This is a genomic window from Faecalibacterium sp. Marseille-P9590 (assembly GCF_017377665.1).
In the GTDB taxonomy this organism is placed as follows: domain Bacteria; phylum Bacillota; class Clostridia; order Oscillospirales; family Ruminococcaceae; genus Faecalibacterium.
In genome coordinates, this window is the sequence record NZ_JAFREF010000002.1 from 169,340 (window position 1) to 224,669 (window position 55,330).

Annotated in this window: 43 protein-coding genes and 1 pseudogene (1 of these 44 only partly in view); 29 read left to right on the forward strand and 15 right to left on the reverse strand. The window is 60.3% G+C overall.

Features of this window, described 5'->3' with window-relative positions:
- The 6 genes from J3349_RS03490 to J3349_RS03515 all read right to left on the reverse strand — a co-directional run.
- On the reverse strand, nt 1-533 hold the 5' end (the start) of the coding sequence (locus J3349_RS03490; RefSeq protein ID WP_207676447.1) for a 2-hydroxycarboxylate transporter family protein. The gene continues 772 nt to the left of window position 1, outside the view; 533 of the gene's 1,305 nt are visible here — the first part of the coding sequence; the start codon lies at nt 531-533; its stop codon lies off the left edge, out of view.
- Between the two features lie 247 nt (nt 534-780).
- The gene (locus J3349_RS03495; protein ID WP_149794568.1) at nt 781-1,710 is read right to left on the reverse strand and encodes a LysR family transcriptional regulator; all 930 of its coding nucleotides are present in this window, start codon (nt 1,708-1,710) and stop codon (nt 781-783) included.
- Nucleotides 1,711-1,811: 101 nt separating this feature from the next.
- A complete protein-coding gene (locus J3349_RS03500; RefSeq protein WP_207676448.1) occupies nt 1,812-2,318 on the reverse strand; it encodes an HlyD family efflux transporter periplasmic adaptor subunit in 507 nt (168 codons plus the stop codon).
- The gene (locus tag J3349_RS03505; RefSeq protein ID WP_207676449.1) at nt 2,266-2,682 is read right to left on the reverse strand and encodes a hypothetical protein; all 417 of its coding nucleotides are present in this window, start codon (nt 2,680-2,682) and stop codon (nt 2,266-2,268) included. The genes J3349_RS03500 and J3349_RS03505 overlap by 53 nt, the downstream gene beginning before the upstream one ends.
- Before the next feature lie 322 nt (nt 2,683-3,004).
- Complete coding sequence (locus tag J3349_RS03510) at nt 3,005-4,342, reverse strand: histidine kinase dimerization/phospho-acceptor domain-containing protein (protein ID WP_207676450.1); 1,338 nt, start codon at nt 4,340-4,342, stop codon at nt 3,005-3,007.
- Nucleotides 4,329-5,063 (reverse strand): response regulator transcription factor, encoded by a 735-nt coding sequence (locus J3349_RS03515; protein ID WP_207676451.1) that lies wholly within the window; start codon nt 5,061-5,063, stop codon nt 4,329-4,331. The genes J3349_RS03510 and J3349_RS03515 overlap by 14 nt, the downstream gene beginning before the upstream one ends.
- A gap of 199 nt (nt 5,064-5,262) precedes the next feature.
- On the opposite strand from J3349_RS03515, the gene J3349_RS03520 reads away from it, so the two are divergent.
- On the forward strand, nt 5,263-6,270 hold the full coding sequence (locus tag J3349_RS03520; RefSeq protein WP_207676452.1) for a D-2-hydroxyacid dehydrogenase: 1,008 nt from the start codon (nt 5,263-5,265) through the stop codon (nt 6,268-6,270).
- Between the two features lie 53 nt (nt 6,271-6,323).
- Here the strand turns inward: J3349_RS03520 and J3349_RS03525 are convergent, their stop codons facing one another.
- From J3349_RS03525 to J3349_RS03545, 5 genes are all read right to left on the reverse strand, one after another.
- Nucleotides 6,324-7,694 carry a DUF1254 domain-containing protein gene (locus tag J3349_RS03525; RefSeq protein WP_149794191.1) on the reverse strand — a complete coding sequence of 457 codons (1,371 nt, stop codon included), beginning with the start codon at nt 7,692-7,694 and terminating at the stop codon, nt 6,324-6,326.
- A 27-nt stretch (nt 7,695-7,721) separates the two neighbouring features.
- Nucleotides 7,722-9,752 (reverse strand): hypothetical protein, encoded by a 2,031-nt coding sequence (locus tag J3349_RS03530; protein WP_207676453.1) that lies wholly within the window; start codon nt 9,750-9,752, stop codon nt 7,722-7,724.
- Nucleotides 9,753-9,835: 83 nt separating this feature from the next.
- Entirely contained in the window at nt 9,836-11,152 is a 1,317-nt protein-coding gene (locus J3349_RS03535; protein WP_207676454.1) for a GHKL domain-containing protein, read from the reverse strand.
- Nucleotides 11,153-11,172: 20 nt separating this feature from the next.
- Nucleotides 11,173-11,898, reverse strand: coding sequence for a LytTR family DNA-binding domain-containing protein (locus tag J3349_RS03540; RefSeq protein WP_207676455.1), 726 nt, complete (start codon nt 11,896-11,898; stop codon nt 11,173-11,175).
- Nucleotides 11,899-12,402: 504 nt separating this feature from the next.
- Nucleotides 12,403-13,590: an iron-containing alcohol dehydrogenase gene (locus tag J3349_RS03545; protein ID WP_207676456.1), complete on the reverse strand. Its 1,188-nt coding sequence runs from the start codon at nt 13,588-13,590 to the stop codon at nt 12,403-12,405.
- A 1,256-nt stretch (nt 13,591-14,846) separates the two neighbouring features.
- Between J3349_RS03545 and J3349_RS03550 the strand changes: the two genes are divergently transcribed.
- The 11 genes from J3349_RS03550 to J3349_RS03600 all read left to right on the forward strand — a co-directional run bounded on the left by J3349_RS03550 (nt 14,847) and on the right by J3349_RS03600 (nt 24,043).
- Entirely contained in the window at nt 14,847-15,311 is a 465-nt protein-coding gene (locus J3349_RS03550; protein ID WP_207676457.1) for a DUF2798 domain-containing protein, read from the forward strand.
- Between the two features lie 509 nt (nt 15,312-15,820).
- Nucleotides 15,821-16,504: a F0F1 ATP synthase subunit A gene (locus tag J3349_RS03555; protein WP_158402299.1), complete on the forward strand. Its 684-nt coding sequence runs from the start codon at nt 15,821-15,823 to the stop codon at nt 16,502-16,504.
- Nucleotides 16,505-16,531: 27 nt separating this feature from the next.
- Nucleotides 16,532-16,756 carry an ATP synthase F0 subunit C gene (gene atpE, locus J3349_RS03560; RefSeq protein ID WP_015563599.1) on the forward strand — a complete coding sequence of 75 codons (225 nt, stop codon included), beginning with the start codon at nt 16,532-16,534 and terminating at the stop codon, nt 16,754-16,756.
- Between the two features lie 17 nt (nt 16,757-16,773).
- Nucleotides 16,774-17,265 carry a F0F1 ATP synthase subunit B gene (atpF, locus tag J3349_RS03565; RefSeq protein WP_158399960.1) on the forward strand — a complete coding sequence of 164 codons (492 nt, stop codon included), beginning with the start codon at nt 16,774-16,776 and terminating at the stop codon, nt 17,263-17,265.
- Nucleotides 17,255-19,009 carry a F0F1 ATP synthase subunit alpha gene (atpA, locus tag J3349_RS03570; RefSeq protein ID WP_158396616.1) on the forward strand — a complete coding sequence of 585 codons (1,755 nt, stop codon included), beginning with the start codon at nt 17,255-17,257 and terminating at the stop codon, nt 19,007-19,009. The genes atpF and atpA overlap by 11 nt, the downstream gene beginning before the upstream one ends.
- Nucleotides 18,996-19,877: an ATP synthase F1 subunit gamma gene (gene atpG / locus J3349_RS03575; RefSeq protein WP_207676458.1), complete on the forward strand. Its 882-nt coding sequence runs from the start codon at nt 18,996-18,998 to the stop codon at nt 19,875-19,877. Before atpA ends, atpG begins: the two co-directional genes overlap by 14 nt.
- A 90-nt stretch (nt 19,878-19,967) precedes the next feature.
- Nucleotides 19,968-21,380: a F0F1 ATP synthase subunit beta gene (atpD, locus tag J3349_RS03580; protein WP_015563603.1), complete on the forward strand. Its 1,413-nt coding sequence runs from the start codon at nt 19,968-19,970 to the stop codon at nt 21,378-21,380.
- On the forward strand, nt 21,380-21,787 hold the full coding sequence (atpC, locus tag J3349_RS03585) for an ATP synthase F1 subunit epsilon (protein WP_015563604.1): 408 nt from the start codon (nt 21,380-21,382) through the stop codon (nt 21,785-21,787). The genes atpD and atpC overlap by 1 nt, the downstream gene beginning before the upstream one ends.
- A 176-nt stretch (nt 21,788-21,963) precedes the next feature.
- Nucleotides 21,964-23,001: an SPFH domain-containing protein gene (locus J3349_RS03590; protein WP_207676459.1), complete on the forward strand. Its 1,038-nt coding sequence runs from the start codon at nt 21,964-21,966 to the stop codon at nt 22,999-23,001.
- Complete coding sequence (locus tag J3349_RS03595) at nt 23,001-23,201, forward strand: hypothetical protein (protein ID WP_015563606.1); 201 nt, start codon at nt 23,001-23,003, stop codon at nt 23,199-23,201. The genes J3349_RS03590 and J3349_RS03595 overlap by 1 nt, the downstream gene beginning before the upstream one ends.
- 65 nt (nt 23,202-23,266) lie before the next feature.
- Nucleotides 23,267-24,043, forward strand: coding sequence for a YhfC family glutamic-type intramembrane protease (locus J3349_RS03600; protein WP_207676460.1), 777 nt, complete (start codon nt 23,267-23,269; stop codon nt 24,041-24,043).
- Nucleotides 24,044-24,136: 93 nt separating this feature from the next.
- Here J3349_RS03600 and J3349_RS03605 read toward each other — a convergent pair whose 3' ends face one another.
- The 3 genes from J3349_RS03605 to aroF all read right to left on the reverse strand — a co-directional run bounded on the left by J3349_RS03605 (nt 24,137) and on the right by aroF (nt 27,195).
- Nucleotides 24,137-25,237, reverse strand: a complete 1,101-nt coding sequence (locus J3349_RS03605; RefSeq protein ID WP_207676461.1) for an FAD:protein FMN transferase — start codon at nt 25,235-25,237, stop codon at nt 24,137-24,139.
- Nucleotides 25,234-25,653, reverse strand: coding sequence for a DUF3783 domain-containing protein (locus J3349_RS03610; RefSeq protein WP_207676462.1), 420 nt, complete (start codon nt 25,651-25,653; stop codon nt 25,234-25,236). Before J3349_RS03610 ends, J3349_RS03605 begins: the two co-directional genes overlap by 4 nt.
- A 528-nt stretch (nt 25,654-26,181) precedes the next feature.
- A complete protein-coding gene (aroF, locus tag J3349_RS03615) occupies nt 26,182-27,195 on the reverse strand; it encodes a 3-deoxy-7-phosphoheptulonate synthase (RefSeq protein ID WP_015563611.1) in 1,014 nt (337 codons plus the stop codon).
- A 461-nt stretch (nt 27,196-27,656) separates the two neighbouring features.
- On the opposite strand from aroF, the gene ybaK reads away from it, so the two are divergent.
- The 17 genes from ybaK to rsmA all read left to right on the forward strand — a co-directional run bounded on the left by ybaK (nt 27,657) and on the right by rsmA (nt 49,264).
- A complete protein-coding gene (ybaK, locus tag J3349_RS03620) occupies nt 27,657-28,139 on the forward strand; it encodes a Cys-tRNA(Pro) deacylase (RefSeq protein WP_207676463.1) in 483 nt (160 codons plus the stop codon).
- A 454-nt stretch (nt 28,140-28,593) separates the two neighbouring features.
- Nucleotides 28,594-29,094: a 5-(carboxyamino)imidazole ribonucleotide mutase gene (gene purE, locus J3349_RS03625; protein ID WP_149794091.1), complete on the forward strand. Its 501-nt coding sequence runs from the start codon at nt 28,594-28,596 to the stop codon at nt 29,092-29,094.
- Complete coding sequence (gene purF, locus J3349_RS03630; RefSeq protein ID WP_158396628.1) at nt 29,094-30,572, forward strand: amidophosphoribosyltransferase; 1,479 nt, start codon at nt 29,094-29,096, stop codon at nt 30,570-30,572. The genes purE and purF overlap by 1 nt, the downstream gene beginning before the upstream one ends.
- A gap of 2 nt (nt 30,573-30,574) precedes the next feature.
- On the forward strand, nt 30,575-31,621 hold the full coding sequence (gene purM, locus J3349_RS03635) for a phosphoribosylformylglycinamidine cyclo-ligase (protein ID WP_149794089.1): 1,047 nt from the start codon (nt 30,575-30,577) through the stop codon (nt 31,619-31,621).
- Nucleotides 31,615-32,211: a phosphoribosylglycinamide formyltransferase gene (gene purN / locus J3349_RS03640; RefSeq protein ID WP_207676464.1), complete on the forward strand. Its 597-nt coding sequence runs from the start codon at nt 31,615-31,617 to the stop codon at nt 32,209-32,211. The genes purM and purN overlap by 7 nt, the downstream gene beginning before the upstream one ends.
- A 92-nt stretch (nt 32,212-32,303) precedes the next feature.
- The gene (locus J3349_RS03645; RefSeq protein WP_158396632.1) at nt 32,304-33,104 is read left to right on the forward strand and encodes an IMP cyclohydrolase; all 801 of its coding nucleotides are present in this window, start codon (nt 32,304-32,306) and stop codon (nt 33,102-33,104) included.
- Nucleotides 33,105-33,129: 25 nt separating this feature from the next.
- Nucleotides 33,130-34,311 (forward strand): phosphoribosylaminoimidazolecarboxamide formyltransferase, encoded by a 1,182-nt coding sequence (locus J3349_RS03650; RefSeq protein WP_015563617.1) that lies wholly within the window; start codon nt 33,130-33,132, stop codon nt 34,309-34,311.
- A gap of 12 nt (nt 34,312-34,323) precedes the next feature.
- Complete coding sequence (purD, locus tag J3349_RS03655; protein WP_158399950.1) at nt 34,324-35,628, forward strand: phosphoribosylamine--glycine ligase; 1,305 nt, start codon at nt 34,324-34,326, stop codon at nt 35,626-35,628.
- 276 nt (nt 35,629-35,904) lie between these two features.
- Nucleotides 35,905-39,597 (forward strand): phosphoribosylformylglycinamidine synthase, encoded by a 3,693-nt coding sequence (locus J3349_RS03660; protein WP_207676465.1) that lies wholly within the window; start codon nt 35,905-35,907, stop codon nt 39,595-39,597.
- Between the two features lie 306 nt (nt 39,598-39,903).
- Nucleotides 39,904-41,349 (forward strand): adenylosuccinate lyase, encoded by a 1,446-nt coding sequence (gene purB / locus J3349_RS03665; protein WP_207676466.1) that lies wholly within the window; start codon nt 39,904-39,906, stop codon nt 41,347-41,349.
- Between the two features lie 71 nt (nt 41,350-41,420).
- The gene (locus J3349_RS03670) at nt 41,421-42,125 is read left to right on the forward strand and encodes a pseudouridine synthase (protein WP_207676467.1); all 705 of its coding nucleotides are present in this window, start codon (nt 41,421-41,423) and stop codon (nt 42,123-42,125) included.
- Between the two features lie 263 nt (nt 42,126-42,388).
- Complete coding sequence (locus tag J3349_RS03675) at nt 42,389-43,474, forward strand: helix-turn-helix domain-containing protein (protein WP_207676468.1); 1,086 nt, start codon at nt 42,389-42,391, stop codon at nt 43,472-43,474.
- 125 nt (nt 43,475-43,599) lie between these two features.
- Entirely contained in the window at nt 43,600-44,292 is a 693-nt protein-coding gene (ftsE, locus tag J3349_RS03680) for a cell division ATP-binding protein FtsE (protein ID WP_158399946.1), read from the forward strand.
- The gene (locus J3349_RS03685; protein WP_207676469.1) at nt 44,289-45,194 is read left to right on the forward strand and encodes a permease-like cell division protein FtsX; all 906 of its coding nucleotides are present in this window, start codon (nt 44,289-44,291) and stop codon (nt 45,192-45,194) included. The genes ftsE and J3349_RS03685 overlap by 4 nt, the downstream gene beginning before the upstream one ends.
- Nucleotides 45,195-45,207: 13 nt before the next feature.
- Nucleotides 45,208-46,506 (forward strand): peptidoglycan DD-metalloendopeptidase family protein, encoded by a 1,299-nt coding sequence (locus J3349_RS03690; protein WP_347564968.1) that lies wholly within the window; start codon nt 45,208-45,210, stop codon nt 46,504-46,506.
- Between the two features lie 172 nt (nt 46,507-46,678).
- A complete protein-coding gene (locus J3349_RS03695) occupies nt 46,679-48,061 on the forward strand; it encodes a S41 family peptidase (RefSeq protein WP_207676470.1) in 1,383 nt (460 codons plus the stop codon).
- A gap of 351 nt (nt 48,062-48,412) precedes the next feature.
- The gene (gene rsmA, locus J3349_RS03700; RefSeq protein ID WP_207676471.1) at nt 48,413-49,264 is read left to right on the forward strand and encodes a 16S rRNA (adenine(1518)-N(6)/adenine(1519)-N(6))-dimethyltransferase RsmA; all 852 of its coding nucleotides are present in this window, start codon (nt 48,413-48,415) and stop codon (nt 49,262-49,264) included.
- A 97-nt stretch (nt 49,265-49,361) separates the two neighbouring features.
- Here the strand turns inward: rsmA and J3349_RS03705 are convergent.
- A pseudogene (locus J3349_RS03705) lies at nt 49,362-55,330 on the reverse strand (hypothetical protein); the annotation flags it as partial.

A 55,330-nucleotide genomic window follows, 5' to 3' on the forward strand; every position in this document is an offset into this window, starting at 1 on the left:
GGTGTGATACCGGCACCATTGCCACCGCCCATGACTGGAATTGCATAGGTGGCGATCGCCTCGATTGCGCCGACGCCAGTGATGGCACCTACGAGACCAGCGAGGCCGAGTGCACCTGCAATACCTGCAAGAATCGTCGGAACGAATCCGGCGAAGGATTTGATGAGCATCTTACGATCAACCGAGAGCACAGAGCCGGTGATCAGGACGAGAATGTAGAGATCGAGGAAACCGGTGGAGCCGTTGAAGGTATTCAGGGCTTCCATCGAGCCTTCACCGATCAGGTGGAAGGTGTTCATCGCGCCGGCTACGAGGCAGGAGAAGAGCATGCCGCCGCCGAACCAGGTCTTCCAGACCGGGATATGGTCACCGACCCAGCCGAGCAGCGTGCCGATGATCATCGCGAAGGCGAGTGCGCCGACCATGTTGGTCAGCATCCAGTCATTGGCTGCCATCACCATCATCAGTATACTGAATATAAGGTACATCCACAGAGGGAACCCAAGGATTTTCGTTTCTTTTAACTTATTCACAGTAAATCCTCCCAAAAAGTGATACAGAATTTTTAAAGCACTTTTATTTGCCGGCAAATTTGATAAATGTATTGTACAAAAATGGGAATAATTGTGCAAGACTGTGACAATGGCGATTCTTCTATGGGACGATAACCATTTGGAATGGACATAGCGCCATAAAACAGAAAAAGAAGCACTCGCTCTGTACTGCAAATTGAATGACGAATGCTTCTCCTTTTTCTGTTATGAACCTGATTCCAAAATGTTATCGATTTTTAGCAGATGCGCTGATCATGTAGCGCCAGACGATTTCTGCAGAAGGGGATAAGTTGCGGCCCTTCTTTCGGGCGACGATGACATAACGATACAGAGTATCGCCTTTTATCGTGCCATAGACCGGGTTTTGACCAGTAGATGAATTACGAATCGTCGTGTGCGGCAACAGGGCGATGCCACAGCCGCTGCAGGCAACGAGATATCGTGTGTCAACATAATCAATGCGCTGCGGATGAATCGGTGTGATGTGATATTTTCTGAAAAAAGATTTTTCGGCATCATACAGCCCCTGACCTGGCGTCGCCAGAATATATCGGAGCGACGGATTACGGAAACGGCTGATGTCGATTTCAACCGGATGCTCGAGTGAATTATCGGAGATATCTAGGTCCTCCAGAATCGGTGATTCCTGTGGAATGACAAATACGAGCGGATCCTCCTGTACTGGCATATACTCGATGTTTTCGGAGTGTACAGGTTCAGTATAGATGGCTAAGTCGATGGATTCGCTTTCCAGCTCTTCTTCGCACTGCTGAGAGTTGCGATTCAGGTAACTGAGATGTATCTCTGGATGTGTCATCATGAAAGGTGCTGCCTGAACAGCAGCGTAGGCGCCACCACGATGCGTTGTGGCAATCAGTACAGGCTCTGCTGGAATCTGATTAAACTGTCGAAGACTATCCATCATCTCGCTTTCGAGCTGCACATAGCGCCGAGCAAAATCGAGAAAAATTTCGCCCTGTGGTGTAACGCTGATCGGGCTGTGCGTGCGGTCAAAAGGCGAAAAGCCCAACTCTTTTTCAAGCTTATTCAGCTGTTTGGTCAGTGCCGGTTGCGAGATAAACAGTCGCTTCGCCGCCTGGGTGATGTTTCTGTATTTTTCTACCTCGAGCACATAACGGAAAATACTTGTATCCATGTGGACCTCCGAAATCGATGTCTTAACGATAGTATATCAGAATCAGAGCGGAAAATAATTAAAATTTCGGGTGATGCGCTGTTTCTGCAAAGCAATAAGGCCTAGCTTATCCATGTCGTTGAAAGAAAACAGCTATCGAAACTATAGATTCCAATTGCAAAAACATTGAAGAAAATGCCAAAAAAGAGACTCCGGATACTGAAATGAACCCCAAAAGTTAGACAAAAATGGGTCTTTCCCAAATTTTGTGTAAAGTCCAGACAGCTATAAAACAAGAGCGATTTTAATATGAGGCGAAAGACGGCGAAACCGGCTGTCGCCTTAACAATAACATAACGCCGGCAAGAGGGAATGTCAAGGGCGGCAGTGGCATTCATGCCGGGCATGAGGCTGCCGGTGTCGTCGATGCGGATGGTGACGGGGTAAGTGGTGGTGCCGCCGCTGGTGGTGCCTGCAGAGGAGATGCTGGTGACGACGCCCTCAAAGGTGCGGTCGCTGATGGCGTCGGCGGTGATCTCGGCCTTCTGGCCCACCTGAATGTCGAGAATGTCCAGCTCATCGACGTCCAGCGTCATCTCGAGGTAGCTCAAATCGTAGATGACGCACATCACCCTTGTTGACCGTGTCGCCCACCTCGAAGTCGGCGGTCAGGACAGTACCCTTAACCATCGGCTTGACGGTGTAGGTGTCGGCGGCGGTGATGGTGCCGTCGGCGCTGTAGCTGTTGACGATGTTCCGCTTTTCGGGTCTCGTCTCAACATACTGGGCGCTGGCGGCAGCGGGCTTTGCACTGTTCTTCGGGACAAGCACGGCTGCGGCCACCGCTGCCGCGCAGATGGCGGCGGTGATGGGCTTCCAGTGCTTTTTGATAAAGGGCTTCACGCCCGCCGGAGCCGGTTGGGCAGAGGCTGTGTCAAGGCCGACGAGATATTCAGGATTGACCTTGTCCTGTGGTTTCTTTTTTGATAGCATGGTGATTTGCCCCTCCTAAGAGATTTCGCGGGGAGCACTTCTCCCCATCTGACAGGGAGAAGTATACATTCCAAATCTTAGGAAATGCCCGAGAAATTTATTAAGAAGGACTTAAGAGGTTTGAATTTTTTATGAAAAAACAGCGCAGCCTGTGGGTTTTCCACAAGCTGCGCTGTTTTTGTGCAATGTAAACCTCTCAGCCTGCCTTCGGCAGCCAGCTCCCCTACCGAGGGGAGCCTCTGGCGAAGAGATTAAGTTTTCCGGTATGCCAAGGCCTCCCCTCGTTAGGGGAGGTGGCAGCGCGTCAGCGCTGACGGAGAGGTTATTTCTCGATGGGAAACAGCAGCGTGATGCAAAAGCGTTCGCCGCTCTGCTCGATGCGGCATGCTGCGTGCATCTTTTCCATCATGGTCTCGATGCTGGTGAGGCCGACCTTCGTGCTGTCGGTGCGGTGCTGGCCGGGGAGGACGGCATTTTCAAAGGCAAGCCCGGCTTTGCCGTTCTCTTTGACGAAGCGGACGGAAATGTCCTGCGCCGGGTCGGCGTATTTGAGCAGGTTCGAGGTGATGTTGTCGAGGATGCAGCGGACGTACTGCTCTTTTACGGTGAGAGTGTCGTCCTCCTCGCCCAGCTCGAGGGCGCAGGCAAAGCCACGCTCCTGCAGCTCGCCCACCATCTCGGTCAGCGGCTCCTCGAATATCTGGGAGAAGCGGGCCGGCGGGTCGAGGACGGCCACGGTATCCCGGGTGACGAGGGCGTATTCGAAGAGGTTGTCCGACAGCTGCTTGAGCTGGCGGGCCTTGGTGTCTATCTTGGTAAGGTAATCTTCGGCTTGCGCCGTCGTCTCATATTTGCGGTGGCGAAGGATCTCGGTGTAGAGCAGCAGGGTGGTCAGGGGCGTACGGAGGTCGTGGCTCATCTCGGTGATAAGGTTCTTCACCTTGGCGGCGGCGGCCGCCTCGTCCTCGTGCTGCTGGCGGAGGGTGAGACGCATGGAGTCGAGGCTGGACGCCAGCGTCGTCAGCTCGTCGCTGCCCTGCACCGTGATGGGGTGGTCGAGGTCGCCGCCCTCCATGGCCTGGATCTCTTCACTGAGCTGGACGATGTACTTCACGATGCCCCGGCTCCCCCAGAGGAAAAAGAGGGGGAAGGATGCGAGGCAGATGATGAGCAGGAGATCACAGCCGGTGCTGTAACAGGCGTCGAAACCGTTGTAGTAAAGCAGGGCCGTGATCTCACCGTCCGAGAAGTTCAGGGTGTAGACGGGAGACCAGTCGTAGAAGGGGCCGTGCTGGTGACTGTCGGTCAGCTCAGGGGCCTCCGGGTCGTTGTTCTTGTAGTAGTGGCGGGGGGCGTAGGACGAATAGATGAGCTTCTGGTCGCGGTAAAGCTCCAACAGGTTATAGCGATGGCTCCGCGTCCAGTCGGTGAGCTTTTTGATGTCTGTGCTGGAAAGGGAATTTTCGGTGATATAGTTCTGCAGCTCGTTGACCTGATACTGGGAAGCTTTGGTCTGAACCTCGGGCTGGTCGAAATAAAGACGGAGGCCCTTGTTCAGCACCACCTGCAGAAAGCCCAGCAGCAGAAAGCTTGCCAGTCCCGACAGGATGATGAGCCGGGTGAACTGTTTCGCCAGACCGTGCTTTTCAGGTGTTGCCATTGCCGTCCTCCTGCGCCGCAAAGCGGTAGCCTTTGCCCCAGACAGTGCAGATGCGCTGAGGATTCTGAGGGTTATGCTCTACTTTCATCCGCAGATTGCGGATATGCACCATGACGGTGCCGTTGGAGACGTAGAAATACGGCTCGCCCCACACGGTCTCGTAGATGACCTGCACCGGGAAGATGCGCTGGGGGCTCTGCATCAGCAGCTTGAGGATCTTGTACTCGGTCTCGGTCAGGTCGGCCTCCTGCTCGTCCACCCAGACCCGGTTGCAGTCCAGCGCGATGCGCACGCCGTGGAGCTCCAGCATCTGGGCGTCGGGCCTGGGGTGGTGAGGTTCGGCCTGGTCTTTGCCCTGATAGACGCAGTAGCGCCGCAGCAGGGCCTTGACCCGGGCGCTCAGCTCCGCGAAGGAGAAGGGCTTGGCCAGATAGTCGTCGCCGCCCGCCGTCAGGCCCAGAAGCTTATCGGATTCCTGCGATTTTGCGGTGAGAAAGAGGATGGGGACGGTGGAGGTCTTTCGTATCTCCTCGCAGACCCGCAGGCCGCTCATGCCGGGCATCATGATGTCGAGGATGACCAGATCGACTTCCGGTGTGAGCAGGCTGAGGGCGCGGGGGCCGTTTTCGGCTTCGAGGATGCGGTAGCCCTCCCCGGACAGAAGGATGCGCACGCCGTCCCGGATGTCCGGGTCATCCTCTACGATCATGATGGTCTGCATAGTCTATGATTCCTTTCCTGTATTGCATAGTGTCAGTATAGCAGATTTTCTGCATTGTGGACAGCTTATCACATACTTCTTGGGATTTGTGGGATAAAATCCTAAGGAATTCTTAAGAAAGCGGCCATTTTGCCTCTTGCGGAGCGGGGCGGGGGAGAGTATTCTTATAGAAGAATACACAGGAAGTGAGGGTATCCTTATGCACAAAAAAGTTTTGGTATGTCTGCCCCTGAACGACGCCCACCGCGCCGCGCTGGAGGCATCCGTGCCGGAATTTGAATTCCGTTTCAACGCGCTGGACGACGTCCACGCCGAAGATGTGCTCTGGGCCGACATCGTGCTGGGCAACGCACCGGTGTCGATGATCCGCCAGAACAAGCACATCGAGTGGTTCCAGTCCAACTCCGCCGGCCCCGACGCCTACCTGAAGCCCGGCGTCCTGCCCGAAAACTGCATGGTGACTAACGCCACCGGTGCCTACGGTCTGGCCATCAGCGAGTGGATGCTGGCCATGTGGCTGGGCATCCAGAAGGATATGTTCCTCTACCGCGACCGCCAGAACCAGCGCCAGTGGGCTCCCATTGACCGCCCCGTGAGGGGCATCACCGGGGCGCGGGTGCTCTGCGTCGGCATGGGCGACATCGGCTCCAACTTCGCCCGCCGCGCCCATATGCTGGGCGCTGAGGTGGTGGGCGTCCGCCGCACGGTCCACCCCGACACGCCCTGCCCGGACTACTGCCTGCGTGTGGTGGCCCAGAGCCAGCTGGACGAGGAGCTGCCCGAGGCCGACCTCATCGCCCTGAGCCTGCCCGGCACCCCTGAGACCAACAAGCTGTTCAACGCCGAGCGCTTCGCCCGCTGCAAGGACGGGGCCATCCTCATCAACGTGGGCCGCGGCACCACCGTGGACAGCGACGCCCTCGTGGAGGCCCTGCGCAGCGGCAAAATTTTTGGCGCGGGCCTCGACGTCACCGACCCGGAGCCTCTGCCTGCCGACCACCCGCTGTGGGGTGAGCCGGGCGCTATCATCACGCCCCACAACTCCGGCAAGTTCAGCCTGCCCAAGACGCTGGACAACATCGTGGACATCTTCATCCACAACCTCAAGCGCTACGCTGAGGGCCTGCCGCTGGACAATCAGGTCAACCGCACCACCCGCTATGCCGCCGACCAGAACGGCGGCCACCGCCTGCTGAGCACCCTGTAAAACGCTGTAACGATGAAAACGCCATCTGCGCCGAGACGCAGATGGCGTTTTTGCTACTTCACAGAGATGACCGGCGGCGGGAAGCTGTCCAGCGCCGTCCAGTCGGGCTTATAGATGCGGAGGAAAAGGTGGAATTTTTCGTCCGAGACGGGGAGCCAGTTGGTAGTGTCCTCGGGCGCGTCCTTGGAGAGGGTGACGTCCACCGAGCCGTCGGCGTTCCGATGGAGGCCGGAACGATCGTTCACGCAGTAGCGGCTGATGGGGTTGTCGATGAGGAAGTTGTCCTCGCCGTAGGCCGTCACCGACCAGAAGCCGTTGCCCACTGTGGGCGGGAGGGCGTCGAAGTGGAGCGTGTAGGTCTTTTGGCCCGTAAGGTCGGCCCCGGCGCTGTCGGTGGAGGTGCGCGGGTAGATGGCGATGTCGGTGGTGTTGGCCCCGAGGCCCATCAGGGCGACCATCGTCCGGTAGTCGTAGGCGGTGCCGAAATTGCCGATGGGGTCGCCATAGTAGATCCACTGGCCCATCTGGCGGGAATAGCGTGCTGCCTGTGCCCGGAGGCTGCTCTTGAGCTGAAGGAGCAGCCGCTTCCAGCGCAGCCCGCCGAGAGGGCCGAGGGCGGAGGCGTCGAACTGCTGGCCCGGGCCGACGGAAAGGGCCGCGAGGCTGCGGAGAAGAGGCGCGTCCGCCTCGGCGGGCGGGTCTGTCTCCATCAGCCGGTTGGCGGTGTCGAAAAACTCCTGCGGCGTCATGGCGAGTACCTTCTGCACCGGGACGAAATCGTTCTCCGGAGAATAGCTCCCTTCCGGCGCAGCGGCCAGCCCGGCGGGGTAGGCCGAGAGGGGCATCAGCTGCATCCGGCCCTGAAGCGCCGCCACGTTCGGCAGGTCGTCCGGCCCGGAGAGCATGATGCGGGCGATGGTCCAGACCGTCCGGGTGGGAATGTCGATGCGCCGGACGCCCTCGGGCAGCGTGCCCTCCCAGCTCGAGTAGGCGATGGCGTAGGCCCCGGGTGCTTCCAGCACGGCGGCGGTGTTCGTCCATGCGTCCAGTACCTGCACGTTGAAAAAGCGGTCGGCCTCCGGCACGACGTAGATTTGAGGCTCGGCGCTGACGTCCAGCCACGCCTGCGTGTAGATGGTGTCCACATTGGGGCTGACGACCGTGCGGCTGGAAGCGTCCAGCAGCTTCCGGGCGTGGATGAACTGGTTGACGGGGGCGCGGCTGGCGGAAGCGGTCTTCGTGTTGGTGGAGACGGTCTTGGTGGCGTCCACGAGCACCAGCGGGAAGGCGTAGAGATAAGCTTCTTCCAGCAGGGTCTGGATGGCAGAAGCCGCATCGGCTTTCTGGGCCGGCAGCAGCGTGACGCCGCAGGCGGCGGCAGCGGCAGAGGAGAGCTTGAGGAAATCGCGGCGGGTCATTTTCATGGCGGGAGTCCTCCTGCTTTGTCAGATTCAGCGGGCCAGAACGATGGAAAGGGTGACTTCCTTGGCGTCGGGCGAGAGGTCGAAGCTGCCGCCGTCCTGTGCGGTGAGGCAGATAGTGTAGACCTTCTTCGCGCTGAGACGGGCCGGGGCATCGTCGAAGTGCCAGTCGGACACCTCGTGGTAGCGGCCATCCGTGCCGAGGGCGAAGAGCTTATAGTCGGCGGCATTTCCGGTCAGGCCGTTGATGCGGAAAGAAACAGTAGTCGCGGGGTGGAGGTTGTCGAGGGTGGCGGTGTGGAGCCAGCTTGCGGGGGTGCCGGCGCCGCCTGCGGCCTGGAACTCTGCCGCCGAAAGCACCCGGCGGGAGGTCTTGTCCAGATCGACCTTCCGGTAGGGCATCTCGGGCAGGAAGACGAAGCGGTCCTGCAGGCGGAGCAGCTCTTTGTAGCCGGTGGGGCAGTAGAGCTTGTTGCCGTCACGGCCCGCGTACATGCCGATGGCCATGTTGTTGTAGCCGTAGAGGGAGGCAACGTCCACAGTGAGGACGGTCTTTCCGGTGTCGAAGTCCAGCACGATGTACTGCCACATGCCGCTGTCCACGTCCTGCACGAAGCCGTAGATGTAGCCGGTGGCGGTGGAGAGCTTCATCATGGAAGTGTCGCTGAGGTCGTCGCGGCACCAGATGCTCTTCATGGTCCAGCCGTCGGCGGTGCGGATGGTGTCCACCCGTTCGACGCCGGGCATGATCATGCAGTTGCCCTTGAGCAGCCAGTTGCGGTCGTAGATGTTCTCGTAGCTCTGGATGGACGAGTCACTGTCGGGCTTTGCGAGGTTGGGGCTGCCTGCGCCGAACCAGTTGCAGACGATGGTGCTGACCCGGCCGTTGCCGTGGTCGTAGACGATGGCCGAATTTTCCACCGACACCGGCATGTTGGCGGGCAGCTCGTCGATGACCGGGTGGCTGGCGGCGACTTCGCCGGTGTGGATGTCCACAGCCATCAGGCTGACGGTCTCGAGGTTGTCGGTGAAGAAGACCAACTCCCGGCTCAGAGAGGGCGAGCAGCCGCCGCCCCATGCCAGACCGCCGCCGGTGGTGGCAGCGCCTTCGCGGCTGTCTTTTGCGCCCACGCTGTCGTAGGGGGTGCGCCAGACGACTTCAACGCCGCCGTTGGCACGCAGCAGGTAGCAGGCAAGGTTCGTCAGGATGACCGCACCCTCCCGGCAGGAGGCAATGCCGTTTTCAGCACCCTCGCCCGGAGCGGGAGCGTAGACATGGACTTCGTGGTCGAGGTCGGCAGTGCCGCCGGCAAGGATGGCGTCGATGGCATTGTGGGAGATGTAGCCCATCGCGCCCTGCTGGCCGCGGCTGGGGTAGATGCGGAAGCCGCCGGTGACGAACCAGAGGTTGCCGTCGTAGTCAAAGACGATGGAGAGCAGGTTCTGCTCGAGGCTGCGGCCAAGCACCCGCTCGGCAGCCTCTTTGATGTTGATGTCCAGTACCTTTTCAAAAACCGGCAGAGGCGTACCGTTCTCGTCGGTGGCGCGAAGCATCAGCACATGGTTGTGGCTGGTGGGGCAGACGATGAGGTTGCGCCCGTCCACAAAGGAATAGGAGCTTTGGATGAGATAGCCGCCGCCGTCGTGCCTGGCGGGAGAGAAAAAGCCGATGGTGCGGACTTCTTCTGCGTCGAGGTCGCGGATGGCCAGACCGCCCAGGAACGGGCTGACGGGATTATCGAAGTTGTCGAAGAAGATGGCCGGGGAGGCGTTGGGGTTCGTCTTTTCCATTGCCACGTTGACCTCGGGGCAGATGCCCACGGGGAGGACGGCGTCGGTGGAGTCGGTGTTGTAGCAGTCGTGGTGGATGTTTGACTCGCTGCGGCCCATAAAGGGGTTGGCGTCCACAACTTTTGCCGTCAGAGGCTTCGGCGGCAGGGCGGTGTCTGCGCCGTGGAAAAGGTCGGACAGAAGGCAGTCTGCCCTGGCGGCGGGGGCCAGCTGGCAGGACAGCAGTGTGAGAGCGGAAGCGCTGAGGAAGCTGCGTCGGGTCATTTTCATGGTGGAGTCCTCCTTTTTGATAACATGACCTCTCAGCCTCCCCTCGATAGGGGAGGTGGCACGCCGCAGGCGTGACGGAGAGGTTAAAGGTTCAATAAAATATTCACCCGGAACAAACCGTTCTCGGTCTCGACGGTCATAGAACCGCCATATCTGGAAACAGCCGTCTGGATGGAGACGAGGCCGATGCCCATTCCGTCGTGTTTCGTGGAGTGGAGGGTGCCCTGCTGGCGCTTGAGCACGCCGTCATAGCGGTTCTCCACCAGCAGGCCCAGCATGGCGGGGCTCAGCATCCGGGCCATCACCTTCACCTGCCGCTGTTCGGGCGGCAGCTTCTGGCTGGCGTGGAAAGCATTTTCCAACAGATTGCCCAGCATCATGCAGAAGTCGGCCTCCGGGATGGCCAGCTGGCGGGGCAGTTCCAGCCGCCAGTCCACCGGCACGCCGAGGCTGTGGGCCTCGTGGTCGTAGTGACCGGCCAGAGCATCCACGGCAGGATTCGCGCAGAGGGTGGGGCGCTCCTCGCTCAGCTCGGATTCGTACTGGTGCAGGTAGTTTTTCAGCTCATCCACCTGCCCGGCCTCGGTGAGTCCGGCGATGACGTGGAGATGCTGGCGGAAGTCGTGGCGGAGATGCCGCGTCTGCTCCATATAGGCCCGCAGCTCGGTGTAGCGGCGGGATTCCACGGCCAGAAGCTGGTTTTCCCGGTCGAGCTGGGCGCTGCGGGTGTATTCCCGGGCCACCTGATACATCTCGTACAGCAGCAAAAAGATGCCCAGCAGCGAGATGGAGACGGCCAGAACAGAAATGATCATCAGACGGTTGATGAGCACGACGGCCGGGTCCAGCGGCATACAGAAGACGAGGAAAGCCGCGTAGATGGTGGGCAGCGGCCAGGCCGACTGCCAGAAGGCTTCGCCTCGGTACTCCCGCAGCAGCCAGCGGCTCCACTGGACGGCGGTGAACCAGAAGATGATGCAGAGCACTGCCGAGAGTCCCAGCTTGAGCAGGGAGGTGGAGACGAGACAGGCCGGGGCGTCGTTGTCTACCTCAGCCCGGGCGTTGAGCACCGTGGAAAGCAGGGTGCAGACCGCCGTCATGACGCCGGAGACGGCGAAGAGAAAGGCGGTCTGGCTCACGGAAACTTCCGGACCCACCCGCCAGCGCAGCAGCCAGAACGCTGCCAGCAGGGTGGGCAGAAGCAGGATGTTGCTGTCGAGTTCGAAGATGGCGCAGAGGGCCGCCGCTGCAAGGCAGATGACCGTGACGAGAGCGGCTGTCAGCACAGCGGTGCGCCGGGGGGCCTTCACATGCTCCCACAGGGGCGCGAGACAGAGGAATGCCCCTGGGTAGAAGACGGCGAGGTCCAGAAAATAGCGTCCAAATAAAGAAAAGTCCAAGGTCGGGCCTCCTCTCGGCGTCATAGCTCCCGCCGCATATGGCGGAACTGATATTGTGTAAACTGGGCGAACAGGGTGTTCTTATCCTTCTGACGCACGGGCAGGCAGGTGCCGTCCAGCATCTCGAAGCAGTCGCTGTCCAGCCGGAGCACCTTGTCCATGTTCAGGATGACGCCCCGGTTGCAGACGATGAAGTTCGCCTGCGCCCGCAGCAGCTGCTCCACCTGGGAGAAGGTGGAGACGGCCCGGCACTCGCCGTCGTCGCTGACGATGCGGACGTAGTGGTTCTGGGCCATGGCGTACTGTATCTTCCGCAGGGGGAGATGTACTTGCTGCCGTGCGATGCGGACTTCCAGCTCCGGTTCGGCCCGGAAGAGCACCCGCCGCAGCTCGTCGGCCAGCTGGAAGAGCTTTTCTTCCCGGTAGGGCTTGAGCAGATAATCGAAGGGGTGGACGGGGAATGCGTCCCATACGTATTCCGGGGACGAGGTCACGAACACCAGCAGCAGGTCGGGGTCGGTCCGGCGCAGGATGCGCGCCGTCTCGATGCCATTGGTGCCTTCCATGCAGATGTCGAGAAAAACGACCTGATGATTTTTTGAGGGAAACGCCTGCAGAAAGGCGTCACCGCTCTCATAATGGTCACAGACCAATGTATGCCCGCCGCCGAAAGCCAGCCGCAAAAGGCTCTCCAACCGCTGAGCGTCGGGCAGGCGGTCTTCTACGACCGCAAATCGAAGCTCCATCCTCAAGTTCCTCCCTTATGACCATATTATAACATAACCATCGGGGCTTAGACACAGCGATTCACGCAGGAAACGACCCCATTCACGCAGGTTTGACAGCCCCGATGCAGCAAAACAAATCGTTCTGGCTCCATCAAACCACAAAACGAAACCTTTGTAAAATATAAAAATTTTATAGACATCTATTCTTTATAAGAATGGATAGCCCTCTCAGTCTGCTTCGCAGACAGCTCCTCCCAAAAGGGAGATGGAAATTTGTGATAGGAAAATGAAGTTTTGTGTTGTTGAAAACTTTCGGCGGACATAGAAAAGCGCACCCCTTCTGCTTCTGTGTGGAGAAGGGGTGCGCTTCGTTTATACTTCGAGTTCAGGCGAATGCTCTTATTTTCCCATCTCTTTTCCACTTCTTTGCCAAAAAGTGAGATGAAGCACACAAAAGACAACGAAATGCCCGGCACAGAGTAAGCAAAATATCCTGTGCCGGGCGGAAGGGAAAAAGTTTTCTTAGTGGTTGGCGGCGCGGTAGATGGCGATCATGTCGTCGAGGCTGAGTTTTTTGGCCGAGCCGAGGGCGGAGCCGCAAGCTTCGAGGCAGCGGCGGGCCATCTCGTCGATCTGCGCGTCGGTGGGGTCGATGCCCAGCTCATGGAAGCTGGCGGGCATCCCGATGCTGTGGTAGAAGTCCACCATGGCCTCGATGCCTTTCAGGGCGATCTCCTCGTCGGTGCCGTCGGTGGTCACGCCCATGACGTTCCGGGCAAAGCGGACGAAGCGGGGCAGGCAGTCCTTATAGACATACCGCGCCCAGCTGGGCCAGAGGGCGGCGAGGCCCGCGCCATGGGTCACGTCGAACATACCGCCCATCTCATGCTCGAGTTTGTGGGACATAAAGTCGCCGCTGGCGATGCCGCAGCCGGTCAGGCCATTGTGGGACAGGCTGCCCGCCCACATCACCTCGGCCCGGGCCTCGTAGTTGGCCGGGTCGGTGTGGAGGATGACCGCGTTCTTCATCACGGTGCGCAGCAGGCCCTCGGCCAGCGCGTCGGTCAACTCCATATTGCCGCCATTGGTGAAATAGCGCTCCATGGTGTGCATCATGATGTCGGCGCAGCCGGACTCGGTCTGATAGTCGGGCAGGGTCTTGGTGAGCTCAGGGTCCATGAGGGCGAACTTCGGGCGGCTGATGTCGTCGTTGTAGGCCCGCTTCTGGTGGGTGTCCACTCGGGTGATGACGCTGCTGTTGGACGTTTCGCTGCCCGCCGCCGCGATGGTCAGGATGCTGGCCACCGGCAGGCACTTGCTGGCCGTGCGGGTGTGCTCGTACAGCTCCCAGACGTCCTTTTCCGGCTCGGCCAGGCCGTAGGCGATGGCCTTGGCTGTGTCGATGACGCTGCCGCCGCCCACGGCCAGCAGGAAGTCGATGCTGTTCTCTTTGCCGATGCGGATGCCCTCGTAGACCTTGTCGAGGTGGGGGTTCGGCACGACGCCGCCCAGCGTCCAGCTGGAAATGCCGGCCTCGGCCAGCGACTTTTCAGCTCGGTCCAGCACACCGGAGCGGACGGCGCTCTTGCCGCCGTAGACGATGAGGACGCGGGTGCCGCCGTATTCGCGCACCAGCGCGCCTACGCGTTGCTCGGTGCCTTTGCCGAAGATGACCCGGGTGGGGGAGTAGAACTCGAAATTGCTTGCCATAGTGGTTTGCCTCCTTGTAAGTGCTGCTTCCTGAGCAAAAGTATACACGAAATAGATTCGAAAGTCTACAGGCTCTGCGCCTGCCGCCGCAAAATATCCGGGACAAAACAAAACCTGCATCCTCCCGGCAGGAAAACGGGAGGATGCAGGCTTCATTGGAAAACATCAGACAAAAAACCTGCCGACTTGAGGCGGTTGCAAGCCCTCAGTCGGCAGGATGCTTACTTCTTCGGAGTCATAGCCTCTTGACCTCGATTTCTTCATTTTTCGGTCTGTACCGGACGTTTCATAGAAGATTCTCCTTTGAAACGGTGAAGAACGATTGGCAGGGGAATGAATTTCTTAGTACATTGGAATGACCCTTTTCTTAACTGTTGGAGTGCGGGATACGAATCACAGAGATGAATTTCATATTACCACATTCTTTCGAGTTAGATTTGCGAAGGGAGTGTCATTACTTAGTACATTGGAATTTCTCCTTTAGAGTTATTCAAATAAGACGTTCCGTACAAAAGCTTTCTTCATTGGGATCACCTTCGGCGGATCTATTTGAACGCGAGGGATTTTATTTCACAGACTGTTCTGTTATTCGCGTTATTGATGCTCAAGAACGGCTCTTGTTGTTGTGTTTTTATACGGGGGAAGCATCCCGTTTGTGGTGAGCCTCTGTTTTGCTTCTCAGCGAACCCCGACAGTCTGTGCGTACTGTGCGGGTTCCATATCGACCATCGGTCTTCGCTCCTTTCTGCTTAAAGTCAGCGGGGTTAGCTCTCATTTGAGCTTCTGCTGTACTTCTCTGGTTTCTGGCTTTATTATACACGCGCAGGCACGGTTTGTCCATTCGCAGAATGCACAATGAATTAGATATATTTTTTCAATAAATAACAAAAAAACTGTATTGTTCATACAAACGCACGACTGAAACAGCCTCCCTGCGCAGTCTGGACGGCCTGCAGGGCCTTTTGTGGAAAACCTCTGTGCAAGAACTGCCAAACTTCGCTCCGGGTGATTGAAGGGACGGCGGGAATGAGATAAACTGCCCGAAAATTTCGGGTCGTTCGTGGAAGGATTTGCGCAAAACGGGAGAAAACGGCAGAAAACTCTTACGCGGGGCGGGAGTTTGTGCTATCATAGCGGGCAATGAATGGTAGTCGTGCAAAGACAGACGAAGGTTCCGCCCTCGTCTGTCTTTTTTTTTGTGCGGCGAAAGTTCCGAAAGACTTTACCCCACAACACAAATGAGGAGAAAATCAAAAATGCCTAAGACTCTGCTTGAAAAAATCGTCTTTACTGTCGTTATGGCCGCTATCATGGTCTATGGAATGATCGTCTACAATGTCGCCCTCGCCACCGGCGGCGTGACCAACGCCACCTTCGGCATGGCCCTGCATGAGATGCCCATTATGGTGCCGGTGGCTTTCGTGCTGGAGTTCTTCGTGGTGGAAAAGCTGGCGACTGCGCTGGCCTTCACCTTCATGCGCCCCACCGACCGGCCGCAGTTCATCACCTATGCCATCTCTCTGATGATCGTCTGCATCATGTGCCCTGTCATGAGCCTTGTGGCAACGGTGCTGTTCAAGGAGCCCAGCTTCGGTACGTGGGTGCATACGTTCGGCTGCAATTTCCCGATGGCTCTGTGCTGGCAGATGTTCTACTGCGGCCCGCTGGCCCGCTTCATCTTCCGTGCTATCTTCCGCCGCGGTGGACAGAACGCCCAGTGAGCCTATATCCTATATTATAAACAGGTAATATTACTTAATAAAAATAAGCTTCTGATTAAGAAAATTTCATGTATCACACACTTGACAGCCATATGAATTTTATATATCAGATATACATGGAGTGCATAATTCTGCCGAAAGGGTTTCGTTTTACCTCAAAAATGAAACGAACCACTAAGGAATGACTAAGGATTTGGTCAAAATGGACAGTTTAACTGTGCATTATTAAGCAAGATGCACAACATTCCCGGCCGAGGCGTGAAATAAGATATAACAAAAAGTAGAATATCGGCCAAAGGTCTTATCAAACCGCACCAATCGTGCTATGATACCAGACGCAAAAGGGCTGCGCTGAGCGCAGAAAGAGGGTGTGTTTCCATAAAAACAAACGCACCTTTTTTGATTTTTAGCACAGCTGCTTTAATAAAAGAAACGAAAGGAGATAGAGTGAAAACGAACGATACCTTTACGCTTCAGGATAAGACTCTGCTCAGAAAGGAGGCAAAGCGATGAACGCATTGACTGCGGCCCTGAAAGAAGAGCTGAATGTGGAGATGATCTCCCTCGGCGGCCTGCAGGTGCCGGAATCCGTGGTGGTCAGCTGGGGCATCATGCTGTTTCTGGTCATCGTCTCCATCCTGCTCACCCGGAACCTCAAGGTGGACCACATCTCCAGGCGGCAGGCCATCCTTGAGCTGGTCGTCACCACGATCGACAACTTCTTCACGGGCCTGCTGGGCGAGCAGGGCAGACGGTATGTGCCTTACCTCATGACGGTGGCTCTCTACATCGCCTGTGCGAACCTCATCGGTGTATTCGGCATCAAGCCCCCCACGAAGGATCTGAATGTCACCGCTGCGCTGGCGCTCATGAGTATCTGCCTCATCGAGTATTCCGGCATCCATGCCCGGGGCGGCAAGGGCTTCCTCAAGAGCCTCACCGCCCCCACCCCCATCATGACCCCCATGAACATCCTCGAGATCGCCATCCGCCCCACCAGCCTGTGTATGCGACTGTTCGGCAACGTGCTGGGCGCTTTCGTCATCATGGAGCTCATCAAGCTGGTGGTCCCGGTGTTCGTACCGGCCATCTTCAGCCTGTACTTTGATTTGTTCGATGGTCTCATCCAGACCTATGTCTTTGTCTTCCTCACCTCGCTGTTCATGAAAGAGAGTATTGGTGGAGAAGAGTAAATTGATCGATTAAAAGGAGAAATAATTATGAACGGACTCGTAGCTCTGGGCGCTGGTATCGCAGCGCTGACTGGTATCGGCGGCGGCATCGGCATCGGCATTGCCACCGGCAAGGCAACGGAGGCCATCAGCCGCCAGCCGGAAGCTTCCGGTAAGATCCAGACCAACCTGCTGCTGGGTGCAGCTCTGGCCGAAGGTACTGCAATTTTCGGCTTCGTCGTTGCTCTGCTCATCATCCTGTTCCTGGGTTGATAACGGAGGCATGACGAATGCTGACTCTGAATCTGAACCTTCTGTATACAGTCGTCAACATTCTGGTTCTGTTTTTGCTGCTGCGCAAGTTCCTGTACAAGCCTGTCATGAACATCATCGCACAGCGCCAGAAGCAGGTGGATGACGCACTGAACGCCGCCGAGACCTCCAAGCAGGAGGCCGTTGCGGCCCTGAACGACGCGCAGGCAAAGCTGCGCAATGTGGACGCCGAGGCTGCTGCCCGCCGCACTGCCTACGAGCAGCAGGCCGAAAAGGACAAGCAGCAGCTGCTGGCTGACGCCCAGCAGCAGGCCGACGCCATCCTGGCCGAGGGCAAAGCTGCCGCCGAGGCCGAGCGCCAGCACAAGCTGCGCCAGGCTGACGCCCAGACCACTGCACTGGCCCGCGCCATGTGCGAGAAGCTGCTGGCCCGCAACCTGAACGAGCAGGACGACGCCCGCCTGCTGGACGACCTGTTGGAGAAAGCGGGGGCTGAAAATGGCAAGTGAATTCAGCACCGAGTTCTTCTCGGCCAACCGCATCGTCAAAGCTGACCTCCGTGCCGCCCGCACCCCCCGTGAGGAGGACCTGGAGCGCATCAAGAAAGAGGTCGCGAAGCTGTACGACGCCACCGAGGTCATCCTGAACGTCACGGTGGACGACAGCCTCCTCTCCGGCTATGTGCTGCAGATCGGCGACCGCGTCTTCGATAACTCCGGCCGCCACGCCATCGACCAGATGATGGCCGACAAGCCCTCTCTGGCCACCCTCAAGACCCGCATCGAGGACTACAAGCCCGCCGCCACCAGCGAAGAGGGCGGCGTGGTCATCTCCTCCGCCGACGGCATCGTGGAAGTGGAAGGCATGGACCGCGCCGTCTACGGCGAGATCGTCACCTTCGAGAATGGCGCCAAGGGCATGGTGGAGAGCGTCGAGCCGGGCCGTCTGGGCATCATGCTCTTCGACGGCGCTGAGACCGTCGGCGTCGGCACCATGGTCACCCGCAGCGGCAAGCGTGCCGGCATCCCGGTGGGCGACGGCTTCCTTGGCCGCGTCATCGACCCGCTGGGCGAGCCCATCGACGGCAAAGGCCCCATCGAGGCTGTGGGCTACAACCCCATCGAGAAGCAGGCCCCCGGCATCCTCGAGCGCCAGAGCGTGGATACGCCGCTCCACACCGGCATCCTCGCCATCGACTCCATGTTCCCCATTGGCCGCGGCCAGCGTGAGCTGATCATCGGCGACCGCCAGACCGGCAAGACCTCTATCGCCACCGATGCCATCCTGAACCAGAAGGACACCGGCGTGCTCTGCATCTACGTCGCCATCGGCCAGAAGGCTTCTTCCATCGCCCGCGTGGCCGAAGATCTGAAGAAGCACGGCGCGATGGGCTATACCACCATCGTGGCGGCTACCGCTTCCGACAGCGCCCCGCTGCAGTACATTGCACCTTACGCCGGTACGGCTCTGGCTGAATATTTCATGGCGCAGGGCAAGAGCGTCCTCATCGTCTACGATGACCTCTCCAAGCACGCGGTGGCCTACCGTGCCATCTCTCTGCTGCTCCGCCGCTCTCCGGGCCGTGAGGCTTACCCCGGCGACGTCTTCTATCTGCACTCCCGTCTGCTGGAGCGCTCCTGCCGCATGAGCGATGCACTGGGCGGTGGCTCCATCACCGCACTGCCCATCGTTGAGACTCAGGCAGGCGACGTGTCCGCTTACATCCCCACCAACGTCATCTCCATCACCGACGGTCAGATCTTCCTCGAGAGCGCTCTGTTCAACGCCGGCAACCGCCCGGCTGTCAACGTGGGCCTGTCCGTCTCCCGTGTCGGCGGCGCAGCCCAGACCAAGGCCATGAAGAAGGCCAACGCCAACCTGCGTATCGAGCTGGCCCAGTACAAGGACATGGAGTCCTTCGCGCAGTTCAGCTCCGATCTGGACGCCGAGACCCGCCATCAGCTCGAGCACGGCAAGGCTCTGACCGAGATGCTCAAGCAGCCGCTCTATCAGCCCAAGACCGACGCCGAGCAGGTGGTCATCCTTGTGCTGGCTTCCCACGGGATGCTGGACGAAGTGCCTCTCGCTGAGCAGCGGGCGCGCACCGCTGCCTTTGTTCGCCAGTTCCATGCAGATGTGTCCGGCACGATGGATGCCATCACGGCCACCGGCAAGCTCACTCCCGAGCAGACCGACACCATCCTGAACGCATGGAAGGCCTACGAGGGAGGCGAGAGTCATGGCGTCCAGTAAGCTGCTGAAAGAGCGCATCGAGAGCATTCAGGATACCCGCAAGATCACGAATGCGATGTATCTGATCTCTTCCTCCAAGCTGCGCAAGGCACGCAAGAACTACCAGAACGTCCTGCCCTACTTCACCCGCATGAGAGACACCATCTCCCGTGTCGTCCCCCATCTGCCTGACGAGCCGGTGCATCCCTTCTTCCACGAGCGGCAGAGAGAGGACGGCGATCCCCGCCGCGCCTATCTGGTGCTGACGGCAGACAAGGGCATGGCAGGCTCTTTCAACCAGAACGTGCTGAAACTCCTGCTGGAAAAGGCTGACAGGAACGACCGTTTCTATGTCATCGGTCAGGTGGGCTACCGCGCCCTCCGCAAAGACCCCCGCCTGGTGCAGGAGTTCCAGTACGGCGCGACTGCCCCGTCGCTGCAGCGCGCCCGTGACATCACGGTGGACGCCATCGACGACTTCAAGTCGGGCAAACTGGATGAGATCTATCTTATCTACACCAAGATCCAGAACGCGCTCACCAGTGAGCCGGTCATGGTGCGTCTGCTACCGCTGGACCGCGAGCATCTGCAGCCCGCCCCCAAGGGTCTGGGCGACCCCCGCGGCGAAGTCGAGCTGGTGCCGGACGCATGGACGGTGTTCGAGCAGACCGCTCCTATCTATATGCACGGCATGATCTTCGGTGCCATGACCGAGAGCTTCTGCGCTGAGCAGAGCGCCCGCATGACCGCCATGGATTCGGCCACCAAGAGCGCCAACGATATGATACGCGACTTGCAGCTGGAATATAACCGCACCCGCCAGGGCTCCATCACTCAGGAGATCACCGAGATCATCGGCGGCGCGTCTGCGGTGAAATCACAAGAATAACTTTTCCGCATAGCCTCCCCTCGCCAGGGGAGGTGGCACGACGCCAGTCGTGACGGAGAGGTTGACACATCTAATAAACGAGGCAAATCTATGATACAGGGAAAAATTATTCGCGTGGCCGGCCCTGTGGTGGACGTGCAGTTCACCGCAGGCCGACTGCCTGCCCTGCAGGAAGCGCTGACCGTGACCGCAGAAGGCACCGAGCGCACGATGGAGGTGGCGCAGCACGTCAACGAATCGACGGTGCGCTGCATCATGCTCTCGGCCAGCGAAGGTCTGGGCAAGGGTATGGAAGTCACCGCCACCGGCCACGGCCTGACTGCCCCGGTGGGCGAGGCCACGCTGGGCCGTATGTTCGACCCGCTGGGCCGCCCCATCGACGGCAAGGGCTCTGTGGACGATGTGCCGCATTGGCCCATCCACCGCAAGGCCCCCAGCTTTGCAGAGCAGAAGCCCGCTACTGAGATTTTGGAAACGGGCATCAAGGTCATCGACCTGCTGGCCCCCTACGCCAAGGGCGGCAAGATCGGTCTGTTCGGCGGCGCAGGCGTCGGCAAGACCGTCCTGATTCAGGAACTTATCCACAATGTGGCCACCGAGCACGGCGGCTATTCCATCTTCACCGGTGTCGGCGAGCGCTCCCGTGAGGGCTGCGACCTCTGGGGCGAGATGAACGCCTCCGGCGTCCTGAACAAGACCGCGCTGGTCTTCGGCCAGATGAACGAGCCCCCAGGAGCCCGTATGCGGGTGGCGGAGACCGGCCTGACCATGGCCGAGTATTTCCGCGAGGAGACCCACAAGGACGTGCTGCTTTTCATCGACAACATCTTCCGTTTCGTGCAGGCCGGCTCGGAGGTCTCTGCTCTGATGGGCCGTATGCCCTCGGCTGTCGGCTATCAGCCTACGCTGGCCAACGAGCTGGGCGCTCTGCAGGAGCGTATCACCTCCACCCGCGACGGTTCCATCACCTCGGTGCAGGCCGTCTACGTCCCCGCTGACGACCTGACCGACCCTGCCCCCGCTACCACCTTCGCTCATCTGGACGCTACCACCGTCCTGAGCCGTAAAATCGTCGAGCAGGGCATCTATCCCGCTGTGGACCCGCTGGCTTCCACCTCCCGCATTCTGGAAGCTGACATCGTAGGCGAAGAGCACTACCGCGTGGCCCGCAAGGTGCAGGCAACGCTGCAGCGTTATCAGGAACTGCAGGACATCATCGCCATTCTGGGCATGGACGAGCTGGGCGAGGAAGACAAGCTCACCGTCACCCGTGCGCGTAAGCTGCAGAAGTTCCTGTCCCAGCCCTTCTCGGTGGCTGAGAACTTCACCGGCCTGCCCGGCAAATATGTGCCGCTGGCCGAGACGGTCAAGGGCTTTGCCGCCATCGTGGACGGCAAGTGCGACGACCTGCCCGAGTGGGCCTTCTTCAACGTAGGCACCCTCGACGACGCCCGCAAGAAGGCAGCGGACAAGCTGGCGGAGGAAAAAGGCGGTGAGGCCTGATGAACAGCTTCATCCTCAACATCACGGCTTCCAGCGGTGAGTTCTATCAGGGCAGCTGCGAGAGCATGGTGCTGCCCGTGAAGGACGGCGTCTATGGTGTTCAGGCCGGCCACAGCCCGGTGCTGGTGGCTATCCACATGGGGATGCTCAAGTTCACTGTGGACGGCGAGACCCGCGAAATTCTGGTCGGCGACGGCATCGCTGAGGTGACGCCCACCTTCGTGCTTCTGCTGGTGGACAGCGCCGAGCGCCCCGAGGACATCGACAAGAACCGTGCCGAGGCTGCCCGCATCCGCGCCGAAGAGCGCCTGCAGCATAAGCAGAGCATGCACGAGTATTACCAGACCAAGATCGCTCTGGACCGCGCCATGCAGCGTCTGCAGACTGCCGCGAAGTATAAGCGTTAAAACTTCCCTCCTAAACGATATTTCTCCATTTTTCTCCATAAACAAAGGGCCTGCCTGTCCATTTTACGGATGGGCGGGTTCTTTTTTTGCGTCCCTCTCTTGACAGCGGTGCGGCAAAGTGATATGATTTTGGTATCAAAAAGAAACACTTCCGGCCCCATAAGGAGGGAACTGTTATGGAAGAGAAAATTTTGAACGCCCGCAAAAACGGCATGGCGGTACTGCTGCTCACCCTGCTGGGCTATGCGGCATCCATTGCCCTGTTCGTTTGCAGCGTCCTGCTGCTGGAGGATGACCGGCTGCTGCCGGGCATCCCGCTGCTGATTTTGTCCATTGGCTATTGGATCGCAGGCATTTTTCTGTTCTGCGGCCTGAAGGTACTCAAGCCCCAGGAGGCGCTGGTACTTACCCTCTTTGGCGATTATGTGGGCACCCTGAAGGGACAGGGCTTTTACTGGGTAAACCCCTTCTGCGCCGCCGTCAACCCTGCCGCAGGCACCCGGCTGAGCCAGAGCGGGGACGTGACCAGCAAGGAGAGCGGTGCAGCCGCCCTGCTGAGCGTCAGCGGCCAGAACAGCCAGCTCGCCTCAAGCAGCGTAAGCAAAAAGATCTCCCTGAAGATGATGACCCTGAACAACTCCCGCCAGAAGATCAACGACTGTCTGGGCAACCCGGTGGAGATCGGCATCGCCGTGATCTGGCGGGTCACCGACACTGCCAAGGCGGTGTTCAATGTGGACAACTACAAGGAGTACCTCTCCCTCCAGTGTGACAGCGCCCTGCGGAACGTGGTGCGGGTGTACCCCTACGATGTGGCCCCCAACGTGGACACCACCGGAGACGGCGTGGCCGACGAGGGCAGCCTGCGGGGCTCCTCGGAGGTGGTGGCGGCCCGCATCCGGGACGAGATCCAGAAAAACGTGGCTGAGGCAGGCATCGAGGTGGTGGAGGCCCGGATCACCTATCTGGCCTATGCGCCGGAGATCGCCGCAGTGATGCTCCAGCGCCAGCAGGCCAGCGCCATCATCGACGCCCGCAAGATGATCGTGGACGGCGCCGTGGGCATGGTGGAGATGGCACTGGACCGGCTGAGCAAAAACAAAGTGGTGGAGTTGGATGACGAACGTAAAGCGGCCATGGTCTCCAACCTGCTGGTGGTGCTCTGCGGCAACCGGGACGCACAGCCCATCGTGAACAGCGGCAGCCTGTACTGATGGCAGAGCCCAAAAAGCAGATCCCCCTGCGCCTGAACGCAAAGCTCTACGAGGCCCTTGCCGCATGGGCTGAGGACGATTTCCGCTCGGTGAACGGGCAGATCGAGTATCTCCTCACCGAGTGTGTGCGTCAGCGCAAAAAGAACGGCCGGTACGTCTCCGATCAGATCGACCTGCCGCCGGAGCTGGATATTGAATGACCCTGCTCCCCTCCGGGGGCAGGCCTTGCAAAAACGCCGATGGTTTATCGGCAGGGAGGATAACTATGACAGTAGGTATGGTACCCGGGGCAAGCATCGCAGGCATGGTGTTTTCCCTTGTCGTTTCCTTCGCACTTCCCATAGGCCTCTTTGTTTACGCAAAGAAGAAGCTGGGCGCGAAGACTGCACCGTTCTTTATCGGGTGCAGCGTTTTCTTCGTGATGGTGCTGATGCTGGAAGCTGCCATCCATCGCATCGTGTTCCAGCTGGCCGGAGAAGCGCTGACCGGAAGCGTGATCCTATACGCAGTCTATGGCGGCCTGATGGCAGCTCTTTTTGAAGAGACCGGTCGTTACATCGCCATGAGGTTTCTGGTGAAGCCGATGGATTTTCCGAATGCCTTTATGTATGGTGCCGGACACGGCGGCGTGGAGGCAATGCTTCTGTGCGGCGTGGCATCTATCAGCAACATCGCAAGTGCCGTGATGATAAATTCCGGCATCATGTCTGCACAGCTGGCGTCTCTTGACGCAAAGAAGGTGGCAGACACGGCAGCGGCTCTTTCGGCGCTGTGGACGACCCCCAGCCTGACCTTCTTTGCTGGGGGCGTGGAGCGGATCATTGCGGTGGTGCTCCATCTGAGCCTTTCGATTCTGGTGTTCCAGTCCATCCGCAAAAAGTCCCAGAAAGACCTGCTCAATGCGTATCTGTTCCACTTTGTCATCGACTCGCTGTCCGTTCTGCTCAGTGCAGTGGCATCTGTCTGGGTGGTGGAGCTTGTCGTTGCACTCGTGACCGGCGGGGCTGTCCTAATGGCAAAGTATGCCTGTATGGAAGAGTGAACGCGCGGAAATATCCTTGATATATAGTATATAAAAGTCCCCTCTTCGTCATTGGAGCAAGAACCGTGACGAAGAGGGGGCTTTCGTTTTCTGTTATTTTTTCTCGTGGCCGGCCCATCCGCTGGACTGGATAACTTCGCCGTCCGGGGTACACCAGAGGGCTTCCACGCCGTCGAGGGACTCGATGAGCTTCCGGCCATCCTCAAGGGACATACAGAACAGGCCGGTGGTGAGGCAGTCGGCTGCGCCGGAGTCGGGGGAGAGGACGCTCACGCTGTCAAAGTAGCGGGCGGGCCAGAGGGTATCCGGGTCGATGAGGTGATGGTAGCGCACACCGTCCACGACGTAGTAGCGCTGGTAGTTGCCGCTGGTGACGAGAGCCATATCGCTCATGTTGACACCGGAGACGTAGGAAGAGCTGGCAGTGTAGACGTCCGAGGCGTTCCACGGGTTCTCCACGCCGCCCGACCACTGGGAGCCGTCGGGCTTTGTGCCGATGGCGCGGAGGTTGCCGCCCACGCTGATGAGGGCGCTTTTCAGGCCCCGGGCCTCAGCGGCCTGTGCCACCATCTCCACAGCGTAGCCCTTGCCCACGCTGCCCACGTCGAGGGACATATCCGGGTCGGAGAGGTAGACGGTCCTGGCATTTTCGTCGATGACGAGGTTGGAGATGTCGCAGTGCTGGGCGGCGGCATCCAGCGCCTCCTGTTCGGGCAGCTTGTTGTCCGCCTCGTTCGTGTTGGCTTCGGCGGCCTCGCGGTAGTCGTGCCAGATGCGGAGGACGCTGCCCATGGCGATGTTCAGCTTGCCGTTGGTGGTGTCGTACATCTGTCGGGCCAGTTCCAGCATCCCGAGGATCTTATCGTCCACCTGAACGGGTGCGACGCCGGCGTTGTCGTTGATGGTCTTGACATTCACCACGCCGTCATAATCGTTGTAGATGTCGTAGAGACGGTGGTATTCCAGCAAGTCGGCGTGGAGGGCGTCCATCTGACGGGAGAACTCCTCCTCGCTGTCGCAGTAGGCGATGACCTGCGTGACAGTGTCGAAGGCATCATAGAAGATGGTGCTGTACCGCTGGGCGTCGGCGCTCACGCCCGAAGAGGCGGGTTTCTGGGCCGAGCCGCAGGCGGTGAGTACGCCGAGGCAGAGCGCCCCGGTCAGCAGAGCGGAAACGAAACGCTTGATGCTCATGCCTGCTCCTTTGCCGCAGCGGTGAAGGCGGCATGCTCTTCTGACAGGTGGGCCAGCAGGTCGCCGAAGACCCAGTTCTTGTTGGACGGGATGACCACGGCCTTGAGGGGGATATTCACCTGTGCCTGCTTCATGAGGTCCAGCAGGGTGTCGAGGTCCTTTTCCTTGAAGTTTGCCAGCACCAGTGCGGGAGGGTAAGCGCCCGGTTCCAGCACGAGGGTGCGGGAGACTTTCGTCTCTACTTCGCCCAGCAGCTGGGCGACGGTCTTGCCCGCGTCGGCAGGGGAGACGAGAAGCAGCTTCATGCCGAAGGCGGGAGCCATCCCCTCGAGGATGCCCCGGTCAGCGGCGGACAGGTTCCAGCCCAGCGCCAGCGGAACGCCGGCGTTCTGGTTGCGTGCGATATGTGCTTTCATAGTGTGAACCTCTTTCTTTCAGAGTGAAGTTTTTTGTAAATACACTATAGTATAGCACAGATAACAGGAAAAGAAAACGACTGCCGACCCTTTTTGCAAAGCGGGCAGCAGTCGAACAAGAAAGACGCTATTGTATTTTGTCAAAAGCTATGATATTCTGAAACTGCCGTCAGAAATGGCGGCAGGCACTGTCTGCAAATGCAGGTGGTCACGCTCCTCCGGCCAAGCGCCAGTGGAGACGAAAATCTTTTTGCTTCCCCTGACGCGAGAGCGAAAGGGGGGATGTTCTATGACGCTGAGTGAAGTTATTCAACTGCTTGCCCTGATTGGCGGAGCAGTTTTTGTGACCTTTCAGATTACATGGACGATTTCCAACGGCAAAAAGAAATGACCGCCTCTGCCCTCAGAAAGCAAGCGGTCATTCTTTTTGACTTAATACCGGAAGAGCGCTGACCATTTGCTGGACAGTGCCTTCTTTATTTGTAGTATAATCGTTTCAGCGTGGATTGTCAACGCTGAAAGCGTAACTTAGTTCATCTTCTTGCCGAAGAACTCCACTTCCTTACGGATGAAGCCCATCAGCTCATCGAACTGGTCGGGGGTCAGGCTCTGTGCGCCGTCGCACTTGGCCTTGGCAGGATCGTTGTGGACTTCGATCATCAGGCCGTCGGCACCGGCGGCGACAGCGGCCTTGGCCAGCTGAGGCACCATCCATGCGTGACCGCAGGCGTGGCTGGGGTCTACGATGACGGGCAGGTGGGTCATCTTATGAAGCATGACCACGCCGGCGAGGTCGAGGGTGTTGCGCATACTGGTCTCAAAGGTGCGGATGCCGCGCTCGCAGAGAATGACGTTCTCGTTGCCCTCGGCCATGATGTACTCAGCGCTCATGACGAACTCCTCGAGGGTGTTGGCGAGGCCGCGCTTGAGCAGGACAGGCTTTTTCTGACGGCCTACAGCCTTGAGCAGTTCGAAGTTCTGCATATTGCGGGCACCCACCTGGATGAGGTCTACGTTCTCGAAGAGGGGCAGATGTTCGGTGTTCATGATCTCGGTGACGATGGGGGAGCCGGTGGCACGGCGGGCCAGCTTGAGCAGGTCGAGACCCTCGCTGCGCATCCCCTGGAAGGAGTAGGGGGAAGTGCGGGGCTTGAACGCACCGCCGCGCAGCAGGGAAGCGCCGGCTGCCTTGACGCGCTGGGCGCAGTAGGTGATCTGCTCCTCGCTCTCGATGCTGCAGGGGCCGGCGATGACGGCAAAGCTGCCGCCGCCGATCTTCACGCCTTCCACGTCGATGACGCTGTCATCCGGGTGAAACTTGCGGTTGGCCTTCTTGTAGGGCTCCGACACGCGGCGGCAGGTCTCGACCACCGGGTTTGCCAGTACCCAGCTCTCTGCGATGGCCTTGGTGTCGCCGATGAGGCCGAGGATGTGGGTGTCGCTGCCCTTGGAGTCGTTGATCTGCAGGCCCATGCCTTCCAGCTCGGTGCAGAATTCGTGGACTTTTTCTTTGGGGGCGTCCTGTTTGAGTACGATGATCATGGCGGGTTCTCCTTTTCCTGTTCTGGTACGGCGGGGGAGATGAGGCCGCCTTGCCGTTGATGTTTCAATATCGTGAACTTCAGTATCGTGAAGTGATTGGGCATGGACATAGCATAGCACTTCAGTTTCATGAAGTCAATAGCCTTTCCGAAATTTTTTGAATTTTGGGAGAGAAAGTGGTAGAATAAATCTGGACTCAACCTCTCAGTCTCGCTTCGCTCGACAAGGCCGGGTTGCGGCACCCAGCATCCGCAGCACTTCGTTTGCGTCTTGCTGGCCGCTGCCCCAACAGCGACTCCCTGTTTCCGCCACTGGCGGCGGTCGTCGTTGTTGCCCCTATTGAGGGGAGCCTCTGGCGAAGAGGAGAAGTTTTCCGCTATGCCAAGGCCTCCCCTCGATAGGGGAGGTGGCACGCCGTCAGGCGTGACGGAGAGGTTAATACAACGATAGAGGTCTTACATATGGGCAAAGAAGCAAAAACCAACGCCATGCGCATTCTGGAGCGGGCCAAGGTGGCCTACACCGCGCATGAATATCCCCACGAAGAGGGCGTGGCCGTGGACGGCGTGACCGTCGCCGCCAGCATCGGTGAAGACCCTGCCTGCGTCTACAAGACGCTGGTGACGCAGGGGAACAGCAAGAACTACTTCGTCTTCGTCATCCCGGTGGCGGCAGAGCTGGATCTGAAAGCCGCCGCCCGCAGCGTGGGCGAAAAGAGCGTGGCGATGATACACGTCGCTGACATCAACAAAGTCACCGGCTATGTCCGGGGCGGCTGCAGCCCGGTGGGCATGAAAAAGCAGTACACCACCGTCTTCGATGAGAGCGTGCTGAACCAGCCGAAGGTCTACGTTTCCGGCGGGCGCATCGGTACGCAGGTCTGCTGCGCTCCTGCCGATCTCATCAAGGCCGCACGGGCGACTACGGCAAAGATCATCTTCTGAAAGCCTCTCCCAAGGGGAGAACCTTTAAAAGGATATTTATTATAAAAAGATTTTCTGATAAGTCGTACTTAAAAAGAAAAACAGTGTCGAAACTGCACAAAATTTTTGAAAGTTTTTTGACAGCAGGGAACACAAGGGAAAATTTGCCCGAACGCTCTTTGCAAAGGCGTTTTTTTGCCGTATACTGTAGTCAGACGGCGGACGGAAGAGCGCATGAACTCTTTTTCAGCCGGAGAAGAACAGCGTGGACAACGAGGTTTGCGGAGGATGAGCAGAATGCGAAATGAGCTGCTGGGTACCATGTGCCGTCCCGGTACGGGAATGCATCAGGGGCTCCGTGTAACCTGCTGCGGGTCCAGTCTGTCCAGAATGAAATAAAAGGCCGTGGTGTAAGTGCATCACAGCCTTTTTTGTTTTTCGTCGCGGGAGATAGAGAAAGAGAGGTTGGATACAGATGATTCGTAAAGTGGCAGTCATTATGGGTTCGGACAGCGACTGGCCGGTGGTGAAAGGTGCCTGCGCTCAGCTCAAGGCGCTGGACATCCCCTTTGAGGCGCACATCCTGTCGGCCCACCGCACCCCTGCCGAGGCAGCGGAGTTTGCAAAGAATGCCAGGGCCAACGGCTTCGGCGTCATCCTCTGCGCAGCAGGCATGGCGGCCCATCTGGCCGGTGCTTTTGCCGCAAACACCACCCTGCCGGTCATCGGCATCCCGATGAAGGGCGGCGCGATGGACGGCCTGGACGCTCTGCTGGCCACCGTCCAGATGCCCAGCGGCATCCCGGTGGCCACAGTGGCCCTGAACGGCGCGAAGAACGCCGCCTGGCTGGCTGCTGAGATCCTGGCCCTCGGCGATGAGGCACTGGCTGCGAAGCTGGATGCTGAGCGCGTCGCCATGGCCCGGCAGATCGCCGCCAAGGAAGAAAAACTGCAGAAAGAGATCGAGGAACTGTAATGTCTGATTTTGCATACCCGCTTCACGAAGAGTGCGGCGTTTTCGGCATCTATGACCGTGCCGGCACCGAGGACGTGGCCGCTGCCGCCTACTCGGCCCTGTACGCGCTGCAGCATCGCGGACAGGAGAGCTGCGGCATCGCCGTGAACGACGACGGCGTCATCAACGGCCACCGGGACCTCGGCCTTGTCAATGAAGTGTTCACCCCGGCTGTGCTGGGCTCACTGGCAAAGCCCACGGCCCATATGGCTACCGGCCATGTCCGCTACGCCACCTCCGGCAGCCGCGTCCGGGCCAACGCCCAGCCCATGATCGTCCGCCATGGCCGGGGTACCATGGCCCTCTGCCACAACGGCAATCTGACCAACGCTCTGGAGCTGCGCCGCCAGCTGGAAAACGAGGGTGCCATCTTCCATGGTTCCTCCGATACCGAGGTCATCTGCTACCTCGTCACCCGCAACCGCCTGCGGATGGGCAGCATCGAGATCGCCATCAGCAAGACGATGGACGTCCTCGAAGGCGCTTACAGCCTCGTGGTCATGTCGGCCACTAAGCTTATCGCGGCCCGTGACCCCCGCGGTTATCGCCCTCTCTGCATCGGCACCCTGCCGGGCGGCGGCTACGTCTTTGCCAGCGAGAGCTGTGCATTGGATGCCGTGGGCGCGACCCTGCTGCGGGACGTGGAACCCGGCGAAATCGTCATCACCGACACCAAGACCGGTGAACTGCGCTCCATCAAAGACCACTGCGGCCGTCCCGACCGCCAGATGTGCGTCTTCGAGTTCATCTACTTCGCCCGCCCCGACAGCATCATCGAGGGCAGCTCGGTGCATGAGGCCCGCAAGCAGGCAGGCCGCTTCCTGGCTCAGGAGCACCCCGTGGAGGCCGATGTGGTCATCGGTGTGCCGGACTCCGGCCTCGACGCCGCCCTTGGCTACTCTCAGGAGAGCGGCATCCCCTACGGCATCGGCTTTATTAAAAATAAGTACATCGGCCGCACCTTCATCCAGGGCAGCCAGAAGCAGCGCGAGAACAGCGTCCGCATCAAGCTGAACGTCGTGACCAGCACCGTCAAGGGCAAGCGGGTCGTACTGGTGGATGACTCCATCGTGCGCGGCACCACCTCTGCCCGCATCATCAAGCTGCTGCGGGACGCCGGAGCAAAGGAAGTCCACTTCCGCGTTTCGGCACCCCCCTTCAAATATCCCTGCTACTTTGGCACCGACATCCCCGACCAGAAGCTTCTGGTCGCTACCGGCCGCACGGTGGACCAGATCAACGAGATCATTGGCGCCGACACGCTGGGCTACCTCTCCACGGAGCACGTCGTCCAGCTGGCCCAGAATGCCAACTGCGGCTTCTGCACCGCCTGCTTCACCGGCAAATACGCGGTGAAGCCGGAAGAGGTGCTTTCCACCGATATTCATGAACGCCACCTGAATGACCGTCCCAAGGACGAGAAAAAGTTAGGAGAGTAACAATGGAAAAGAGCTATTCGGAAAGCTATGCAGCCGCAGGTGTGGACATCACCGCCGGCTATCGTTCGGTCGAACTCATGAAGCAGTATGTGGCCCGCACCATGAACGAGCACTGCATCGGTGGTCTGGGCGGCTTCGGTGGCCTGTTTGAGCTGGACTGCACCGGCTACAAGCACCCCGTCCTCATCTCCGGCACCGACGGCGTCGGCACCAAGCTGAAGATCGCCATGATCATGGACAAGCACGACACCATCGGCATCGACTGCGTGGCTATGTGCGTCAACGACGTTATCTGCGCCGGTGCAAAACCGCTGGTCTTCCTCGACTACATCGCCTGCGGCCGCAACATCCCCGAGAAGATCGCCGAGATCGTCAAGGGCGTGTCCGAGGGCTGCGTCCAGGCTGACTGTTCTCTGGTGGGCGGCGAGACCGCTGAGCACCCGGGCATGATGCCGGAGGACGAGTACGATCTGGCCGGTTTCACCGTGGGCGTTGTGGACAAGGAAAAGATCCTCAATAATGAGACCATGAAGCCCGGCGATGTCATCATCGCCCTGCCCTCCACCGGCGTCCATTCCAACGGTTTCTCGCTGGTGCGCAAAATTTTTGACATCGACGGCGACCCCGCCGTCCTGAAGACGGCCCCCGCAGAGCTGGGCGGCAAGACCCTCGGCGAGGCCCTGCTGGCCCCCACCAAGATCTACGTCAAGCCTGTGCTGAAAGTGCTGGAAGAAGTGGATGTCAAGGGCATCTCTCACATCACCGGCGGCGGCTTCTACGAGAATATCCCCCGCAGCCTGAAGAAGGGCTGCTGCGCCCGCATCAAGAAGGAGGACGTCCGTACCCCGGCTCTCTTCCACCTGATGCAGAAGACCGGCAGCATCTCTGAGCACGATATGTTCAACACCTTCAACATGGGCGTCGGCATGGTGCTGACCGTCCCCGCTGAGCAGGCCGACAAGGCACTGGAGATCCTCCATGCCAACGGCGAGCCGGAAGCTTACCGTCTGGGCGTCATCGCAGAAGGTGAGGGTGTCGAGCTGTGCTGAACATTGCAGTGTTAGTGTCCGGCGGCGGCACCAATTTGCAGGCGCTGCTGGACAGCGAGGCCCGGGGCGAGAACCCCAGCGGCAAGATCAGGCTTGTCGTGGCCTCCAAACCCGGCGTCTACGCGCTGGAACGCGCCGCTAATGCGGGCGTCGAGGGTGTGGTGGTCCGCCGGAAGGATTACGCTTCCAGTGAGGATTTTGACGCCGCACTGCTGAAAACGCTGAAAGAACATAACATTGACCTTGTGGTCCTGGCGGGCTTTCTGTCCGTGTTAGGCCCCAGCGTCATCGAGGCCTATCCCCGCCGCATCCTGAATATCCACCCCGCCCTCATCCCGTCCTTCTGCGGGCCGGGAATGTACGGCCTGCGCCCCCACGAGGCCGCGCTGGCCCGGGGCTGCAAGGTGACGGGCGCTACCGTCCACTTCGTCAATGAGGAGTGCGACGGCGGGCCTATCCTGCTGCAGAAGGCCGTGGACATCCTGCCCGGCGACACCCCCGAGGTGCTGCAGAAGCGTGTAATGGAGCAGGCTGAATGGAAGCTGCTGCCGAAGGCTGTGGCAATGGTGTGCAGCGGAGAGATAAAGTAAAGGACAGCAGGGCGTTGGTTCAGCCTCTCCCTTTGGGAGAGGTGGCACGGTGTCAGCCGTGACGGAGAGGTTTAACAATAGGAGAATTTGACATGGAAAAAATCAACCTGAACGAATATCTGGCCGCGAACGAGTACCCCGGCCGCGGCATCGCGGTGGCAAAGGCTCCGGATGGCCGTCAGGTGTTCATCGGCTATTTCATCATGGGCCGCAGCGAGAACAGCCGCAACCGCGTCTTCGACCCGGTGCCGGAGCGCGGCGGCATCTGTACCATGGCTGCCGACCCGGCCAAGCTCGAGGACCCCAGCCTCATCATCTATAACCCCGTGCTGACCCTCGGCAAGACCCATATCGTCACCAACGGCGACCAGACCGACACCATCTTTGACGAGATGAGCCGGGGCAAGAGCTTCGCCGACGCCCTGCGCACCCGCACCTTTGAGCCGGACGAGCCCAACTACACCCCCCGCATCTCCGCTGTGGTGTACGCAGACGGCAGCTACCAGATGAGCATCCTCAAGTCTGCCGACGGCAACGGCGAGAGCGTCCAGCGCTATTTCTTCGACTACCCCCAGCCCGTGGCCGGTGAAGGCCACTTCATCAGCACCTACAAGCACAACGGCAATCCCATCCCCAGCTTTGAGGGGGAGCCGCTCCGCTTCGCCTGCCCCCGCACCATCGGCGACTTCGCCCACGGCCTGTGGCAGAACCTGAACCCCGACAACAAAGTCAGCCTCTTCGCCCGGGTCATCGATCTGGAGACCGGCGAGAGCGGCGACATGATCTTCAACAAATACGACGCTGTGTGCAGCGACCTCGACGACCCTGAGGAGCCGGAGCTGCTGCCCGAAGAGCTGGAACTGCTCAAAAAGCTCGACGCCGAGGAAGAATAACCTAAGACACAAGGAGGATGCACCAATGAATGAACTCGCACTGAAGTACGGCTGCAACCCCAACCAGAAGCCCAGCCGCATCTATATGGAGGATGGCTCTGACCTGCCCGTCACCGTCCTGAACGGCAAGCCCGGCTACATCAATTTTCTGGATGCTCTGAACTCCATCCAGCTGGTGAAGGAGCTGAAGGAGGCCTGCGGCCTGCCCGCTGCCGCTTCTTTCAAGCACGTCTCCCCGGCCGGCGCAGCTCTCGGTCTGCCTCTGAGCGAGGTGGAGCGGAAGATGTACCACATCGCCCCGGACATGGAGCTTTCGCCGCTGGCCTGTGCTTATGCCCGCGCCCGCGGTGCGGACCGGATGTCCTCCTTCGGCGACTGGATCGCCCTCTCCGACGTCTGCGATGTGCCGACTGCAAAGCTCATCCAGCACGAAGTATCTGACGGCATCATCGCCCCGGGCTATGAGCCGGAGGCACTGACCATCCTCGCCGGAAAGAAGAAGGGCAATTACAACGTGGTCGCCATCGACCCGGCCTACAAGCCGAACCCCGTGGAGCACAAGCAGGTCTACGGCATCACCTTCGAGCAGGGCCGCAACGAGCTGGCCATCAACGCCGACACCATGCTGACCAACTGGGTCACTGAGAACAAGACCGTGACCGAGGAGCAGAAGCGCGACCTCATCATTGCCCTCATCACCCTGAAATACACCCAGTCCAACAGCGTCTGCTACACCGCAGGCGGCCAGACCATCGGCGTGGGTGCCGGCCAGCAGAGCCGCATCCACTGCACCCGTCTGGCAGGCCAGAAGGCCGACAACTGGCAGCTGCGCCATATGCCGAAGGTGCTGGAGCTGCCTTTCCGTGACGATGTGGCAAAGCCCAACCGCGACAACGCCATTGATGTTTACATCGGCGACACCCCCGAGGACGTCATCGGTGACGACGTCTGGGCCGAGACCTTCACCCGTCAGCCCGAGCCGCTGACCGCTGAGGAAAAGAAAGAGTACCTGAGCCATGTCACCGGCGTCTGCCTCGGCTCGGATGCGTTCTTCCCCTTCGGCGACAACATCGAGCGCGCACGCCGTTCCGGCGTGACGGCCATCGTCCAGCCCGGCGGCTCCATCCGCGACCAGCAGGTCATCGACACCTGCAACAAGTACGGCATCGCAATGGCATTCTGCGGCATCCGGCTGTTCCATCACTAAGGGGGCATAAAAATGGCAAAAAAAATTCTGGTCGTTGGCGGCGGCGGACGCGAGCACGCCATCATCAAGGCATTGAAGAAGAGCCCTGACTGCGGCGAAGTCTGGTGTGCGCCCGGCAACGGCGGCATCGGCTATGACGCCCACTGCGTCAACATCAAGGCCACCGACGTGGAAACGATGGTCGGCTTTGCGGAGACGGAAAAGTTCGACTACGTCGTGGTGGCTCAGGACGACCCGCTGGCACTGGGCATGGTGGATGCGCTGGCGGCAGTCGGCATCCCGGCTTTCGGCCCGGACAAGGCCGCTGCCCGCATCGAGGCATCCAAGGTCTTTTCGAAAGACCTCATGAAGAAGTACGGCATCCCCACCGCAAAGTATGAGACCTTCGACGACCCCGCCAAGGTCATGGAGTATATCAAGGCTGAGGGCAAATACCCGGTGGTCATCAAGGCCGACGGCCTTGCGCTGGGCAAGGGCGTACTCATCTGCGAGAACGAAGAGCAGGCCGCCGAGGGCGTCAAGGAGATCATGCTGGACAAGAAGTTCGGCGCTTCCGGCAACCATGTCGTGGTGGAAGAGTTCCTCACCGGCCCCGAGGTCAGTGTGCTGAGCTTCACCGACGGCAAGGTGGTCAAGCCCATGGTGTCCTCCATGGACCACAAGCGCGCCAACGACCACGACACCGGCCTGAACACCGGCGGCATGGGTACCGTCGCGCCGAACCCCTATTACACTCCGGCCATCGCTGCCGAGTGCATGGAGAAAATTTTCCTGCCCACCATCAAGGCCATGAACGCTGAGGGCTGCCCCTTCAAGGGCTGCCTCTACTTCGGCCTGATGCTCACCCCGGACGGCCCGAAGGTCATCGAGTACAACTGCCGCTTCGGCGACCCTGAGACTCAGGTGGTGCTGCCCCTGCTGGAAAGCGACCTGCTCAAGGTCATGACCGCCTGCACCGAGGGGACGCTGGCCGACACCGAGGTCAGGTTCTCGGACGGCGCTGCCGCCTGCGTCATCCTCGCTTCCGGCGGCTACCCGGTGGCCTACGAGAAGGGCAAGCCCATCACCGGTCTGGTGGACGGCCAGCTGCCCGATGAGCCGAACGTCACGGTCTACCACTCCGGCACGGCCATCACCGAGGACGGCCAGCTCGTCACCAACGGTGGCCGTGTGCTGGGTGTGACGGCCACTGCGCCCGGCCTGCCCCGCGCCATCTCCATCGCCTACGAGGCGGCGGAGCACATCCACTTCGACAAGCTGCACAAGCGCACCGACATCGGGATGCGGGCGCTGAAAGCGCTGGCAGAGAAAGAATAAACCTCTCAGTCTGCTTCGCAGACAGCTCCCCTATCGAGGGAAGCCTCTGGCGAAGAGATGAAGTTTTCCGGTATGCCAAAGCCTCCCCTCGCTAGGGCAACGACGACGACCGCCGCCGGTGGCGGAAACAGGGAGTCGCTGTTGGGGCCGCGGTCAGCAATACGCAAGCAAAGCGAAGCGGATGCTGGGTACCGCAACCCGGACAATGGCACGGCGTCAGCCGTGACGGAGAGGTTTAGCCCGGAAGAAGAAATCGATACAGGAGGGAAATACCCAATGGTATATCGTATCTATGTTGAAAAGAAACCCGGCTTCGACGGCGAGGCCCAGAGCCTGCGCAATGAGCTCGTCTCCCTGCTGGGCATCAAGGAGCTGAACGGTCTGCGTCTGCTCAACCGCTACGACGTGGAAGGCATCGACGAGGCTCTGTTCGAGCAGTGCGTCCCCACCGTGTTCAGTGAGCCGCCGGTGGATAACACCTACGCAGAGCTGCCCGTCTCCGACGGCGTGTCTTTCGCCGTGGAGTATCTGCCCGGCCAGTTCGACCAGCGCGCCGACTCTGCCGCCGAGTGCATCCAGCTCATCAGCCAGGGCGACCGCCCGCTGGTGCGCTCTGCCCGCGTCTACCTGCTGGAAGGCACCCTGACCGATGAGCAGGTGGCTGAGATCAAGAAATACGTCATCAACCCGGTGGAGGCCCGCGAGGCTTCGCTGGACACCAGGGCTACCCTGAAGATGGAGTATCCCATCCCCACCGAAGTGGAGGTGCTGGACGGCTTCAACGAGCTGGATGAGGCAGGCCTGAAAAAGTTCATCGACGAGAAGGGCCTCGCCATGGACCTGGGCGACATCAAGTTCTGCCAGGAGTATTTCCGCTCGGAGAAGCGCGACCCGACCATCACCGAGATCAAGATGATCGACACCTACTGGTCGGACCACTGCCGCCACACCACCTTCGGAACCATTCTGGACGACGTCCAGATCGACGATGCCGTGGTGCAGGAGGCCTTCGACCGCTACATGGCCATGCGCGCCGACCTTGGCCGCGAGAACAAGCCCCGCTGCATGATGGACCTGGCCACCATCGGTGCCAAGGAACTGAAAAAGCAGGGCATCCTGAAGAACCTCGACGAGTCTGAGGAGATCAACGCCTGCACCGTGAAGATCAAGTGCGACGTCAACGGCAAGGATGAGGACTGGCTGTTCCTCTTCAAAAACGAGACTCACAACCACCCGACGGAGATCGAGCCTTTCGGTGGTGCTGCCACCTGCATCGGCGGTGCGATCCGCGACCCGCTGTCCGGCCGCAGCTACGTCTATCAGGCCATGCGCGTCACCGGCGCAGGCGACCCTCTCAAGCCCGTCAGTGAGACCCTGCCCGGCAAGCTGCCCCAGCGCAAACTGGTGACCACCGCTGCCGCCGGTTATTCCTCCTACGGCAACCAGATCGGCCTTGCCACCGGTCAGGTGGATGAGATCTATCACCCCGGCTATGTGGCAAAGCGCATGGAGATCGGCGCTGTTGTGGGCGCAACGCCCGCTTCCCACGTCCGCCGCGAATGCCCCGCTCCCGGCGACGTCATCGTCCTGCTGGGCGGCCGCACCGGCCGCGACGGCATCGGCGGTGCCACCGGTTCCTCCAAGGCCCACAAGCTGGACAGTCTCGAGCACTGCGGTGCTGAGGTCCAGAAGGGCAACGCCCCCATCGAGCGCAAGCTGCAGCGCCTGTTCCGCCGCGAGGACGCCTGCAAGATGATCAAGCGCTGCAACGACTTCGGTGCCGGCGGCGTCTCTGTCGCCATCGGCGAGCTGGCCGACGGCCTGTATATCGACCTGAACAAGGTCACCAAGAAGTATGACGGCCTCGACGGCACCGAGCTGGCCATCAGCGAGAGCCAGGAGCGTATGGCCGTGGCTCTGGCCCCTGAGGACGTGGACAAATTCATCGCCATCGCCACCGAGGAGAACCTTGAGGCCACCCCCGTGGCAAAGGTCACCGAGGAAAAGCGCCTGAACATGGTGTGGAACGGCAAGTCCATCGTCAACATCAGCCGCGAGTTCCTGAACTCCAACGGCGCTGAGAAGCACCAGAACGTCCACATCGAGAAGGGGACTGTCTGGCAGCCCCAGTGGGCCGGCGTGACCTTCGAGCAGAAGATGAAGAACATGGTGGGCGATTTGAACGTCTGCAGCAAGAAGGGCCTTTCTGAGCGATTCGACTCCACCATCGGCGCGGCCACCGTGCTGATGCCCTTCGGCGGCGCATGCCAGCTGACCCCCCAGAACGCCATGGTCGCAAAGCTGCCCGTGGACGGCGAGACCAACACCTGCTCCGGCATGGCATGGGGCTACAACCCCTACCTCATGAGCGCCAACCAGTATGTGGGCGCACGGATGGCCGTCGTCGAGAGTGTGACCAAGCTGGTGGCCTCCGGCTTCCGCTATGAGGACGCCTACCTGACCTTCCAGGAGTACTTCGAGCGCCTTGGCACTTCCCCGGAGCGCTGGGGCAAGCCGCTGGCCGCTCTGCTGGGCGCACTGGACGCGCAGATTGGCCTCGGCATCGCCTCCATCGGCGGTAAGGACAGCATGTCCGGCTCCTTCGAGCAGCTGGATGTGCCTCCCACGCTGGTGTCCTTCGCAACCGCCATCGGCAAGGCCGGCCGCGTCGTCTCCACCGAGTTCAAGAAGCCTGAGAGCACCGTCGTCCTCATCCGGCCCATCTTGGACCCCGTCACCGGCTGCCCCAACTTCTTCTCCCTGAAGGCCAACTATAAGAAAGTTGAGCAGATGATGGAAGATGGCATGGTGGCCGCTGCTTCCTCTGTGGGCTATGGCGGTCTGGCCGAGGCTCTCTTCAAGATGGGGCTGGGCAACCGCATCGGCTTCAAGATGATGAACAACATGACCACCCACGATATGTTTAAGCCCATGTACGGCTCCATCGTGCTGGAGATGGTCTCTGATGCCCCGGCTGGTGAGCTGCTGGGCGAGACCACCGCAGACTACACCTTCGAGTGCTGCGGCGACAAGCTGGATATGGCCCAGCTGCAGGAGATCTGGGAGAGCAAGCTCGAGCCCGTCTATCCCTACCGCAAGGCCGGCCCCGCCGTCGAGAAGATCGACGGCAGCCTGACCGCCCCCGCTGCGCCCAAGATCGGCGTGGCAAAGCCGAAGGTCATCATCCCGGTCTTCCCGGGTACCAACTGCGAGTACGACACCGCCCACGCCTTTGCCCGCGCCGGTGCGGACCCCGAGGTGCTGGTCATCCGCAACCTGACCCCCGCTGACGTCACCGCCAGCTGCGAGGCACTGGTCAAGGCCATCAACGAGAGCCAGATCGTCATGCTGCCCGGCGGCTTCTCCGGCGGCGACGAGCCGGATGGCAGCGCAAAGTTCATCGCCTCCTTCTTCCGCAATCCTGCGGTCACTGAGGCAGTCCGCGACCTGCTGCAGCACCGGGATGGTCTGATGCTGGGCATCTGCAACGGCTTCCAGGCCCTCATCAAGCTGGGTCTGGCCGCTTACGGCGACATCCGCCCCATCACGGCCTGCGACCCGACCCTGACCTTCAACACCATCGGCCGCCACCAGAGTATGCTGGTGCGCACCCGCATCGCCTCCACCGGCAGCCCCTGGCTGTCCAAGTGCAGCGTGGGCGACCAGCACACCGTGGCCATCAGCCATGGTGAGGGCCGCTTCGTGGCACCTCAGAGCGTGCTGGACACCCTCATCGCCAACGGCCAGATCGCGACCCAGTACGTCGATCAGGACGGCAGCCCCAGCATGGACATGAAGTACAACCCCAACGGCTCCGTCCTCGCCATCGAGGGCATCACCAGCCCGGATGGCCGTGTCTTCGGCAAGATGGGCCATTCGGAGCGCAGCGGCGAGTACCTGTACAAGAACGTCACCGGCGACAAGTATCAGCCTATTTTCGAGGGCGGCGTGGACTATTTCAAGATTTGATGGTAAAATATTTGATGGTAAAATAGGAGAAAACCTCTCCGTCATTGCTTCGCAATGCCACTGCCCGGGTTGCGGCACCCAGCATCCGCAGCGCTCCGCTTGCGTCTTGCTGGCCGCGGCCCCAACAGCGACTCCCTGTTTCCGCCACTGGCGGCGGTCGTCGTTGTTGCTCCTAACGAGGGGAGGCTTTGGCATTTCGTAAAGCTTTCTCTCTTCGCCAGAGGCTCCCCTCGGTAGGGAAGCTGTCGAGCGGAGCGAGACTGAGAGGTTGAGGTTTCGTAAAACTTACCCAAGGAGGACATCCTAATGTCTCAGCATGACCGTTATATCAGCCCTTTTTCCACCCGTTATGCCTCCGATGAGATGCAGTACATCTTCTCGGACGACAACAAGTTCCGCACCTGGCGCCGCCTGTGGGTGGCCCTGGCCCGGGCCGAGATGAAGCAGGGCCTGACCAATATCACCCCCGAGATGGTGGCCGAGCTGGAAACTCATGTGGACGACATCAACTATGAAGTCGCCATCGAGCGGGAAAAGCTGGTGCGCCACGACGTCATGAGCCATGTCTACGCCTACGGCCAGCAGTGTCCCAAGGCGGCAGGCATCATCCATCTGGGTGCCACCAGCTGCTATGTCGGCGACAACACCGACATCATCGTGATGCGTCAGGGCCTCGAGCTGGTGCGCAAGAAGCTCATCGGCGTGCTGGCAAAGCTGGCAAAGTTCGCCGAGGAGTATAAGGATATGCCTTGCATGGCCTACACCCACTGCCAGCCCGCCCAGCCCACCACCGTGGGCAAGCGCGCTACCCTGTGGGCCAACGAGCTGGTGATGGACCTCAACGAGATCGACCACCGTCTGGCTACCCTGCAGCTGCGTGGCGTCAAGGGTACCACCGGCACCCAGGCTTCCTTTATGGAGCTGTTCAAGGGCGACGCCGACAAGATCCGCGCCGTGGATGCTTCCATCGCTGAGGAGATGGGCTTCGACTGCGAGGCCGTCATCCCGGTGTCCGGCCAGACCTACAGCCGCAAGGTGGACGCCTTCATCCTCAACGCCCTGGCCGGCATCGGCCAGAGCTGCATGAAGTTCGCTACCGACCTGCGCCTGCTGGCCAACTTCAAGGAGATGGAAGAGCCGTTTGAGAAGAACCAGATCGGTTCCTCCGCCATGCCCTACAAGCGCAACCCCATGCGCTGCGAGCGCATCTGCGCTTTGAGCCGCTACCTGATGGTGGATGTGCTCAACCCCAGCTTCACCACTGGTACGCAGTGGTTTGAGCGCACGCTGGACGACAGCGCCAACAAGCGCGTTGCCATGGCTGAGGGCTTCCTCGCCACCGACGCCATCCTGAACATCATGCTCAACGTCACCGACGGCATCGTGGTCTACCCGAAGGTCGTGCGCAGCCGCCTGATGGCCGAGCTGCCCTTCATGGCCAGCGAGAACATCATGATGCAGGCCGTGGAGAAGGGCGGCAACCGTCAGGAGCTCCACGAGCGTCTGCGCCAGCACGCCATCGCCGCCGGCAAGCAGGTCAAGGAAGAAGGTCTGCCCAACGATATGGTGGACCGCATCGCCGCCGACCCGGCCTTTGGTCTGACCAAGGAAGAGATCACGGCGGGCCTTGTGCCGGAGAACTTTGTGGGCCGCGCTCCCCAGCAGGTGGAGGAGTTCATTGCTCACATCCTCAAGCCCATCTTTGACGCCAACCCGGATGCTGTGGAACAGCACGCAAACCTGAGCGTCTAAACGTGATTTTACAGGAAAAGAGGCTGTTGCCGCAGGCAACGGCCTCTTTTCTGCACACAGAAGGAGTTTTCATGAGACTCGATAAATATTTAGCCGAGACGGCCCAATGCACCCGGAGCGAGGCGAAGGCACTGCTGGCGAAAGGCCGCGTCACGGTCAACGGCGCGGTCTGCAAGAAAGGGGACACCCAGCTGAAAGAGGCTGACGCCGTGGCGGTGGACGGCAAGGCGCTGGCCTACCGGCAGTTCGTCTACCTTATGCTCAACAAGCCCGAGGGCGTCGTCAGCGCCTCCACCGACAAGCGGGACACGACGGTCGTGGATCTGGTGGGGGATGCCTATCCCCGGCGGGAGCTGTTCCCGGCCGGGCGGCTGGACAAGACCAGCACCGGTTTCGTCCTGCTGACGGACGACGGCGGCTTTGCCCACGACATCCTCGCGCCCAGGCGCCATGTCTCCAAGACCTACACCGTTGTCATCGACACCCCGCTGACGGAAGAGATGAAGGCCGGCTTTGCCGCAGGCGTTACCCTTGCCGACGGCACGGCCCTTTCGCCGGCGGAAGTGTCCGCCCTCACCCCCGACGGGCTGACGGTCCGCGTCCTGCTCAGGCAGGGCGTGTATCATCAAATCAAGCGGATGTTCGGCGTCTACGGTGCGGGCGTCAACGCCCTGCACCGGGACGCCATCGGCGGGCTTGCACTGGACGAGAGCCTTGCCCCGGGCCAGTGGCGGGAGCTGACAGCTGACGAGGTGGCGAAAATTACCACGGGGTAAAGGACTGCTTTTCACCCGGTTTTCAAAAAAGTATCACATTTTACCGGTAAAATAGCCCTCAGAACCACGCAGAAAGGCCCTTTTTGGCCCGAAAATGACCCCGAAAGATAATTTCAACAAGAAAGAAGAATTTTTTTTGGTGAAATATGTTGCAAAAGTAAATTCTTTTGTGTAAAATATAAAATGTAATGCGGCGAAATTGTTAAAAATCACAATCCCGCCCACCTGCGGTTTGCACAAGAGAGGAAAAGGGGTATCCATTTATGGCCAATAGAGTATTTCAGAGCGTGATCTACCAGATGAAGGACGCGATCGACCGCGTGGTCGGCGTTGTGGATGAGACCGGCGCTGTCATCTCCTGCTCGGAGCTGAATCTGATCGGTGAGGTGCGCGAGGGCTTTATGGCAGAGCGTCTGACGGCCGGTGACCGCTTCGTGCGGGATGGCTACACCTACCAGCAGTTCTCCAGCGCAAAGCATAACGATTATGCCGTTTTTGTGGAAGGTGCGGACGAGACTGCGGGCCAGTTTGCCGCTGTGCTGTCCATCAGCCTGCAGAGCATCAAGCAGTATCACGACGAGAAGTTCGACAAAGCCAACTTTATCAAGAACGTGGTGCTGGACAACATCCTGCCCGGCGACATCTACGCCAAGGCCCGTGAGCTCCACTTTGCTACCGACGTCTCCCGCGTGGTGTTCATCGTCCGCGTCACCAGCGGCGGCGACATTTCCGCTTACGACGTGGTGAGCAGCCTGTTCCCCGACAAGCAGAAGGACTTCGTCTTCAACATCAGCGAGACGGACACCGTCCTGGTCAAGGAGATCCGCAAGGGCATCGACCGCTCGGATATGGAAAAACTGGCCGCCAGCATCGTGGACACCCTGTCCGGCGAGCATTACATCAAGGCTGTCGTGGGCATCGGCACCCCCATCGCCAACGTGAAGGACCTGGCTACTTCCTTTAAGGAAGCACAGATCGCCATGGAGGTCAGCAAGGTGTTCGACACCGAGAAGCAGATCATCCGCTACGACAATCTGGGCATCGCACGTCTGATCTACCAGCTGCCCACCACGGTCTGCGAGATGTTCCTGCGCGAAGTGTTCAAGCAGGGCAGCATCGAGAGCCTGGACCAGGAGACCCTGTTCACCATCCAGCGCTTCTTCGAGAACAACCTGAACGTCTCCGAGACCAGCCGCGGTCTGTTCGTCCACCGCAACACGCTGGTGTATCGTCTGGAAAAGATCAAAAAGCTGACCGGTCTGGATCTGCGTGAGTTCGACGACGCTATCGTGTTCAAGGTAGCGCTCATGGTCAAGAAGTACCTGTCCAACAACCCGGCCAAATATTGATATTTCGTCTCAGCCGCTCCGGCTGCGGACGCCGAAACCGGCCGCTCGACCCCGATGCTGGCCGGTTTCTTTTGTAATGGTCTGGAACTTCTGTGCCAAATAAATTTTTCAGGAGCAAGATACTCATGATAGATTTTGAACATGTCACCAAGATATACAAACGGAGCGATACTCCCGCTCTGGAGGACATCGACTTCCATGTAGACGACGGCGAGTTCGTCTTTCTGGTGGGCCACTCCGGCGCCGGCAAGTCCACTCTGCTCAAGCTCATCCTCCGCGAAGAGCTGCCCACCGAGGGCCGCGTCATGGTGGACGGCAAGGACGTCGCCCGGCTGCGCCGGGGCAAAGTGCCTTTCCTTCGCCGCCAGATGGGCATCATCTTCCAGGATTTCCGCCTCATCCCCACCATGACGGTCTACGAGAATGTGGCGTTTGCCATGCATGTCACCAACATCGGTAAAAAAGACATCAAAGAGCGCGTCAACTACATGCTGGAGCTGGTGCATCTGGAAGATAAGGCAAAGGTCTACCCCGAGTTCCTCTCCGGCGGTGAGCAGCAGCGCGTGGCCGTGGCCCGCGCTCTGGCCCACAGCCCCCGCCTCGTCATTGCAGACGAGCCCACCGGCAACATCGACCCCGAGATGAGCCTTGAGATGATGGAACTGCTGGAACGCGTCAGCGAGATGGGCATCACGGTGCTTGTCGTCACCCACGAGCATGAACTGGTGCGCCGCTTCAACCGCCGCACCATCACCCTGAAGCAGGGCCGCATCATCTCCGATGTTCCGGCCAGTTTCGGCGAGGAGGTACACGTATGAAAATCTCTACGTTTGGGTTCCTCACCCGGCGCGGCGTGCGCAACCTCGGCAAGCACTGGGCCATGACCATCGCCTGCATCGCCTCCCTCAGCGTCTGCATGACCCTGAACATCTTCGCCAGCCTCATTGAAGTCAATGTGGACAGCATGGTGAGTTATCTGGGCAGCCAGAACGAGATGGTGGTCTACGTGGACCCCGAGGCCGATGACGCCACCATCCAGTCTGTGGGCAATGCCCTCAGCGGCACCGCAGGTGTGAGCCGGGTGCAGTATATGTCCAAAGAAGACGTCCTCAACCAGTACAAGGGGTATATGTCCGACTATGCCGCCCTGCTGAACGAGTTCGAGAACGACAACCCTTTCAAGGCCAATTACCGCGTCTCTCTGTCTGATCTGAACCAGATGGAGACCATCAGCAAGCAGTTCGAGAACATCAGCGGCGTCTACAGCGTCACGGCTCCCATCGAGATGACCAAGACCTTCGTGGAGATCCAGCAGGCCGTCACCAAGGTCGGGCGCGGTGTGGTGCTGGTGCTGATGGCTGTCAGCATCATCACGGTGGGTACCACCATCCGGCTGAGCGTCTTTGCCCGCCGCCGTGAAATCGAGATCATGAAGTATGTCGGCGCTACCAACGCCCTCGTCACCCTGCCTTTCGTCATCGAGGGCCTGACCATGGGCCTGCTCTCCGGCATCCTGACGGCAGCTGCCACCATCGGCGGCTATGCCTACATCGTTCAGCTGGCGCCCACGCTGGGCGGCCTGTGGCAGATGCTTATGGGTACGGCTCTGGTGCCGCTGGAAAATGTCTGGCCCACCATCCTGACCTACAGCCTCGCGAGCGGCGCTCTGGTGGGCGGTCTGGGCAGTATGTTCTCCATCCGCAAGCACCTGAACGTGTAAGGAGGGGCCTACTGTGTACCACGACAAGCATTCCGCAGGCTTTGTTCTGCACCATCCGCCCCGCCACGCAAAGCCGTCGGGCCATTCGGCCATGATGCGCGCCGCCTGCGCCTTTCTGGCCGCCGCCTGCCTCGTGCTGAGCGTGACGGTCTATCCGGCCAGTGCGGCCACCAGCATGAGCTCGCTGCAGAACAAGCTGGACAAGATCTCTGCGTCCATCAAGCAGCATAAGACGGAGCTGAACGACGCCAAAAAGAAGGAAGCTGCTGCCAAGGCCCTCGAGTCTGAGCTGAAGGAAAAAGTCTCGGTGCTCCAGAGCCAGATCAGCGTCCTCAAGAGCCAGATCTCCGAGGTGCAGAACAACATCGGCGTCAAAGAGCAGGAAATCACCGCCAAGCAGAATGAGATCGCCCGGAAAGAGCAGGAGATCGCCGACCAGTGGGACGATTTCAAGAGCCATATGGCCGCGATGCAGGAGCTGCGGGACGGCGGCAGCGTCGCCATGCTCCGGGCTGTGAGCGATCTGTACGAGCTTCTGACCTTCAATGAGGTCATGCAGGACATTTCGGTGAAGGATACCGAGATACTCGACAACATGAAGGCTGCGAAGGAAGCCCTTGTGGCCGACCGCACCCAGCTCGTGGAGGAGCGCACCCAGCTGCAGAACAAAAAGGCTGAGCTGGACGCCCAGAACAAGCAGATGCAGTCCAAGCAGAACGAGCTCAACAACAGCGTCAAGGAGGCCCGTCTGAGCGCCGCTGAGGCCCAGCAGGCCCAGAAGAACGCCCAGGCGGCCATCGAGTCGGACGAGATGAACTACGAGGCCGTCAAGAAGGAGATCCAGAAGCTCATCGCAGCGGCAGCGGCCAGCAAGCCCCAGCTGAGCTTCAGCGGCTTTATCTGCCCGCTCAGGAGCTATACCCGCATCTCCAGCGAGTACGGCTGGCGCAAAAACCCGGTCTCCGGCGTCAACAAACTCCACGCCGGCATCGACTTTGCCGCCCCCGCAGGCACGCCCATCTACGCAGCCGCCAGCGGCTATGTGCAGGTGGCCGGCTGGTCCAGCGGCGGCTACGGCAACTATGTCATCATCTATCACGGCAAAATGACAGACGGCAACGCCTACTCCACCCTCTACGGCCATATGCGCTCGGTGGCAACGTCGGCGGGCAAGTATGTCAACCAGGGCGACCTCATCGGCTATGTGGGCTCCACCGGCAACTCTACCGGCAACCACCTCCATCTCGAGGTGTGGAAGGGCGGCTCCAAGGCCAATGCGGTCAACCCCCGCGGTTATATTCCGATAAGATAACACAACTGTAATTGAAGTCGAGGGGTCAAAGGAGGCCACAAGGCGAAATGAACGAGCAAAAACGCAAGCGTATCCTTCGGGTGGGCTGTCTGATTCTGGCAGGAGTGTTCCTGCTGTCGGTGCTGGGCAGTGTCATCCTGATGTTTTTGGTCTGAACTGGGGAGGACACTGAATGAACCGCAAAATTTCCGTAGGGATGACCGTGACCATCGTCATTCTGGCAATGACGGTCACTTTTTCCATCACGATGCTGATGGCGATGCGGCTGTTTGACCACACCGTCACCAGCGTGAAGGAAAAGGAGAGCATGTACAACAAGGTGGCCGAGGTAGACCGCTATGTGCGCGCCAACGACTACTACGACATCGACGAGACCGTGCTGTACGACCGTCTGACTGCCGGTTATCTGCTGGGTACCGGCGACAAGTACGCCCGCTACTACACCGCCTCGGCCTACACCGACCTGCTCAACGCCCAGAGCGGCAAGCTGATGGGCATCGGCGTGGAGCTGGCCATCGACCAGTCCGGCTACGCCAAGGTCATCAAAGTGTATGACGAGTCTCCTGCCAAGGAGGCCGGCCTCCAGCGGGGCGATTACATCACCACCATCGACGGCGCAGACATCAAAAGTCTGGGCAGCGTGGAGGCTGTCCAGAACAAACTCCGGGGCGAGAGCGGCACGAGCGTCAATGTAGGCTGGCTGGACAGCGAGAACGCCCAGCACACCGCCGATCTGACCCACTCCGGCTTTACGGCCAACAGCGTCGATTCCGCGCTGGTGCAGGGCAATGTGGGCTATATCAAGATCTGGCAGTTCGACAACTCCACCCCCAGTGAGCTGGACTTTGCGCTCCGCAGCCTGACCGCCAGCGGCGCCCAGAGCTTCATCTTCGACCTGCGCGACAACGGCGGCGGCATCCTTGATGACGCCATCAGCTGCATCGAACTCGTCGCGCCGGAAGGCGTGCTGGCCTACGCTGAGGATAAGGCAGGCAACCGTACCCTGCTGGGCAGCAGCACCGGCGACTCGGTCATCAGCCAGCCCACCGTCTGCCTCGTGAACGAGAACACCGCCAGTGCGGCAGAACTCTTTGCGTCCAGCCTGCGCACCCTGTGCGGCACCCGCCTCGTGGGCAGCACCACGATGGGCAAAGGCACCATCCAGAGCAGCCCCCAGCGCCTCTCGGACGGCAGCGCTGTCGTGGTCACGGTGGCAAAGCTCATTTGCGGCGACGGCTCCTGCTTCGACGGCACCGGCCTGACCGTGGACGTGGAGCGCCCGCTGACTGCCGACGAGCAGGCCAGCTACTATGACTACACCCTCGACACGGACCCGCAGATACAGCGCGCCGTCAGCACCGCACAGCAGCTCACCGGCGTCACCACCGTGGGCGGCGTGAACGACGCTGACATCGCCGCCGACTCGGCTGCGGCCTCCGAAGAGGCTGCAGCCGAGAGCACCGCTTCCAGCGAGGCCGCAGGGGAGGCAGAGGCTTCCTCCGAGGCCGGTGCAGAAGGGGAGCAGGAGGCTTCCAGCACGGAAAGCGCATCTTAAAAAAGGCTCTCCCTTTGGGAGAGCTGGCGCGTGAGCGCCTGAGAGGGCAAGGATGCTGAAATGGAACAGGGCAAGGCTATGATGGTCTTGCTCTGACAAAGGCCGCTGCCTATCGCTGTGCAGCGGCCATTTTTCTGCGGCCTTGTCCTCTCCGTCATCGCAAGCGATGCCACTGCCCGGGTTGCGGCTCCCAGCGTCTGCTTCGCTGTCGCTCGCATCCTGCTGGCCGCGGCCCCAACAGCTTCTCCCTGTTTCCGCCGCTGGCGGCGGTCAGCGCTGTTGCTCCCAAAGGGAGAGGCTTTGGCATGTACGTTACCCAATGACAACCGAAAAACAGAAAGGAAAACCACTATGCCGGAGCTGACCGACCTCTCCGTTATCCGCACCCTGTGCGAAAAATACGATTTCGCGCTCTCCAAGGGCTTTGGACAGAACTTCATCATCAATCCCGGCCTGCCGCCCAAGATTGTGGACGCCAGCGGCGTCGATAAGAGCTGGGGCGTGCTGGAGATCGGCCCCGGCATCGGCGTGCTGACCAAAGAGCTGGCCCAGCGCGCCGCCAAGGTGGTGTCCATCGAGGTGGACGAGCGCCTGCCGCCCCTGCTGACCGAGACCATGGCGGGCGTGGAGAACTTCAAGCTGGTATTGCAGGATGTTCTGAAAGTAGACCTCCGCGCTCTCATCGAGGAGGAGTTCCCCGGGATGCCGGTGGCTGTCTGCGCCAACCTGCCCTACTACATCACCAGCCCCATCGTCATGAAGCTGCTGGGCGACCGCCTGCCCATCCAGAACCTCACCGTCATGGTGCAGAAGGAGGCCGCTGACCGTCTGGCCGCTGCCCCCGGCACCCGGGCGTCCAGCGCCATCAGCTGTGCCGTGAGCTACTACGCCACCTCAAAACTGATGTTCACCGCCGCGCCGGGCAGCTTCTACCCGGCCCCGAAGGTCACCAGCGCCGTTGTGCGGATGGACATCCGCCCCACTCCCGCCGTACAGGTGGAGGACGAGGACGGCTACTTCGCCCTCATCCGTGCCGCTTTCGGCCAGCGCCGTAAGACCGCCGCCAACGCCATCGCCAGCGGCCTCGGCCTGCCGAAAGATAAGGTCATCGCGGCCATCGAGGCGGCGGGCTTCGACGCCCGCATCCGCCCCGAGGCCCTGACCCTCGAGGACTTCGCTGCCGTACAGCGGGAGCTGAAGTAAGATTTTATCATAATAAAACGCCAAGGCCCTCGCAGTCCGGAACAGAACTGCGGGGGCCTTGGTCGTTATGTGGAAGGAATGGAGGATGGTAATCTGCTTACCTCAGCAGTGCGGAGTGGTCTGCGCCGCCCACGGTGAAGGTGGCGGTGGAGCCGCTGTGGCTGAGGGTGAAAGGTGTGCTGCCCGCACCGAGGGCTGCAACATCGGAGAGGGAGAGGGTAGAAGTGCAGCTTACGGTGGAGAAGACAACGGTCTTGATGTTCTCAGAGCGGAGGTCGGTCAAATCGGAAAGGTCGCCCTGCAGGGACGCCGTCTCCTGAGCGACATGAATGTAGAGAGTATGGTTGATCTGGCTCAGCTGGACCAGCTGGACGTTCTGGATGATATTGGCCTGAGCCGGGTCGAGGACACGCAGACCGGTGGAGATGCTGCTGTCGCTGTTGTGGGAGACATCGCGGTACTCCACCTCATTGCAGACCTCGCAGATGCGGTACTCGCGGCTGCTGTCGCCCTTGACAGGCGTCCAGTCGCTCCACTGATGGCCGAGGGCGGGCAGCTCCTCCGTCTCAGTGACGACACAGCCGCTGATGGTGCAGCTGCGCTGGCGCTCGCCCTTCTCGGTGCAGGTGGGCTCTTTGGTGATGACCCACTCGCCGAAGGTGTGGGTCTTGCTGACGGGGATGACCTCAGTCTGGGTATCGTCGCCGCGGATGCAGTCACGGTGCTTGGAGCCTTCCTCGACACAGGTAGCGTCCCGGTCGATGACCCACTCGCCGTACTCGTGGCCGAGGGCCTTGATGGCCTCAGTCCGGGTATCGCCGCAGACGGAACAGGTGAAGGTCCGCACGCCGTCGGCAGTGCAGGTGGGCTCCTTCGTGACGACGCCTGCATCCCACTTGTGGGTGCTCTTATCCACCGGGATGCTCTCGGTCTTGGGAGCGCCGCAGACGACGCAGGTATAGGTCATGATGCCCGGCTCGGCGCAGGTCGCGGCTTTGGTCACGACGCCCGCGCCGTAGCTGTGCTGGCCGGTGGCTTTGAGCGTTTCGGTCTTCGTATCGCCGCAGACCGCGCACTTGTAGGTGACGGTGCCGTCCTGGCCGCAGGTAGCCGCTGTCGTGGAGAGGAGTTTCCACTGATGCTCGCCGGTGGTGGGGATGTCCTCAGTCCGGATATTGTGGCAGACGGAACAGGTGAAGGTGCGTACGCCCTTCTCAGTGCAGGTGGGCTTCCTCGTGACGACGCCCTCGTTCCAGGTGTGCAGGCCGGTGGCGGGGAGAGTGTGGCGGAAGGTGGCGCCGCACTTGGCCACCATGCAGATGTAATCGATGTAGCCGTCCTTGCCGCAGGTCGGGTCCTCACGGTTGCTGACTTTCCAGTTGTGGACGGAAGCGATGTCGCCGTACTGGGCCTTTTCTTCCTCGCTCATCTCGGCCTTTACGCTGCCGCTGTGGGATGGCTGGCTGGCCGCGTAGACACCGTTGTGGAAGAGCCGCGAGATGCTGTTGGTGCCGCTCTTTACGAGCTTCACGAGGCCCTTCTTGCCGTTTTCCGCGAGATTGATGATCTCGTCCAGCTTCTTGCCGTCGCTGCTTTGGATGGCCTTGTTGGCGACGGGGGCGGTTGCGGTGATGTCCAGCGGGGCGTCGGCATTGCTGATGGAGACGCTGCCGTTGCCAATGGCAGGGGCTTTGTCGTTGCCGGTGGCGGTGATGGTGCCGCCGGTTATCGTGATGTTGCTGGAGTTGTCGTCGTAGCTGCCGATGCCGGCGCCGGTGCCATAGCCGGTGGCAGTGATGTTGCCGCCGCTGATGGTCACATCGGTGGAGTTGCCGCCGATGCCCGAAGAACCGGATGTGCTATACTGGTTGCCTGCGGCGTTGACCGTGCCGCCGCTGATGGTCACGCTGCTGCTGCTACTATAGCCCGAGCCGATGCCGGCAGCGTACTGGCCGCCGGTGACGGTTTGGAGCGTACCGCTGGTGATCGTCACATCAGAGCTGCTGCCGTCAAAGCCGCCGCCGATGCCTGCGCCGCACGCGCCGCCGGTAACGGTTTGGAGCGTGCCGCCGGAGATGTTTACCTCGGACTTGCTGCTCTGGCCGGAGCCGATGCCGGCAGCGAATCTGCCGCCGATGACGTTACCGATGGTGCCTTTGAGGATGTTGATGATGGACTTTCCGCTGTTCAGGCCGCCGCCGATGCCCGCGCCGCCGCCGATGCCCGTGCCGCCGCTGGTGCTGTCGCTGCCGCCCGTGGCGCTGACGATATGGGCGTTGTCCTTGATGTTGATGGTGACAGCGCCCTTCTTGCTGTCGTTTTTTGTGTCACTGCTGCCGCTGCCGATGCCCGCGCCGCCGTATTTGCCGCCCGAAGCGCTCTTGATGGTGCTGTCGCCGGAGATATTGATCTCGGTCTCGCCGGAGACGTTGGAGCCGGAGCCGATGCCCGCGCCGCTGAGCCGTGAGCCATGATAGGAAGGGTCAGAGGCAGAGCTGACGCCGCCCTCAGCCGTGATAATGCCGCCCTCGATGTTGATGGTGGTCTTATTAAGGGTGTTGCCGCCGGAGCCGATGCCGGCACCGGAAGCCCAGCAGCACTCGTTCTCATCGCCGCCGCCCTTGGCCTCAATGATGGGGATGACGTCGTCGCTGTTGCGGATGGTGATGGTGGTGCTGCCCTTGGGGCCAGATTCGCTATAGCCGACGCCACGGCCGGAGCCGATGCCCGCAGCGGTGGAGCCGCCGGTGGCGATAACTTTTGTTGCACCCTCGATGAGGATGGTGGTGTTGCCATTGGCGTCGCTGCCGCTGCCGATGCCGGCGCCGCCGCCGCCGCCACGGCTGGAATCACCGCCGCCGGTGGCCGTAACGGTCACGCCGTCGCGGAGAGTGATGCTGGTGTCGCCGGTGGAGTGACTGCCTGCACCGATGCCCGCGCCGCCGTTGAAGCTGGAGGCGCCGCCCGAAGCCGTAACAGTGCCGCCGGAAATATCAATGGTGGTAGTTCCGGAAGAACTGGTACCGGAACCGATGCCTGTGCCGTGGCTTGCCGTGGCTGTGACATTGCTGCCTTTGATGGAGATGCTGGTGATGCCCTTGGAGTCTACGCCGCTGCCGATGGCTGCGCCGGTGCCGCCGTCGGCATTTACTGTACTGTTGCGTTCTATCGTGATGTCGGCGTCGCTGCTAGAAGCGTAGCCGGTGCCGATGCCTGCGCCCGAGCTATAGTTTCCCAGAGTGCTCACAGACGCTTTGCCGATGGTGATGTGAGTTTTGCCGGAGGCGTGGCTACCGCTGCCGATGCCGGCACCGCTGGCGGAAAAAGCCCTTTGGACACCCTTTCCGGTTACCGTATCGTGGATCTTGATGGTCGTCTCGCCGGAAGAGTCTTTGCCCGAACCGATGCCTGCGCCGTTGCTGCCATCCGCGGACACGAGAGCAGACCCGGTGATGTCGATCTTGGTCGCGCCGGAAGAGTCTTTGCCCGAACCGATGGCTGCGCCGTTGCGGCCATCCGCATACACCTGCGCATACTCGGAGATGTTGATCTCGGTCGCGCTCTCAGACTGTCTGCCGCCGCCGATGGCTGCGCCGTCGTTGCCATCCGCATACACCTGCGCATTTCCGGAGATGTCGATTTTGGTCTCGCCCTTAGACTGTTCGCCGCCGCCGATGGCTGCGCCGCCATTGCCGTAGTCGGTGGAAGCGTAGACCTCGCCGCCGGAGATGTTGACCTTGGCCGCGCCCTCAGACTGTTCGCCGCCGCCGATGGCTGCGCCGCCATTGCCGGAGCCGGTGGAAGCGTGGACCTCGCCGCTGGAGATGTTGACATTGGCCGCGCCGGAAGAGTTTTTGCCGCCGCCGATGCCTGCGCCGCCGTCCCGGCCCTCGGCGTTATGGATGAGGACGTTCGAGATGGTGACGGTGGTGTCGTCGGAGGCTCCCGCGCCGCCGCCGATGGCTGCGCCGCCGCTGCTGAACGCGCCATCATCCTTATTGACAGTTTGGGTGCCACGGTCCCACGAGCCGATGGTGCCGCCCTTGATGGTGACGGTGGCACCGGCTCCGCGGCCACCGCCGATGCCCGCGCCGCCGTTCTTGCCCTCGGCCTTTTTAATGGTGCCGTCGGTGATGTTGATGGTGGCACCGGCTCCGCGGCCACCGCCGATGCCCGCGCCGCCATCCGTACCCGTGGCATTTTTAATGGTGCCGCCGATGATGTTGATGGTGGTAGCCGTGGAGGAGTTCGAGCCGCTGCCGATGCCTGCGCCGCCGGTGCCGCCGGTGGCCTCGGTGATGGTGCCGCCGGAGATGGTGATTTCGGTAGCGTGGGAGGTGTTTGCGCTCGTGCCGATGCCTGCGCCGCCGCCGCTGTCGCCGCTGTCGCCGCTGCCGCCCTTGGCAGACCCGATGGCGCCGCCCGAAATTTTCACAACTTGATCGCCGCGGATGCCGGTGCCGCCTTTGCCACTGATGCCGGTGCTGTCGCCGCCGGTAGCCTGCTGTATCTCGCCGCCGGAGATGGTGAGGAAGTCGCCGCCGTAAATGCCTGAGCCGCCGGTGCAGGTGTTCCCGTTGGCATTGCCGCCGATGGCTTTTTGGATGATACCGCCAAGGATCTCCATGGTCTTGCTATAGATGCCGTGGCCGCCGTTGCCGCTGCCGCTGCTCTTGCCTTCGCCGCCCTGTGCGGTTCCGATGGTGCCGCCGAAGATGGTGAGCTTGCCGTGGTTGTAGATGCCGCTGCCGCCGGTAGATTGGCTTTCGCCGCCGGTGGCTTTCTGGATGGAGGCCTGATCGGAGATGTCCAGGGTGCTGTCGCTGCGGATGCCGCTGCCGCCTTCGGTGCCGCCGTCGCCGCCCTTGGCGTTCTGGATGAAGGCCTTGCCGGAGATGTTCAGGGTGCTGTCGCTGTAGATGCCGTGGCCGCCGTAATATTTGCCGTTGCCGCCCTGCGCGTTTTCGATGGTGCCGCCGGAGATGTTCAGGGTGCTGTCGCTGTGGATGCCGTGGCCGGCGTAAAAGTTGCCTTTGCCGCCCTGCGCTTTTTTGATGGTGCCGCCCTGAATCGTGACGGTAATATTACTGCTATTGTTGCCGCCGCCGATGCCGTCGCCGGTGCTGCCACCCACGGCCTCCTCGATGGTGCCGCCAGAGATGGTGATATTGGTATTTCTGCTGTTGTCACCGCCGCCGATGCCGGCACCATAGTCGCCGCCCTGGGCTTTTACGGTGCCGCTGGTGATGTTGACGGTGGTAGTGCCGGAAGAGTTCGCGCCGCTGCCGATGCCTGCGCCGCCCTGCTCGGTCTGCGCCTCGATTTTGGCACTGCCTTTGATGATGATATCGGTGTAGCTGGTAGCACCGTTACCGCTGCCAATGCCGGCAGCACTGGAAGCGCCGATGGCTTTGATGTCGCCGCCTACTATCTCAATGATGCCGGCACCAGTGCTACTACCGGATTTGCTCCCGGCGCTGCCGATACCAGCAGAGCCACCGCCGCCTGTGGCAGTCAGGCTGCCGGTGTTGCTGCCAGTCTTCTTATCTGTTCCGGATGTGATGGTCAGTCTGCCGGTGTCAACAGATTTACCGCTGTCATCCTCGCTCTTTCCGTTGTGCTCGAGGCCGGCATGGTAGCCGCTGCTGGTGAGGGTATTGCTGCCCTCGAGCTTGATTAGCGTGTTGCCCTTGCCCTCGACACTGAGGGCGGCTTTGCCATAGTTCTCACTGTTATTGTCGCTGGTATCGATGTTGACATTGTCCAGCGTCACGTTGAGGGTGCTGCCTGTGGCCTTGTTGATGATGCGGATGACGTAGTTGGTGACGTTTTCGGCTGTGTTCCTGAAGTTTTCCGCAGCACGCTCCAAGACCGTGGTCGATTCGTCCCGGGTCTCATCGTCGTCATTGGCGTTGGCGATATTGAAGGATGGGCCGGTGTACGTGAGCTGGCTTCCCAGCACAGGGCTGTCGCCGGTCTGGGTCTTTTTCGTGGAATCAGTCTCGTTTTTCTCGCCGCCGGTGGTGCCGCCGGTCTGGTTCTCGTTTTCCTCGCCGCCGGTGGTGC

Excerpts from the sequence above, each read along its gene's own strand:
- J3349_RS03495 (WP_149794568.1), bottom strand. The coding sequence starts at position 1,710 with ATGGATACAAGTATTTTCCGTTATGTGCTCGAGGTAGAAAAATACAGA.
- J3349_RS03500 (WP_207676448.1), bottom strand. The coding sequence starts at position 2,318 with ATGTGCGTCATCTACGATTTGAGCTACCTCGAGATGACGCTGGACGTC.
- J3349_RS03505 (WP_207676449.1), bottom strand. The coding sequence starts at position 2,682 with ATGCTATCAAAAAAGAAACCACAGGACAAGGTCAATCCTGAATATCTC.
- J3349_RS03510 (WP_207676450.1), bottom strand. The coding sequence starts at position 4,342 with ATGGCAACACCTGAAAAGCACGGTCTGGCGAAACAGTTCACCCGGCTC.
- J3349_RS03515 (WP_207676451.1), bottom strand. The coding sequence starts at position 5,063 with ATGCAGACCATCATGATCGTAGAGGATGACCCGGACATCCGGGACGGC.
- J3349_RS03520 (WP_207676452.1), top strand. The coding sequence starts at position 5,263 with ATGCACAAAAAAGTTTTGGTATGTCTGCCCCTGAACGACGCCCACCGC.
- J3349_RS03525 (WP_149794191.1), bottom strand. The coding sequence starts at position 7,694 with ATGAAAATGACCCGCCGCGATTTCCTCAAGCTCTCCTCTGCCGCTGCC.
- J3349_RS03530 (WP_207676453.1), bottom strand. The coding sequence starts at position 9,752 with ATGAAAATGACCCGACGCAGCTTCCTCAGCGCTTCCGCTCTCACACTG.
- J3349_RS03540 (WP_207676455.1), bottom strand. The coding sequence starts at position 11,898 with ATGGAGCTTCGATTTGCGGTCGTAGAAGACCGCCTGCCCGACGCTCAG.
- J3349_RS03545 (WP_207676456.1), bottom strand. The coding sequence starts at position 13,590 with ATGGCAAGCAATTTCGAGTTCTACTCCCCCACCCGGGTCATCTTCGGC.
- J3349_RS03550 (WP_207676457.1), top strand. The coding sequence starts at position 14,847 with ATGCCTAAGACTCTGCTTGAAAAAATCGTCTTTACTGTCGTTATGGCC.
- J3349_RS03555 (WP_158402299.1), top strand. The coding sequence starts at position 15,821 with ATGAACGCATTGACTGCGGCCCTGAAAGAAGAGCTGAATGTGGAGATG.
- atpE (WP_015563599.1), top strand. The coding sequence starts at position 16,532 with ATGAACGGACTCGTAGCTCTGGGCGCTGGTATCGCAGCGCTGACTGGT.
- atpF (WP_158399960.1), top strand. The coding sequence starts at position 16,774 with ATGCTGACTCTGAATCTGAACCTTCTGTATACAGTCGTCAACATTCTG.
- atpA (WP_158396616.1), top strand. The coding sequence starts at position 17,255 with ATGGCAAGTGAATTCAGCACCGAGTTCTTCTCGGCCAACCGCATCGTC.
- atpG (WP_207676458.1), top strand. The coding sequence starts at position 18,996 with ATGGCGTCCAGTAAGCTGCTGAAAGAGCGCATCGAGAGCATTCAGGAT.
- atpD (WP_015563603.1), top strand. The coding sequence starts at position 19,968 with ATGATACAGGGAAAAATTATTCGCGTGGCCGGCCCTGTGGTGGACGTG.
- atpC (WP_015563604.1), top strand. The coding sequence starts at position 21,380 with ATGAACAGCTTCATCCTCAACATCACGGCTTCCAGCGGTGAGTTCTAT.
- J3349_RS03590 (WP_207676459.1), top strand. The coding sequence starts at position 21,964 with ATGGAAGAGAAAATTTTGAACGCCCGCAAAAACGGCATGGCGGTACTG.
- J3349_RS03595 (WP_015563606.1), top strand. The coding sequence starts at position 23,001 with ATGGCAGAGCCCAAAAAGCAGATCCCCCTGCGCCTGAACGCAAAGCTC.
- J3349_RS03600 (WP_207676460.1), top strand. The coding sequence starts at position 23,267 with ATGACAGTAGGTATGGTACCCGGGGCAAGCATCGCAGGCATGGTGTTT.
- J3349_RS03605 (WP_207676461.1), bottom strand. The coding sequence starts at position 25,237 with ATGAGCATCAAGCGTTTCGTTTCCGCTCTGCTGACCGGGGCGCTCTGC.
- J3349_RS03610 (WP_207676462.1), bottom strand. The coding sequence starts at position 25,653 with ATGAAAGCACATATCGCACGCAACCAGAACGCCGGCGTTCCGCTGGCG.
- aroF (WP_015563611.1), bottom strand. The coding sequence starts at position 27,195 with ATGATCATCGTACTCAAACAGGACGCCCCCAAAGAAAAAGTCCACGAA.
- ybaK (WP_207676463.1), top strand. The coding sequence starts at position 27,657 with ATGGGCAAAGAAGCAAAAACCAACGCCATGCGCATTCTGGAGCGGGCC.
- purE (WP_149794091.1), top strand. The coding sequence starts at position 28,594 with ATGATTCGTAAAGTGGCAGTCATTATGGGTTCGGACAGCGACTGGCCG.
- purF (WP_158396628.1), top strand. The coding sequence starts at position 29,094 with ATGTCTGATTTTGCATACCCGCTTCACGAAGAGTGCGGCGTTTTCGGC.
- purM (WP_149794089.1), top strand. The coding sequence starts at position 30,575 with ATGGAAAAGAGCTATTCGGAAAGCTATGCAGCCGCAGGTGTGGACATC.
- J3349_RS03645 (WP_158396632.1), top strand. The coding sequence starts at position 32,304 with ATGGAAAAAATCAACCTGAACGAATATCTGGCCGCGAACGAGTACCCC.
- J3349_RS03650 (WP_015563617.1), top strand. The coding sequence starts at position 33,130 with ATGAATGAACTCGCACTGAAGTACGGCTGCAACCCCAACCAGAAGCCC.
- purD (WP_158399950.1), top strand. The coding sequence starts at position 34,324 with ATGGCAAAAAAAATTCTGGTCGTTGGCGGCGGCGGACGCGAGCACGCC.
- J3349_RS03660 (WP_207676465.1), top strand. The coding sequence starts at position 35,905 with ATGGTATATCGTATCTATGTTGAAAAGAAACCCGGCTTCGACGGCGAG.
- purB (WP_207676466.1), top strand. The coding sequence starts at position 39,904 with ATGTCTCAGCATGACCGTTATATCAGCCCTTTTTCCACCCGTTATGCC.
- J3349_RS03670 (WP_207676467.1), top strand. The coding sequence starts at position 41,421 with ATGAGACTCGATAAATATTTAGCCGAGACGGCCCAATGCACCCGGAGC.
- J3349_RS03675 (WP_207676468.1), top strand. The coding sequence starts at position 42,389 with ATGGCCAATAGAGTATTTCAGAGCGTGATCTACCAGATGAAGGACGCG.
- ftsE (WP_158399946.1), top strand. The coding sequence starts at position 43,600 with ATGATAGATTTTGAACATGTCACCAAGATATACAAACGGAGCGATACT.
- J3349_RS03685 (WP_207676469.1), top strand. The coding sequence starts at position 44,289 with ATGAAAATCTCTACGTTTGGGTTCCTCACCCGGCGCGGCGTGCGCAAC.
- J3349_RS03695 (WP_207676470.1), top strand. The coding sequence starts at position 46,679 with ATGAACCGCAAAATTTCCGTAGGGATGACCGTGACCATCGTCATTCTG.
- rsmA (WP_207676471.1), top strand. The coding sequence starts at position 48,413 with ATGCCGGAGCTGACCGACCTCTCCGTTATCCGCACCCTGTGCGAAAAA.